Below are 54,291 nucleotides of genomic sequence, written 5' to 3'. Positions count from 1 at the left end.
GGAGATGGTGAGATCGACGCGATGACGGCCTGAGCATGATTGTGATTACTGCATTATGGGGGGCATCATGCAGCTGGTAATAAGTTGGGTTCTATCCCTTGCGGTGGCAGCACTGTTGCCACCAATCACCGCGCAACCAAAACGTGTTGGGGTCACGCCATCCGGTTCATACGTTCTTCCAGAACGTCGAACGGTACGCCTGGCTCGTCTTTTGCGCCGCGAATAACGAGCGATGTCTTGACGCTGGCCACGTTTGGCGTGGTCAGCAACTCGCCCGTCAGAAACTGCTGAAAGCTGCTCAGGTCAGGTGCGACGCATTTCAGAATGAAATCCACTTCGCCGTTCAGCATGTGGCATTCGCGGACCAATGGCCAATCGCGGCAGCGGCCTTCGAACGCGCGCAGTTCGACTTCGGCCTGGCTGTCCAGACCTACCATGGCAAATACCTGAACCTCGAACCCCAACTCGCGCGAGTTGACCTCGGCGTGGTAGCCGGTGATGAAGCCGGATTCTTCGAGTGTGCGCACCCGGCGCAGACAGGGCGGGGCCGAGATTCCGACCCGTTTTGCCAGCTCGACATTGGTCATACGACCGTCCGCCTGCAGTTCCGCCAGAATCTTGCGATCAATATCATCCAGCCGAGTCGTGACCATCAAATGCTCCTGATTTTTTCGGTTCTTATATCAGCACCCCACACGCGCGCAATAATGTTTCGCAGATGCGCAATTTTCTTTGTTTCCTTTTCGCCTTCTTCCCGAAAACCCAAGGCACCCCGGCCCGAAGGGGGCTGAACAGTAAGGGGCTTTAAGCCGGGCCAGTCGGTCGCTATATCGGGGCGACGGGCCGCGGGCCCAAATCAGGCAATTCGAGCGGGGGCACCATGGCCGACACAAGACACACCAAGGTTCTGATCATCGGGTCAGGGCCCGCAGGATACACTGCAGGCGTATATGCAAGCCGCGCCATGCTGGAACCCATTCTGGTACAGGGCATCGAACCCGGTGGTCAGCTGACAACGACGACCGAGGTCGAAAACTGGCCCGGCGACACCGAGGTGCAGGGCCCGGACCTGATGGTGCGGATGCAGGACCATGCGAAGGCCATGGGATGTGAGGTGATTGGCGATATCATTAGCGATCTGGACCTCAGCAAGCGCCCCTTCACCGCCAAGGGCGACAGCGGCACCACCTATACCGCTGATGCGGTCATTCTGGCCACAGGCGCGCGTGCAAAATGGCTGGGTCTGCCGTCGGAAGAGAAGTTCAAGGGCTTTGGCGTCTCGGCCTGCGCCACCTGTGACGGGTTCTTCTATCGCGGGCAGGAAATCGTGGTGATCGGTGGCGGTAACACAGCCGTGGAAGAAGCCCTGTTCCTGACCAATTTCGCCAGCAAGGTGACCCTGATCCACCGCCGTGATGAGTTGCGGGCGGAAAAGATCCTTCAGGATCGCCTGTTGAAGAATGAAAAGATCGAACCGCTGTGGTTCCACCAGCTGGAAGAAGTGATCGGCACCGATGCGCCTTTGGGCGTCGAAGGTGTTCGGGTCAAACATGTTAAAACCGGCGAGATCACCGAGATCCCGTGCAAAGGTGTCTTTGTCGCCATCGGCCACGCCCCTGCGAACGAGTTGGTCAAGGACACGCTGGAAACCCATATGGGTGGTTATGTCGTCACCAAACCGGGCAGCACCGAAACCTCGATCCCCGGCGTGTTCGCGGCAGGCGATCTGACCGACCATGTCTATCGTCAGGCGGTAACAAGCGCCGGGATGGGCTGTATGGCGGCACTGGATGCCGAACGGTTCCTGGCCGAACAGGACTGATGCATGCTTGAATTCTCTGGCCCAGTCTGGAGAATTCTGTTTGCGTCGCAGGCAGCGACCCCATTGCTGCCTGCCCGCGCGCCTGAGGGGCGCTTTCATCATTCCGGACAGTTCGCGCTTTATGCCTCGCTCAGCGCCGAGGGCGCTTCGGTCGCCATCCGGCGCTACGTCTCGGGCGACGATCCCGACCGCGTGATACAAAGGTTTCTGGTGGAAAACGCGCGGTTGGTGGACTACCGCGGGCAGACGGCTGTGTCGGTGATCTGGCAGGATAATCGTGCTATGGGGGTCCCTTCGCCGACATGGGCTTTTTCGGATAAAGCGCGGGCACTGGGGGCGGACGGCTTGATCTACAGCTCGCGCTCGCGCCCCGACCTCAGCCATCTGGTGCTGTTTTGTGCGGACAAGATATCAATTCACTCCCAACACCCCGCGACCCACTGGCGGGCTTAGATTTGCACCCGAAGCCTTGACCTGACCGCGAACGTCCTCGCAAAGTCCAACCAAGGCGAACAGCGATACAGGTGGTATTCTTGAAGAGCGCTTTGTGGCGTGGCGGTTGGGCAACCCGGCTTCGGATCGGCAGCGGGTTGGTTCTGTTTGCTTTCGCTTTCTTCCATTTCATCAACATCGGACTGGGCCTGTTTCACACCGATTATCTGCACGGGATGCAGGACGGTCGAACAGCGGTGACGCGGCACAGTTTTATGAGCCTGCTGCTTTATGCGGCGTTGTTCACACATGCCGGTCTGGCCCTGGCTTCGATCGCACAACGCCGGACCCTGCGCATGCCGTTCAGCACGGCGTTGCAGATTGTTCTGGGTCTGCTGATACCTTTGCAGCTGATCTCGCATGTCATTCAGACCCGGGTCGCGCACGAGATTTACGACGTCAATGACGAGATGGGGTACATCATCATCCTGATGTGGCCTAACATCGTAATTTGGATGCAAAGCGCGTTGTTGCTGATCGTCTGGGTGCATGGCTGTATCGGGCTGCATATGTGGTTACGGCTGACGAAATGGTGGTCCAGCGCCGTACCCTATCTGATCGGTGTTGCCGTCTTCATCCCCATGTTCGCCTTGGCCGGTCTGCTGACCGAGGGCCGCCGCATTTGGTTGGAATTCGCGGATGAGTTTCTGCGGGAACAATATATCGAGCATTACAACTGGCCCTCGCCCGAGGCGTTCCAGACCATGTTCACCGTCAAGGATAATGCCCTTTTGGCGTTCTGGCTCGCCTTGGCGGCCACGGGTCTTGTGTATATCGGGCGCAAGCTGTGGCGGCGCAGGCATTCGGTGCGGGTAAGTTACAGCAACGGGCCCGAGGTGGATGCCGAAAAGGGCATGACCTTGCTTGAGATTTCGCAGGCACATAGTGTGCCCCATACGGCCTTGTGCGGCGGGAAGGGACGCTGCACCACATGCCGCGTCATCATCGAGGAAGGCGCTAACGCCCTACCCCCGCCCGGCGATGTCGAGGCCCGCAGCCTCGCCGCTGTCGGCGCCTCACCGCAGACACGGCTGGCCTGCCAGATCCGCCCGACGGAACCGACCACTGTTTTCCGCGTTTTTCAACCGGATGGCGGGCGCGTTCGCGGGCATGCCAGTCAGGGGCAGGAACGGAAACTGGCCGTGCTGTTTCTGGACATGCGCGGATTTACCGCCCGCACGACGGGTCAGCTGCCCTATGATATCGTGTTCCTGCTGAACCGGTTCTTCGACGCCGTCGTACCTGCCATCACCAAGGACGGCGGTGTCGTGGACAAGTATATGGGCGACGGGTTGCTGGCGGTTTTCGAGAAACCCGATGCGGCCGCATCCGCCAGCGCGGGGTTGAAGGCTGCGATAGATATCAGCCATGCCCTTGACCGGTTCAACGAGCAGCTTGAGGCCGAAGGCAGCCCCGGCATTCGCATCGGAATGGGCTTACACCTTGGTGATCTGGTGCTGGGTGAGATTGGCGCGCAGGGACATGCCGCGAGAACGATCATCGGCGACGCCGTCAATGTGGCCAGCCGACTGGAAAGCGAAACCAAGGCCTTGGGGGTCGAGTTGCTGGTCTCGCAAGAGGTGTTGAAGGCTGCGGGTATGAACCTGCCGCCGGAGGGTATCCGGATGTTCCAGCTGCGCGGCGTTGCCGATCCGATTCCCGCCCTGCCAGTCACCCGCGCGTCCGGGCTTGCGCCGCACACGCGAAAACAGGAACAGTCATACCTTGCATGATCGGAATATATACGCCCCAAGGAACGAGATCATCATTTTGATTTCATAGTTGGAAATTCCTTCCAATCCGCGAGAAATCAGCGCATATCGTCCTTTGTTTCATTGACGCCAGTGGACTTCGCCCAACAGTCGGTGCAAATGCCCCGAAAACGCCCTTGAATCACTGGCAACACAACACTGCGATAAGAGTATTCAGATGACGATGTTAAGCAATCTGGCCCCATTCCCGAACTTTATGTGTCGTATGACTCGGCCCAGAAACTGAAGGTCGAAGCCGCCGACCTGACCAGCTGGGATCTGAGCCCGCGCCAGATCTGTGATCTGGAACTGCTGATGAATGGCGGTTTCAACCCGCTCAAAGGTTTCCTGAGCGAAGCCGATTACGACAATGTCGTCGAAAACATGCGTCTGGCTGATGGCACGCTTTGGCCGATGCCCATCACGCTGGACGTCAGCGAAGATTTTGCGGACAAGATCGAACTGGGTCAGGATATCGCGCTGCGCGATCAGGAAGGCGTGATTCTGGGCACCATGACGGTCACTGACCGCTGGACCCCGAACAAGGCCCGCGAGGCCGAGAAGGTTTTTGGTGCCGATGACGATGCCCACCCGGCTGTGAATTATCTGCACAATGTGGCGGGCAAGGTCTATCTGGGTGGCCCTGTCGTGGGCATCCAGCAGCCTGTTCACTATGACTTCCGCGGTCGCCGCGACACGCCGAACGAGCTGCGCGCCTATTTCCGCAAGCTGGGCTGGCGCCGGATCGTGGCCTTCCAGACCCGCAACCCCCTGCACCGTGCGCATCAGGAACTGACTTTCCGCGCCGCCAAGGAAGCGCAGGCCAACCTGCTGATCCACCCGGTCGTGGGCATGACCAAGCCGGGCGACGTAGACCACTTTACCCGCGTGCGCTGCTATGAGGCGGTGCTGGACAAGTATCCCGCGTCCACCACCTCGATGAGCCTGCTGAATCTGGCGATGCGCATGGCTGGCCCGCGCGAGGCGGTCTGGCACGGGCTAATCCGCGCCAACCATGGCTGCACCCATTTCATCGTGGGTCGCGATCACGCGGGTCCGGGCAAGAACTCGGCCGGGGAAGATTTCTATGGCCCCTATGACGCGCAGGATCTGTTCCGCCAGTTCCAGGACGAGATCGGCGTCGAGATGGTCGATTTCAAGCACATGGTCTATGTGCAGGAGCGCGCAATACGAGCCGAATGACGAGATTCTGGACAAGGACAATGTCACGATCCTGAACATCTCGGGCACCGAGCTGCGCCGCCGTCTGGCCGAGGGTCTGGAAATCCCCGAATGGTTCAGCTTTCCCGAAGTGGTGGCCGAGCTGCGCAAGACCAAGCCGCCACGCAGCCAGCAGGGCTTTACCGTGTTCTTCACCGGCTTCTCGGGCTCGGGCAAGTCCACCATCGCCAACGCGCTTATGGTCAAGCTGATGGAGATGGGGGGCCGTCCGGTCACGTTGCTGGATGGCGATATCGTGCGGAAGAACCTGTCATCCGAACTGGGTTTCTCGAAAGAGCATCGCGACCTGAACATCCGACGGATCGGCTATGTGGCATCCGAGATCACCAAGAACGGTGGCATCGCCATCTGCGCCCCGATCGCACCTTATGCCACCACGCGCCGCGCGGTGCGCGAAGAGATCGAGCAGTTTGGTGCCTTCTGCGAAGTGCATGTCGCGACCACCATCGAAGAGTGTGAGCGGCGCGACCGCAAGGGTCTGTACAAGCTGGCCCGCGAAGGCAAGATCAAGGAATTCACCGGTATCTCGGACCCGTATGACGTGCCTCAGAACCCTGAATTGCGTGTCGAGACCGAAAATGTCGAGGTCGACAACTGCGCTCATCAGGTGCTGCTGAAGCTGGAAAGCATGGGCCTGATCGCAGCAGGCTGAACCAGATGAATGAAACACAGCGGCCTCCGGTTTTCGGGGGCCGTTTTTGTTTTGATAGTCTGAGGTGTTCCGGGCAGTCCCTGGGGACGGGAACGGTTCGGCTACTGGGTGGCTTCTGGCAGATCAACCTGCCCGCGCATCAGGATATGCCCCTGACCGGCTACCTTGATTCCCGTCATCGCATCGGTGGGGCCAACGCGCGTGACAACGGCCTGGCCGGGGCGACCCATATCGTGCCCCTGTTCAGCAACGAAACTGTCTTTGGTCATCAGCCCGTATTTCCACAGATAAGCCGCCATGGCCCCGGTGGCAGACCCGGTAAACGGATCCTCGGGCGGGCTGGGCGGGGCCATGAGCAGGCGCGAGAACGTATCGCCCGCGTCGGTGGCCCCTTGGAGCGTCACGAGGAAAGGCTCGGCCATGTCCGAGCCGGAATACCCTGCCGTCGCAGCCACTTTGCGCAGCGCGTCCTCGGACAGGCGGGCCGCGCGCAAAGCGTCATGATCGCGCAGAACGGTAATACAGAAGGGCAAGCCGGTTGAAACCATCCGGGGTGGCGAGATGATGGCTTCTTGCGGCAGGCTGATCGCCTTTGCCACCAGATCGGCTGGCACATGCGCACCAAATTGCGGTGCGACCTGCGTCATCTCAATCTGTTCGCCCTGCAAACCGATCGAAACGATACCAGCGCCGGTTTCCAGCGTCAGGTTATCACCGGAGATCATGCCGCGCGACCGCATCGCCGCTACGGTGGCAATCGTCGGATGACCGGCAAAGGGAATTTCACGGCTGGCCAGAAAATAACGGACGCGGATGTCGGCCACGTCGGACGGGCCGGTGAATGTGCATTCGACCAGAGAGGTTTCGCGCACATAGGCCATGCAGACCTCGGCCGAGAGACCCGCGCCGCCGTGGACCACGGCACAACCGTTGCCGCCGAATGCACGATTGGTGAAGGCGTCTACCCAGTCGAATTCAAACCAGCTCATGCAGTCGGCTCCGTTACAGGTTAAAAGCGGCAGTTTCGCCGATGCGCGTGTGTTGCGGGCAACGTTTCAGCCCCACCGGACAAAGGGGCCGTTCAGTGAACGGCCACAGGTGACAGGTCGTGCTGACGGGCCAGAACGAAGGCCAGCTTGCGGTCGGCCACAAGTGCCAGTTGCTGCCCATCGGAATCGTGCACGGCATAAAGGTGATCCAGATCACCTGCCTGATCGCGCAGATCACGCGGCAGATCGGCAACGTCGACTGTTTTCACATAGACGATACGATCGCCTTCGGTGTTGATTTCAATCGGTGTATTCATTGCTCTTACCCCTTCCGTATGTTGATTGTCTGAACCACGGTTTCCGGCACGGCGCGGGTCAGATCCACATGCAGCAGACCGTTTTCCATGATCGCCTCTCCCACCTCGACCCCGTCAGCCAGCACGAACATGCGCTGAAACTGACGCGCCGCGATACCACGGTGCAGGAAGATGCGCCCCTCGCTGTCGTCGCGCTGACGGCCCCGGATCACCAGTTGGCGATCCTCGATGGTGATCGACAGATCCTCTTCGGCGAACCCGGCCACCGCAAGGGTGATGCGGTAGGAAAAGTCCGAGGTCTGTTCGATGTTATAGGGCGGGTATCCTTCATTACCGGCCTTTGCAGACCGTTCCAGAAGGCGTTCCAGCTGCTCGAACCCCAAAAGATGCGGGTATGAGCCAAGAGTAAGTTTCGACACGTATTTTCGTCCTTTATTGTCAAAGCGACGTGGTGCGCGGTCCCGTTCCGGCAACCGCTTGTTATAGAATATGGGAAGAAAACAGGATGTCCACAAGGTCTGGCGCGATAACGTCTGACACACTATCTTGTTGGGCAAGCACCACAACAAGCCCGAGTCGCCAATGAACGCGCCCACCGACCTTTCGATGAAAACCGAAGAAGTTCTGCGGGTTGAGTTGGAGGTTTTTCGCCGCCAGCACCGCGACCTTGATGAGGCGATCGAGGCGCTGCACGAAAAAGGAACGGCTGATCAGTTGACCCTTCGGCGTCTGAAAAAGGAAAAACTGCGCCTGAAAGACTTCATCCGCCTGATCGAAGACCGCCTGACCCCCGATATCATTGCCTGAACGCCCTGTACCGCATTGCCACAAAAGCGGATTTGGCTATAGTGCGCGCTCTTTCTGAGCGCGGGGACGTAAGCGGATGAGCGATGTGACAGTGGGGATCATCATGGGCAGCCAGTCGGACTGGCCCACGATGAAGGAAGCCGCGGATATTCTGGATGAACTGGGCATCGCTTATGAGGCGCGTATCGTTTCGGCCCATCGCACCCCGGACCGGTTGTGGGACTATGGCAAGACCGCCGTGTCGCGCGGGTTGCAGGTGATCATCGCGGGCGCTGGCGGAGCGGCACATCTGCCGGGCATGATGGCCTCGAAAACACGCGTACCGGTGATTGGCGTGCCTGTGCAGACGCGGGCCTTGTCGGGGGTGGATTCACTGTATTCCATTGTGCAGATGCCCAAAGGCTTTCCGGTGGCGACCATGGCAATCGGGTCGGCTGGCGGGGCCAATGCGGGCCTGATGGCCGCGGGCATTCTGGCCTTGCAGGATGAAGCCCGGCCGCGCGGCTGGATGCCTGGCGTGACGCGTTGTCCGCCTCGATCCCCGAGGAACCGCAGGGATGAGCCGGATCGGGTTTATCGGCACCGGGCATATCGCCGCGCCGATTGCGCGGCTGATGGCCGCCAAAGGGCATGAGGTCAGCGTGACAGAACGCAACGCCGAGGTCTCGACCGCCCTGAAGGCCGAACTGGGCGTGACTATCGCGCCGCCGCAAGCGGTGATTGACGCCTCGGACATCGTGTTCCTGTGCCTGCGCCCGCATATTGCGGCCGAGGTTCTGGCCCCCCTGACCTTTCGTGCCGATCAGCAGGTCGTGTCAGTTATGGCGGCCGTTTCCGCCGAGGATTTGGCCAAGCTTTGCGCCCCTGCGTCGGATTTCGTCCAAACCATCCCACTGGGGTTCTTGCAGTCCGGTGGCTGTCCGATGGCGGCGTTCGGCAATGACCGCTTGCTGGCCGAGCTGTTTGAGCCGGAAAACCCCGTGGTCAAGGTTGCGGATGAGGTGGCGCTGAACGCGCATTTTGCCATTTGTGCCATGGTTCCCGGCATTCTGGATCTGATGGCCACCGGGGCCGAATGGCTGGGTGACGTAACCGGCGATGCGGACGGGGCCGAGTTCTATACCACGCAGTTGATGGCGGGTTTTCTCGCCGCGATGGAAAAAAACACAGCCGGGCGGTTGGCACAGGAGCGCGACGCTTTGGCGACCGAAGGTACTTTGAGCCTGCAAATGACGGGCACCCTGATCGAACAGGGCGCGCATGAGGCGCTGAGAGCGGCGCTTGGCGCAATTGGAAAACGTTTGGAGAATTGACGATGGCGGAGATGCTCGCCCAAGGTGCAGTGATCGGGATTCTGGGTGGCGGCCAGCTGGGCCGGATGCTGTCGGTGGCGGCCTCTCGACTGGGGTTTGTCAGCCACATCTACGAGCCGGGCGCAAACCCGCCTGCCGGGCAGGTTGCGGATCGGGTTACGACAGCGGCCTACGACGATATCGACGCCTTGACGGCCTTCGCCGATGCGGTGGACGTCATCACCTATGAGTTCGAGAACATCCCGACCGAGGCATTGGATATTCTGGAAGCCCATCGCCCCATTCGTCCCGGGCGTGAGGCATTGAGGGTCAGTCAGGACCGCCTGACCGAGAAGACGTTCCTGCAGGGGCTTGGCCTGAAAACGGCTCCGTTTGCGGATATCACCGATCTGGACAGCCTGAATGCGGCCATCGAAGAAATCGGCGCCCCCGCCATCCTGAAGACCCGCCGCTTTGGCTATGACGGCAAAGGACAAGCCAGATTGCGCACCCCCCGGGATGCCGAGGCCGCGCTGGCCGATATGGCTGGTGCGCCTGCCCTTCTGGAGGGGTTCGTTGATTTCTCACACGAGGTTTCGATCATTGCAGCGCGGGGGCTGGATGGTCAGGTGGCCTGTTTTGATCCGGGTGAGAATGTGCACCGCGACGGCATCCTGCACACCACCACCATCCCTGCCCGACTGTCCCCCGCCCAGCGCACCGATGCCATCCTGCTGGCGGCCAATATCCTGAACGCGCTGGAATATGTCGGTGTCATGGGCGTTGAGCTGTTCGTGACACCCGGCGGGCTGATCGTGAACGAGATCGCGCCGCGCGTGCATAATTCGGGCCACTGGACGCAGAATGGCTGCGCCGTGGATCAGTTCGAACAGCACATCCGCGCGGTGGCGGGTTGGCCGTTGGGCGACGGGCAGCGCCACTCGGATGTGGTGATGGAGAACCTGATTGGCGACGATATGGACCGTGTGCCCGAGCTGGCGCGCGAACGGGACGTCGCGCTGCATCTTTACGGCAAGGCCGAGGTCAAGGCCGGTCGCAAGATGGGACATATCAACCGGATCAAGCGGTAGAATATCGCGCTGCGGCGCGATGCCTTCGGCGAGAGTATTTGGAAAAAGGTGAAGCCGGTCTGGTTTCACCCCACAAAGCGCGCCGCGATATCCCCTGACATATAGCTGACGCGCCCGCCCGCCAATGTCGCGGCGACCCGGTGAGTGGTTGCATCAAGGATAACCAGATCGGCGCGTTTGCCCGCGGCAAGCGTGCCCCGGTCCTGCAAGTCCAGCACCCGCGCGGGGCCGGATGAGATCAGCGCCCAGGCCCCTGCGAGATCCAGCAGCCCGGTTTTGATCAGCATCAGCGCCGCGCGGCGTGGACTGGGATAATGGTAATCCGAGGCCAGCGCATCACAGAGCCCCATCGCAATCAGCTCTACCGCGCTGGCATTGCCCTTATGCGAGCCGCCGCGGACCACATTGGGCGAGCCGAGAATGACGTGATCCCCGGCAGCGCGCGCGGCCTCGGCGGCTTCAAGTGTTTCGGGGAACTCGGCAATACGCACCCCTTGGCCGCGCCACCAGGTGCGCGCCTCGGCAGTTGCGTCATCGTGGCTGCCCAGACGCACGCCCATGTCCGCAAGGTCCGAACAGAGCGCTTCTAGCGCCGCCGGAACCTCAGCCTTGCGGGCGTGCATGTCGAGCAGCATCGCAAAATGCGCCTCTGGGTTGCGTCCGGCCTTCAATGCCTGCCCGGTCAGGCGCGGTGGTTTCTTGCCCTGTGCCAAACGATCATGCGGCAGGTGATCATTGAAGACCACGTATGGCACCTGCCAATCGGCGATGCGACGGGCCAGCCCGTCGTAATCCGCGAGCATATTGGTCTCGAACCGCAATTGCGGGATCAGATCGGTGACCGTGCTGCCCTTGACCGCTGCGATGGCCGCAAACACCTGCGCGGCAAAGTCCGGGCCGCGCACGCCGCCTTCCCAGCTGTAAAACTGCGCCAGAACGGCTGTGGTGATGCCGTTGGCGGCCAGTTCGGCCTCGACCGACAGAATGCCCTCATTCATCTGCTTCATCGCGCCGCGACGTGGGGCGATATGGCGTTCGAACCCATCGCCGTGCAAGTCGACAATACCTGGCAGAACAAGAAACCCGGTCAGGTCAATCCGCCGCCCGGTTGCGTCTTTCTGAATGACCCCACCTGCAACGGAAAGCTCCGCGCGTGACAGCCCTTCATCCGGTAGCAGAACCTCGGCACCGGTCAATGTCAGTTCCAATGTGGTCATTCTGATGGCTCCGCCCCCGGTTCCGAGCAATTCTGCCCGATGCAGATCTCGTCTATTACGTCCATCACACCGTCCAGCCAAGTGATCTGGGGATCGAACCGACCAAATTCGATAAAGTGCAGAGCCTGTGCCATGACCTGCGGGTTGTTCATCATGAAAGTGTGGGTCACCGGCAAGACGAGATGATCGGCCATGCCTTCGACTTTGGTGGATTCGACCGACACCTTGCCATCGTCCGGGCCGTCGATCAGAGATGAAAACACGAGGTTCAGGGACTGATCACCTGCGATGACCCCCAGTTCGAAATCCACGGGCGGCAGGCGGCTGGGAATACTATCCGGGCCCGTACCCAGTTGCAGTCCGGCCGGGCCGTTCAGGTATCCGAACACCTCCCACGCGCTGAGTTCATCGACCAGCTGGCTACCCTGATTGGGCGGCCCCAGCATGACGACACGGCCCATGTTTTCAGGGCTGTGGTCCTGTAACCAGTATCGCAACAGGATGCCACCCATGGAATGCGCAACGACATTGACGGTGTCACTGCCGCAGGCTGCAAATGCTTGCGGGATGGTTTGTTCGGCCAGTTCGGGGATACCGATTTCGGTCGATGGGTAACCGGGGCGCACGACGGAATAGCCATTCGCTTTGAACAGTTGCTCCATCACGCTGAATGACGCCTCGGTCCGGGCCAGACCGTGCAGCAGGACAACGCATTTCGCGCTGGCCACGGCGGGAAAAAGGCAACAAAGCAGGGCGATCAGAATTCTCATACCCGCCAGATAAAGCCTGTGCGCCTGCGTTAAAAGCCCTTCCCACGTTGACGTCGCAGGACAGCCAGCGCGATACCGCCCAAAACCAGTGCCGCACCAACAAGCAGCCGCACACCCGCGCTTTCCCCCAACAGTACCACGCCGCCCACAATCGCGATCACCGGCACGCTGAGCTGGACGACCGCCGCCGTTGAAGGTGCCAGCCGGGGCAGAACGCGATACCACAAGGCGTATCCCAGACCCGAGGTCACGCCACCTGACAAGGCCGCAAGGAGATAGCCCAATCCGGTCATGTGCCACTCTGCCCCTGTGGCCATCAGGGCCAGCGCGGTTACCGGCAGCGCGACGATGAAATTTGCGGCCGTGCCCTGCAACGCATCAGGCTCGGACCGCCCGACCAGTGAATAGGCTGCCCAGCCGATCCCGGCTGCAATCATCAAAACGGTTCCGGTTGGATCGACCTGCACTGTTCCTGTGGGCCACAGGACACAGGCCAGACCACCCAGTGCAATCGCTGCCCCGGCCAGCTGTCGTCGGGTGGGTTTGACCCCGGCAAGGGCGGTGGCGGCGAACATAGTGATCTGCACAACGGCAAACAGGATAAGTGCGCCCAGCCCCGCATCCAACGTCAGATAGGCAATGGAAAACCCGATCATATACAGGGAAAGCGACCCGGCCCCGATGACGCGCCTGCGGTTGCGAAGGGGCAAATGTCCTCTACGCAGCAGGATCAGTGCGGCCAGAACCAACGCCCCCGCCAGAACCCGGATAATGGCAAACCCCGCAGGATCACTGGACCCGCTGTCGATAGCCAGCCGGTTCAGAATGGAGTTCGCCGCAAAGGCGCACATGGTCAGGGCGGTCAGAAGGAACAGTCGCATTTCAACCACATACCGACTTGGCGGCGCGTTGGACACTCACAATTCGGGCACACGCGGCCCAGCCTTCATCTTTTACAAAATACTCCCGCCGGAGGCATGGCCGCATTGCGGCCATCGGAAATGAAACGGGGCCGCCAAAAGGCGACCCCGTCCGTTAGCACTTTGCTTCCCCTCTCGACAGCTTGACCTTGCAGCCAAACGCCTGTCAGGGGTCGTCGGAATTCGCTTAGGCGAATTCGACGTGCTTACATCATGCCGCCCATGCCGCCCATGTCGGGCATGCCGCCAGCAGGTGCATCTTTTTGCGGTTTGTCTGCAACCATCGCTTCGGTGGTGACCAGCAGGCCGGCAACCGATGCCGCATCTTCCAGAGCGGTACGGACAACTTTGGCCGGGTCGATCACGCCGAACGAGAACATGTCGCCATATTCTTCGGTCTGAGCGTTGAAGCCAAAGGCCGGATCCGAAGATTCGCGCACTTTGCCTGCAACAACCGCACCGTCAACGCCTGCGTTTTCGGCGATCTGGCGCAGCGGCGCTTCGATGGCCTTGCGCACGATGTTGATGCCTGCGTCCTGATCAGCGTTTGCGCCTTTCAGCGATTCCAGTGCTTTACCGGACTGAACCAGAGCAACACCACCGCCTACAACGACGCCTTCCTGAACGGCTGCGCGTGTTGCGTTCAGAGCATCGTCCACACGGTCCTTACGCTCTTTCACTTCAACTTCGGTCATGCCGCCGACGCGGATAACGGCAACACCGCCTGCCAGTTTGGCAACGCGTTCCTGCAGCTTCTCACGGTCGTAATCCGACGAGGTTTCTTCGATCTGGGTGCGGATCTGAGCAACACGTGCTTCGATCTCGGCTTTCTCGCCAGCACCGTCGACGATGGTGGTTTCGTCTTTGCTGATCTCGATCTTCTTGGCGGTGCCCAGCATGTCCATGGTGACATTCTCAAGCTTCATGCCCAGATCTTCGCTGATCACCTGACCGCCGGTCAGGATTGCGATGTCCTGCAGCATGGCCTTACGGCGATCGCCGAAGCCCGGTGCCTTGACAGCAGCAATTTTCAGGCCGCCGCGCAGTTTGTTGACAACCAGAGTTGCCAGCGCTTCGCCTTCAACGTCTTCTGCAATGATCAGCAGCGGCTTTTGCGACTGGATCACCTGCTCGAGCAGCGGAACCATCGGCTGCAGCGAAGACAGTTTCTTTTCGTGCAGCAGGATCATGCAGTCGTCGAGTTCTGCGATCATCTTGTCTGCGTTGGTGACGAAGTAAGGCGACAGGTAGCCGCGGTCGAACTGCATACCTTCGACAACATCGGTCTCGGTTTCCAGACCTTTGTTTTCTTCGACGGTGATGACGCCTTCGTTGCCAACCTTCTGCATCGCGTCCGCGATCTGCTGGCCAATTTCAGCTTCGCCATTGGCCGAGATGGTGCCAACCTGAGCAACTTCTGCCGAGTCTTTGACTTCGCGCGAAGCAGCACGGATGCCTTCGACAACTTTGGCGGTTGCCAGGTCGATGCCGCGCTTCAGGTCCATCGGGTTCAGGCCCGCTGCAACCTGCTTCAGGCCTTCTTTTACGATGGCCTGCGCCAGAACGGTCGCGGTGGTGGTGCCGTCACCGGCTTCGTCATTGGTGCGGCTGGCGACTTCTTTCACCATCTGCGCGCCCATGTTTTCGAACTTGTCTTCCAGTTCGATTTCCTTGGCAACCGAAACACCGTCTTTGGTGATGCGCGGTGCGCCGAAGGATTTGTCCAGAACCACGTTGCGGCCTTTGGGGCCCAGGGTCACTTTGACAGCATCCGCCAGAATGTTGACGCCTTTCAGCATCTTGTTGCGGGCATCGGTGTCGAACTTGACGTCCTTTGCAGCCATGTCGTTTCTCCTTGAGAAAATGTGTTTAGTGGAAGATCAGAGAAAGCGCGGGCTTACTCGATGATCCCCATGATGTCGCTTTCTTTCATCATCAGCAGCTCTTCGCCGTCGACCTGGACCTCGGTGCCCGACCATTTGCCGAACAGGATCTTGTCGCCAGCCTTGACCGCCATTGCGATCAGCTCGCCGCTGTCCTTGCGCGCGCCTTCGCCGGTTGCGACGACTTCGCCTTCGCTGGGCTTTTCTTTTGCGCTGTCAGGAATGATCAGTCCGCCTGCGGTTTTTTCATCGCTTTCGGTACGGCGAACCAGCACACGGTCATGAAGCGGTTTCAATGCCATCTTTGCAGCTCCTTGGGCTCAAAGTTTTGTTTATCCTCCCCTCGCCATTCGACGAGGCGTTAGCACTCGGTGTGTGTGAGTGATAACGACGCATAGCTAGGGAGTCTAAAACGCCGAGTCAACAAGGTGTTTGGGATTTTTTTGAGAACGGCCTAGTCGGACTGTTCCCAGCTGTAGGCCCAGTGTTTCAAGCCATCTGTTCCGTCAGACGTAAGAGCGTAGACGCCTTTTTCAACCTTCTCGAACCAGCCATAGTGATTTTCCCGCATCAACCGGGTGGCAACCGGGACACCCACCGATCTGGCAACTTCGGCCCCTTTGGCCGGGCCGTGTTCGGCCAGAAAGGCGGCGCATTTCAACGCATCCTGACGGTAGGCCGTCACGATCCCATGGCGTGTCGCGCCCCCGGAATTGGGGTCGCCCTCCAGCCGATCGAATTCGCGCAGCAGCCGCGCTGCCCTGGCCTTGTCCTTGCGCGGCGCATAGGGGCCCGGATCGCATTGCACCTCGACCGTGCCATCGGTACGTACGGTGATCAGACCCAGACCAAGCCTGCGGCACAGCGCCAGATTGTCCCTGAGCGCCCGCCGGGCCGTGCGCCCGGTGGGTTTGCTGACCCCGATATAGACCTGATCCGTGAGTTTCAGGCGGGCAATTGCCTGATGGAACAGGGACAGCGTGAACCTGAGCTTGAGCTCGACAATCACAGGCGGCTCGTCTTCGCGCATCGCGACGATATCGGCAGCGCCCACTTCTCCTTTGACGGTGTATCCCTGACGCTCCAAAAGCGCCTTGATCGGGGGATAGAGGTCCTGCTCGCGGTTCATGGGGCCTATGCTACGCAGATTGTTGAGGAATACCAGACGGGTTGCTTGAACATGGGTCGCAGGCATGGCTATGTCTGGAACACCTTGATGACACAACACCGGATGGGTTCATGCGCCTGCTGACATTTCTTGCTTTTCTACTGGCCCCGATCACGGCTAAGGCTGCGTGCGATGGGCAGGACCTGCGCCCACTGCTGTCAGATGACGCGCGGGCCGAGTTGCAACGCGCCGTGGCGGACATCCCCTTTCCGGAAGGCAACCACTGGATTGCGCGCAAGGATGACACGGTTCTGCACATCATTGGCACCCTGCACACGTATGACGAACGTATGGAAAAGGTGGTTGAACGCCTGTCTCCGGACCTGAGCCAGGCTGACGCGTTCTATTTCGAAGTCACCCAGACTGACATGGATGCATTCGAAAAAAACCTGGCCAATAATCTCAGCGCTGTAATGATCACATCCGGGCCGACCCTGATCGACCTGATGGGAGATGAAGACTGGGCCGCATTCTCGACCGCGTTGAACCAGCGCGGCATTCCCGGCTGGATGGCGGCCAAAATGCGACCGTGGTTCTTGAGCATGATGCTGAGCATCCCGCCCTGCATGATGGAAGATCCGAACGGGACCTACGGCATGGACGCCCGCCTGAACGATCTGGCCGCAGAAAACGGCATTCCGCAACACTCGCTGGAACGTATCGACGACCTGATCGCCATGTTCGACAGTCACCCGCTGGAACAGCAGGTCGAGTCACTGGTGCGCCTGTCCGGGGCGATGATGGGAAGCAACGATCAACTGGCCACCATGGCCAATGGATATCTGGAAGAAAAGCACGCCGAGATCATACAATTTGCCCGCCTGCAGGGGTTCGAAGAATCCGGGCTGAGCCGGGACGTCTTCGATGAGGAATGGAACGGGTTCGAGCAGCAGATGCTGGTCCAGCGGAATGCCCTGTGGATGGAGCATATTCTGGCCATCACGGATCAGACAGCGGTGATCGCGGTCGGCGCAGGTCATCTGAGTGACGACCACGGTTTGCTGAACCAGCTGGAGCAGGCCGGATACACGCTGACACGCGCCTCTTTCTAAGCCGGTTCAGCGGTTTTCAGACCAAGCGTCGCAGACGGGCTGCTGTGGCGTGACAAGGACGTTTGTCCGCCCTATAAGGCGCGCAAATTTCCATTCCGCAGGACGCTGACATGACAACGCTCGTATTTGGTCACAAATCCCCCGACACCGATTCCACAGGCTCGCCGATCCTGTGGTCGTGGTACCTTAACGAAATCAAAGGTGTGCAGGCCGAGCCCGTGCTGTTGGGCGAACCCAACACCGAAGCGGCATTCATGCTGGACAACTGGGATCTGCCGAAGCCACGTATCCTGAACGATCTGGCCGCGGACACTCCGGTGGTCATCGTCGACACCAACAACCCCGCCGAACTGCCCGCCAACGTCAATGACGCAGACATCCGCGCCATTATCGACCACCACAAGCTGGTCGGTGGTCTGGAAACCAAAGGCCCGATCGACATCACCGTGCGCCCGCTGGCCTGCACGGCCACCATCATGGTCGACCTGATGGGCGACGATGCGGCCAAGATGCCTGACGCCATCAAGGGCGCGGCACTGACCTGCATCCTGTCGGACACGCTGGAATTCCGCTCGCCCACCACCACGCCCCATGACCGCGAGGTTGCTGAGCGGCTGGCAGCCGAGCTGGAGCTGGATATCTCGGCTTACGCGGCAGACATGTTTGCGGCGAAATCGGATGTCTCGTCCTTCTCGGATGCCGAACTGATCCGCATGGACAGCAAGGAATACGAGGTCGATGGCACCAATTTCCGTGTCTCGGTTCTGGAAACCACTGCGCCGGGCGTCATTCTGGACCGCAAGGCAAGCCTGGCGGGTTCGATGGTGGATGTCGCCAAGGAAGACGGTGTCGATCAGGTGTTGCTGTTCGTCGTGGATATCCTGAACGAGGAAGCCACTCTGCTGGTGCCCAACGATCTGGTCAAAACCGTTGCCGAGAAAAGCTTTGGTGCATCCGTCGATGGCGACGCCGTGGTTCTGCCGGGCATCATGAGCCGTAAAAAGCAGATCATTCCGAACCTGAAGGTCTGAAGAAACACGCGGGGTCTGTCGTTCTGAGTAAAACGGACCCCGCATTATTGGTCTTCGGCCTGCGCATCCGGCATTGCGCTTGGGCAGACCTGTACCCGACAGATGAAATACAGGGTGGCCACCTATCGATTGGTGGCCAATCCCTTGCCAATCGGTCATAAGGCTCGTGCAGTTTCAGCTTGAGGCCACATATGACCCAGATCGTTCACGCGCTTTCCGAAATCTCTGCCCGCTACAAAGCGTTGTTTGTCGATCTGTGGGGGTGCGTTCACAACGGGATCACGGCCTATCCCGAAGCTGTTGCAGCCCTTCAAGCCTATCGCGCGGACGGGGGGCTTGTCGTGCTGGTCACGAACTCGCCCAAACCCCGCGCGGGTGTGGCCGAGCAACTGGTGCAGTTCAATGTTCCCGCAGACGCCTATGACACCATTGCCACCAGCGGCGATTCCGCGCGGTCGGCGATGTTCCGTGGCGCTGTCGGGCACAAGGTTTACTTCATGGGGGAATGGCAGCGCGATGCGGGCTTTTTCGAGCCACTGAAACTGCTGCACCACCCGATCCATATCGAACGTGTCCCGCTAAGAGAGGCCGAAGGGATCGTCTGCTGTGGTCCCTTTGATCCGATGGCTGACCCGGACGTGAACCGCCCCGATTTCCTCTATGCCAAACAGATGGGCATGAAGCTGCTATGCGCAAACCCCGATATTGTTGTCGATCGCGGCGAGGTGCGCGAATGGTGTGCCGGCGCTTTGGCAAAGCTCTATACCGAGATGGGCGGCGAGAGCCTGTATTTCGGCAAACCGCACCCGCCGATCTACGATCTGGCGCGCCGCAGGTTGCAGGAACTGGGCCATGATATCCCGGACAGCGACATTCTGGTGATCGGCGACGGCCCCCATACGGACATTCTGGGGGGCATGGGTGAAGGCATTGATTCCCTGTTCATTTCGGGCGGGCTGGCGGCGGCCGAGACAAAAACGTCGCACCATCCGGATCACGAATCCCTAACAGCTTATATCGAAAGGGAAAAGATCAACCCGACCTACACAATCGGTCGATTGAGATAGCAAGAAAAGACTTGATTTTCTGCAACTGCGAAGTAATAAAGTTGCCAACCTAGGCCGGATAGTGGTTTTTTCTTTCTCGGTCGATTTCGAGTGAGGGCAACATGTTGGACAATCTTCCACGCGGAACGATCTGTATCGAAGACATCGAAATGGGCATGTCCCGCCACCTGCGCAAAGTGGTGACGGACGAAGATATCGAGATGTTTGCGCAGATCTCGACAGACCGGAATCCGGTGCATCTGGATGATGATTATGCCCGCGATACAATCTTCGAAGGGCGCATCGCGCACGGGATGCTGACAGCTGGGCTGATTTCGGCCGTGATTGGCGAACAACTGCCGGGCCATGGCACGGTCTATATGGGGCAGTCACTGAAGTTCCTGGCCCCCGTGCGCCCCGGTGACATGGTTTACGCCGAGGTCAAAGTTATCGACATCGACTTTTCCAAGCGTCGCGTCAAACTGGATTGCCATTGCTCGGTCGAGGGCAAGAAGGTTCTGATCGGTGAAGCCATGGTACTGGCCCCGTCGCGCAAGTTCGACTGATCGGCGAACACTTCCATGCAAAAGGCGCCCGACCGGCGCCTTTTTTGTTTGGACGCTGTTTTTTGCCTGTGCCTTTCAGGACGGTCGGGCGTGTTTTCGCCCTTTCAACGCACCGGATTCCAGAATGATCTCTGACACCACGTGTTCGCGCCTGTAGGCCATCACATGAACGCCGGACACCCCCGCGATATCGCGGATCTGCTGGATCAGTTCGATACAGATCTTCTTGCCCTCGTCAGCTGGCTTTTCGGCTTTCTCCATCCGCTCGATGACCTGATCGGGGATGTGAATGCCGGGAACATTGCTGCGCATCCAGCGTGCCGCACGCGCTGACGCGATGGGGCCGACGCCCGCGATGATGAACACTTTCTTGTCCAGCCCCGCATCCCTCACCCGCGCCATGAATTTCTCGAACAGCGGAATGTCGTAGATGTAATTGGTCTGAATATACTCGGCCCCGGCCTCAACCTTCTTTGCCAGACGGTCAGGTCGCCAGTCATAAGGCGGGATACAGGGGTTTTCGGCAGCACCAAGGAACAGTTGCGGCGGGCGCGTGATCTTACGACCAGAAAGGAACATTCCCTGATCGCGCATCGTGCGGATCGTCCGCAACAGGGTCAGGGAATCGAAATCGAAAACCGGTTTTGCCCCCGGCTGATCCCCGACGCCGACGCCGTCGCCGGTCAGGCACAGCACGTTACTGACGCCCAACGCCGCAGCCCCCAGAACATCTCCCTGAATGGCAATCCGGTTCCGGTCGCGGCAGGAAATCTGATAGACCGGAGAATAACCCGCGCGCGTCAGCAAGGCACAAATCCCAATCGAGGACATGTGACAGTTCGCGCCCGAAGCATCGGTTGCATTGATCGCGTCAGCCACTTCACCAAGCGGTTGGGCCGCCTGAAAAACATCCTCGGGGTCGGCACTGTCGGGTGGGTTCAATTCGGCTGTGACTGCGAAACGGCCTGAACGGAGTACCTTTTCCAACCGGCTGTGCGACACATATCCTTGGGGAACCGGAACATAGCCAATCGGCTCCACCTCGTTGCGATGGGTATCACTCATTTCTTCAGTTCCCGGTTTATCGCGTTGGGTGGTTCGGCGGCCAGTGGTGCCGCAGAAGGTTCATTCTCGCGCGCTTCGGGGAATGCCTCGGCCAGCGCCAATCGGGCAGCATCCCGGGTCTCGCGCTCGTGCGCTGCAATCTCGCGGCTGACCCGCAACCAGGATGACGAGCCTTTCAACGTGTGCTCCACCGGTGGCAGAACTTCTTTTATCTTGTCGGCTCCGTGCCGCATGCGGCTGGCTCCGTTCCAGGCCAGGGCCCAGACGCATTTCATATCCGGCTTCACCTCGCAGAACTCGCCGGGACGTACGCCGCCACATGGGCCATTGCGCAATTGCTTTGGGCAGTTCATCGGGCAGGACATGCCGGTGGATGACAACACGCATTGCCCGCACATCTTGCAATCGAACAACAGGGTTTTGACGCCCTTCTCGACCAGTGCGATGGGGCGTTCGACGCGGTTATATCCGATCTTTGCAAATAGCGGGTCCATCGCGACCATGCCGCGTTCGACACATTTATAGATCCACTCGAAAGTGCGGGCATGACGAATCGCGAACAGTCGCATTCGGTACATGGGTCTGCCTCCTGTGCTGGGTTCGTTCGAACCTGGCCGGGCTTTGATCCGGTGCGCCTTAATCCAGGGGACCGGATTTTCAGTCTAAACCCAGAGTTTTTTTTGAATCAAGCGGTTGGAGGCGCCTGGCCTGAAATACTTGGATTGGCCATGTGCATTTTCCCGGCCAAGCGAAATGTTCAAGGCTCATTCGCAGGATCGCATTCTTGGAATTCAAACTGCCGCTTGAACAAATTGACTCGCGCCGCTACGCAATCGTCTATGCACATCATCCGGGATATCCAGTTCGTCCAGCCAGAAGATCGCGGCGCCAGCGTGGCAATCGGGAATTTCGACGGCGTTCATTTGGGGCACCAGTCGGTCATCGAACTGGCCCGTAAAGCTGCGCCAGACGCGCCGCTGGGTGTGTTGACCTTCGAGCCGCATCCGCGGGAGTATTTTGCGCCGGACACGCCTCCGTTCCGCCTGATGCGGGGCAATGCGCGGGCGCACCGGCTGGAAAAGCTGGGCGTAGAGAAGCTGTATGAACTGCCGTTCAACGCCGCGCTGGCAGGGCTATCGCCGGAAGAGTTTGCACGCAACGTGATCTGCGACGGGCTGGGCCTGTCGCATGTCGTGGTGGGGGCCGATTTCTGCTTTGGCAAGGGCCGCAGCGGCACGGCGCAGGATCTGGTGCGGTTCGGGCGGGACATGGGGTTCGGCGTGACGATTGCGCCTTTGATGGAACGGTCGGAAAACGTTGTGTCCTCAACCGCCATTCGCACCGCGCTGAGCGACGGCCGACCACGGGACGCAGCCGCGATGCTGGGACACTGGCACCGGATCGAAGGCGAAGTGATCGGGGGCGAACAGCGCGGGCGCGAGTTGGGCTTTCCCACCGCGAATATGTCCATCGAAGGGCTGCACCCGCCAAAGTTCGGTGTCTACGCCGTATTGGTGGACGTGTTGGATGGGCCGCATAAAGGCAGCTATCACGGCGCAGCCTCGATCGGGGTACGTCCGATGTTTAACGGCCAGGTGCCCAATATCGAAACCTTCCTGTTCGACTTTTCGGGCGATCTGTACGGGGCGACGCTGTCGGTGGGTCTGATCGACTTTCTGCGCCCCGAGATGACATTTGACGGGCTGGAGAGTCTGATCACGCAGATGGATGCCGACTGCAAACAGGCCCGCGGTATATTGACCACCCTATGAGTGTTGATCCGATTGAACGCACGGGCCTGCCTGCCCGGTTTTGGGAGCGCAAACCCCTGCGCCAAATGAACCAGCGCGAGTGGGAGGCGTTATGTGATGGCTGCGGCAAATGCTGCCTGAACAAGCTGGAAGATGAAGACACGGGCGAGGTTGCCCTGACCTGCGTCGCGTGCCGCCTGTTGGATGACGAAAGCTGCCGCTGCGTACAATACGACATCCGGCATCAATTCGTGCCCGAATGCATCGTCATGACCCCCGACAATATCGACGAACATGCCTATTGGTTGCCACAAACCTGCGCGTATCGGTTGCTGTGGGAAGGCAAACCGCTTTACGACTGGCACCCGTTGATATCTGGTACAGCGGACAGTGTGCATGCCGCCGGGGTCTCGGTTCAGGGGCGCACAGTGTCCGAGTTTGAGACACCCATGGAAGAGTGGGAAGATTACATAATCGAGGAGCCAAGCTGATGCATTTCGCGTCTGACAATTCCGGGCCGGTTCATCCGCAGGTCATGGCCAGGCTGGCCGAGGTCAATCAGGGCTATCAGATGGCCTATGGTGCGGATACGCTGATGAACGAGGTGCGCGACCGTATCCGCAGCATCTTCGAGGCTCCGGGTGCTGCGGTCTATCTGGTGGCGACGGGGACAGCCGCGAATTCTCTGGCCCTTGCAACATTGTCAAAGCCTTGGGAAACGGTTTTCTGTTCCCCAGTCGCGCATATCCACGAGGACGAATGCAACGCACCGGAGTTTTACAGCGGCGCCAAGCTGACCCTGGTTCCGGGCGGAGACAAGATGACCCCTGAGGCGCTGCGCGGGTCAATTCTGGGTGAAGAAACACGCGGCGTACATGGGCCGCAGCGCGGACCCGTGTCGATCACACAAGTGACCGAGCGCGGATCGGTTTATTCGCTGGCAGAGTTGCAGGCCCTGTGCGGGGTCGCCAAGACGTACGGCCTGCCTGTACATCTGGACGGCGCGCGCTTTACCAACGCGTTGGTTGCGCTGAACTGTTCCCCGGCGGATATGACGTGGAAAGCAGGTGTGGATGCTGTCAGTTTTGGTGGCACCAAGAACGGTCTGATGGGTGTCGAGGCGGTGGTGTTCTTTGATGAAAGCAAAGCCTGGGAGTTTGAGCTGCGGCGCAAGCGCGGGGCGCATCTGTTTTCCAAGCACCGCTATCTGTCCGCTCAGATGGCGGCCTATCTGGAAGACGACCTGTGGCTGAAGATGGCACGTCAGGCCAATGACAACTGCGCCCGCTTGGCCGAGGGTTTGCGCGCCAAGGGGGCCGCGTTTCTGCACGAACCGCAGGCCAATATGATCTTTGCCTCATTCCCACGCGCGAAGCACAAGCAGCTGCATGAGGCCGGCGCGGTTTATCACCTTTGGGGGGCAGAGCTGGACGGCGAGGATGAAAACGAAAACCTCGCGTGCAGGCTGGTTTGCGACTGGTCCATCGGAGCGGCGGAGATCGATCAGTTTCTCAATCTGCTTTAACGCCTAACGGGGCGTTGGCCTGCCAGAACGCCCGCAGCAAAGCGCCGGTTTCATCAGGGTGTGAAATCGGCAGCATGTGCCCTGCGCCGTTGATGCGTTCATGGCGTGCATCAGGCAGGCGCCGTTTCAGCCCTGCGCAAATCGCGTGGATCACCGGCGGCGTCTCTGACCCGCTCAGCAGCAGGGTCGGCATCGATGCACGCCGAAGCTGATCGGCGTTAAGCAACCCTGCCTGATCATCGTAGAGCACAGGCTGCGAAGCCGGAACCGCATCGATTCCACGCACCATATTTGCCCGCGTGCGTTCGGGCAAATCAGGCCATTTGGGGCTGATCTTCGTGCTCCACGCCCTGTTGAACAGGCGCGCCGCCAAAACCTTGTCACCAGATGCGAAGGCCGCATTGACCGGCTCGGAGTCCCGTTCGTGCTGTTCGAACAACAGCGGCGCATCCTGTTTTGCAACTGCAAAGAACACGGGTTCGATCAGGATCAGGCTGCGCACGCGGTCGGGATGTTCGATCGCCAGCCTGAGCGCGATCATCGCCCCAAAGGAATGCCCGATTACATCCATGGGTTCGGTCAATTCAGCCAGGGCGGGTTTGGTCACTGCGTCAAAGAAATCACCCTGCCCGTCCCAATCCGGGCTGCGCCCATGCGACAACATATCCGGGGCAATAAATGACGCGCAGCCATCCAGCGCACTGGCCAAACCGGACCAGGCACCGGAATGTGCAATCGTGCAATGGAGGGCGAGCAGTTTCCGCTCCCCCTCACCCAAGTGCCTGACGAAAACCGATTGCATCGCGGCCCTGACCGTCACCCGTTCATCTCGGCCAGATGCCGGTCCAGATCATCCAGCCTGTCCTGACCCCAGAACCGCTGGTCGTCGGGCGTGATATAGAACGGTGCGCCGAAGACACCTCGGTCCACGGCTTCCTCGAGGTTGGCGGCATAGGTTTCTGCCCCAACCAGCAAGCCGCTGTCTGCCAGACCGGGTTCAAACCCGGCTTGCGTCAGACATTCGCGGATGACATCGTCCTGTGCGATATCCTTTTCCTCGGCCCAGCAGGCGCGAAGGAAGGAATGACACAGCTTACCCACATCGCCCGAACCGTCCTTGATCGCGGCAATAACCGCATAAGATGACGGGGCCATGTTGGTCGGCCAGTGCGCCGGTTTCAGATTGAACTCCATCCCCAGATTCTTCGATTGGCGCAGCAACTCCTGTGCGCGGTATTCGATACGAGAGATATGCCGGTCTTTCGGAGGGGTTCCCCCGGTGCGCGCGAACAGGGCGATAATGTCCAGCGGTTTATAGTTGATCGTCGCGCCGTGTTTCGCCGCAATTTCTTCCAGCCGCATCCCCGCCAGATAGGAATAGGGTGAGAGTGTCGCAAAAAAGTAGTCAATCTGGGTCATGTGCACTTTCTCCGCTGCGTTACCTTTGCGGGACGGTAAGGCCATGCTAAGCGGTGTCAACATCACGATTCTGTCACATTGCCATTGCTGCCCGGGGACCTCAGCCGATGCCGACACTTCACGAACCCAAGCTTATCGCTGGGAACGCCAACCTTCCGCTTGCCCAAGCCATCGCACGCCGCATGAGCCTGTACCGAGGCGTTGATCAGGGTCTGGTCGATGCGCGTGTCGAACGGTTCAACGACGGTGAGATTTTCGTCGAAGTATTCGAGAATGTGCGCGGCGAGGATATGTTCATTATCCAGCCGACCTCGAACCCGGCCAATGACAACCTGATGGAACTGCTGATCATCGCAGATGCCCTGCGCCGGTCGTCCGCGCAGCGGATCACTGCCGTGATCCCGTATTTCGGGTACGCTCGTCAGGACCGTCGCACCAAGGCCCGCACGCCCATCAGCGCCAAGCTGGTGGCCAACATGCTGACCGGGGCCGGGATCGAACGGATCCTGACAATGGACCTGCACGCGGCCCAGATTCAGGGCTTTTTCGATATGCCCGTGGACAACCTTTATGCCTCGCCCATCTTTGCGCTGGATGTGAAGCATCAGTTCAAGGGAAATCTGGATGAAATCATGGTGGTTTCACCCGACGTGGGCGGCGTTGCCCGCGCGCGTGAACTGGCCAAGCGGATCAACGCCCCTCTGTCGATCGTGGACAAGCGCCGCGAGAAAGCGGGCGAAGTCGCCGAGATGACCGTGATCGGGGATGTGAAGGACAAGATCTGTCTGATCGTCGACGACATGTGCGACACCGCCGGAACGCTGTGCAAGGCGGCGCAGGTGCTTCTGGATAACGGTGCGAAAGAAGTTCATTCCTACATCACGCATGGCGTCATGAGCGGCCCTGCGGTGGAACGGGTGACAAATTCGGTGATGAAGTCGCTGGTGCTGACCGACACGATCCAACCGACCAAAGAGATTTTGGGCGCCAAGAACATCCGCATTGTTCCGACCGCGCCTATCTTTACGCAGGCGATCCTGAACATCTGGAACGGAACCAGCGTGTCATCCCTGTTCGAAGACAAGACACTGACGCCGATCTACGAATCCATGTACCAGATGGATTGAGTTTGGACGGGGCGACGGGATGTGTCGTCCCTTTCTTTTTGAACCATCGATTGCGCACAAGCCTGACCCATGTGCGCGATCAACGACACAAGTGGACCGATCTCCATGACTGGCAACAAACGCATTGTTCTTTCCAGCGACCACGCGGCAATCGAGCTGCGTCAGGCCGTGGCCAACCACATCGCGCAGCAAGGCTGGGACGTGGTCGATATCGGCCCGACGACCTCTGAAAGCACCCATTATCCCAAACACGGCAAGGCCGCGGCACTGACTGTTGCATCGGGTGATTGCGAATTGGGTATTATCCTCTGCGGCACGGGTCAGGGCATCATGATGGCTGCAAACAAGGTACCCGGCATTCGCTGCGGCGTCTGTTCAGATGCGTTTTCTGCGCGGATGATCCGCCAGCACAACAATGCCAACATGCTGTCAATTGGTGCGCGTGTCGTCGGCGAAGGTCAGGCGCTGGATATTGTGGATGCGTTTCTGGGGGCCGAATTCGAAGGTGGCCGCCACGCCACACGGGTCGACATGATCGAAGCGCAGGACGACTGAGCCCCGCGCCTGTCCTGCAAGCCCCGGATCAGGAAATGTTCCAGTCGTCGGGGTGTGCTACCTCTCCAAACGCGGTCCAACTGATCCGGATCCGGGCAATCCGCGTGTCGGACCATGTCCGAAACACCGCTTCGAACCCTTCCGAGGTGATATTTTCTGCCTGAACCTCGGCGCGCAGGGCTGATGATGTGTCGACATCCCAAAGGGAAATCCCGATCTGAACCATGGGCGGGCTAAGAAACGTGCCCTTGAATTGGATGGGTTTCCGGCGTTCGCGGGGGCCTTCGCCAGTCCACATGTCCCCGCCTTCGGCAAATTCCGAAAACAGAACACTTTCACCCTGATCGATGCCAATGGGATGGGTCAGAAATTTTTTCATGTTTTCATCATTATACTTGAATTTCCGCAACTTACCCCGGCTTTCTGGCAAAAGCACGACAAAAAAAACGGCCCCGCAATCGCGAGGCCGTTCCAATTTTCCACTGTTAAGCCAATTACAGGCTCATATGTGTCCCAAGAGCTTCCATATCGGCCAGCAGCTTGGCGGCTTCGTCGACGATCGACATGTCGTCGCCGCCCTTTGCCGCTTCGTGCGAGGCGCGTGCCTCGGCAATCAGCTCGTCCATATGCGAACGGGTGATTTCCGAAACCGGAACCGCCTTTTCGGCCAGAACCGACAGGCTGTCGCCGTTGATCTGGGCAAACCCGCCGGTGACCAGGTATTCGCTGGACCCTTCGGGTGCCTCAACCTTCAGCAGACCGGGGCGCAGCGTTGTGATGGTGGGGGCGTGATCGGGCATCGCCGTCATGTCCCCGTCCGCGCCGGGAATCTGGACCGCGGTGACCTCGAGCGAAGCAAGGCTCCGCTCGGGGCTGACGAGGTCGAAATGCATCGTGTTTGCCATCAGGGATACTCCTTAGGCGGCTGCTGCTGCCATTTTTTCGGCTTTGGCGATCACTTCGTCGATGCCGCCAACCATCAGGAAGGCTGCCTCGGGCAGGTGATCGTATTCGCCAGCCACAACCGCCTTGAACGACGAGATTGTGACATCCAGAGGAACCTGAACCCCCGGCGAGCCGGTGAAGACCTCGGCCACGTCGAACGGCTGCGACAGGAAGCGTTCGATCTTACGGGCACGGGCCACGGTCAGCTTGTCCTCTTCCGACAGTTCGTCCATGCCGAGGATGGCGATGATGTCCTGCAGCGACTTGTAGCGCTGGAGGATCTGCTGAACGTCGGTCGCAACCTTGTAGTGCTCTTCCCCGACGATGGCCGGGTCGAGCAGGCGCGAGGTCGAGTCGAGCGGGTCAACCGCTGGGTAGATACCCTTTTCCGAGATCGCACGGTTGAGAACGGTGGTCGCGTCGAGGTGCGCAAACGAGGTTGCCGGCGCGGGGTCGGTCAAGTCGTCCGCAGGCACGTAGATCGCCTGCACCGAAGTGATCGATCCGGCCTTTGTCGAGGTGATGCGTTCCTGCAGGGCGCCCATGTCGGTGGCCAGTGTCGGCTGGTAGCCCACAGCGGACGGGATACGACCCAGCAGAGCCGAAACCTCGGAACCCGCCTGCGTGAAGCGGAAGATGTTGTCGACGAAGAAAAGAACGTCGGTACCGGACTGGTCGCGGAACTGCTCGGCCAGGGTCAGACCGGTCAGAGCAACACGCGCACGCGCACCCGGAGGTTCGTTCATCTGACCGTAAACCAGGGCCACCTGGCTTTCCGACAGGTTGTCCGGCTTGATCACGTTCGATTCGATCATCTCGTGATACAGGTCGTTGCCTTCACGGGTCCGTTCACCAACACCCGCAAACACCGAGAAGCCCGAGTGCACTTTTGCGATGTTGTTGATCAGTTCCATGATCAGAACGGTTTTGCCAACGCCAGCGCCGCCGAACAGGCCGATCTTACCGCCTTTTGCGTAAGGGGCCAGCAGATCAACCACCTTGATGCCGGTGACCAGAACTTCGGACTCGGTCGACTGTTCGGCAAAGGTCGGTGCGGGCTGGTGGATCGCGCGCGCTTCGGTTGCCTCCACCGGACCTTTTTCGTCGATCGGCTCGCCGACCACGTTCAGGATGCGGCCCAGGGTGGCGTTGCCAACCGGAACCGAGATCGGTGCACCGGTGTCGGTGACCACTTCACCACGGACCAGACCTTCGGTCGCGTCCATCGCGATGGTGCGGACAGTGTTTTCACCCAGGTGCTGAGCAACTTCCAACACCAGGCGCTTGCCGTTGTTGGTGGTTTCCAGCGCGTTCAGAATTTCAGGCAGCTGATCTTCGAAGTGCACGTCGACGACGGCCCCGATGATCTGTGTGACTTTGCCTTTTGCATTCGCCATGTTTCGTCTCCGGTTTGTCTCTACAGCGCCTCGGCGCCGGAAATAATTTCAATCAGCTCGTTGGTGATCACGGCCTGACGCGAGCGGTTGAACTGGATCGTCAGCTTGTCGATCATCTCACCCGCGTTGCGTGTCGCGTTGTCCATTGCGGACATCCGCGCGCCCTGTTCAGACGCTCCGTTTTCGAGCAGAGCCGAGAAGATCGCGGTCGCAACCCCCTTGGGCAGCAGGTCGGCCAGAATGGCCTCTTCGCTGGGCTCGTAGTCGAAAATGGCACCGCTGTCGTCACCTTCCGATTCCTCGAACGAGGCGGGGATGACTTGCTGTGCCGTCGGGATCTGGGTCACAACGTTGACGAACTTCGAGTAGAAGATCGTGGCAACGTCGAACTCGCCCCCGTCGAAGCGGGACAGGATGTCCTTTGCGATGTCCTGCGCGTTGGAATAACCCAGACGCTTGACCTCGCTCAGGTCCACATGCCCAACGAACAGATCGCCAAAATCACGCTTGAGCGCGTCGCGGCCTTTCTTGCCGACGGTCAGAATCTTGACCGTCTTGCCCTTGCCGCGCAGCTCTTCCGCCTTCTGGCGGGCCAGCTTGGCGATGTTCGAGTTGAAGCCGCCACACAGGCCGCGTTCAGCTGTCAACACAACCAGCAGATGGACATCATCACTGCCCGTACCACGGAGCAGCTTGGGGGCGCTGTCGCTGCCCCCGACCGACGCCGCCAGCCCGGCCATCACGGCATTGAACCGCTCGGCATAAGGGCGCGAGGCTTCGGCAGATTCCTGGGCGCGGCGTAGTTTTGCGGCCGCGACCATCTGCATGGCCTTGGTGATCTTGCGGGTCGATTTGACCGACTCGATCCTGTTTTTAAGGTCCTTCAGACTAGGCATCGGAACCTCCTATCAAGCGAAGGTCGCGGCGTATTCGTCGATCGCTGCTTTGAGTTTGTCGGACGCGTCGCCTTTGATCTTCGGATCTTCGTCGGTGATCCACTTCAGCAGGTCAGCGTGCTTGCCGCGCAGATGCGCCAGCAGGCCAGCCTCGTAGCGGCCAACATCCGACACGTCGATCTTATCGAGGTAACCGTTGGTGCCCGCGAAGATGACGCAGACGATTTCCGCGTTGGTCAGCGGCGAGTACTGCGGCTGCTTCATCAGCTCGGTCAGGCGCGCACCGCGGTTCAGCAGCTGCTGGGTTGCGGCGTCGAGGTCGGAACCAAACTGTGCAAAGGCCGCCATTTCGCGATACTGAGCCAGTTCCAGCTTGACCGGACCGGCAACCGATTTCATCGCGTCGGTCTGAGCCGACGAGCCCACACGCGAAACCGACAGACCGGTGTTCACAGCAGGACGGATGCCCTGATAGAACAGTTCGGTTTCCAGGAAGATCTGACCGTCGGTGATCGAGATCACGTTGGTCGGAATAAAGGCCGAAACGTCACCACCCTGGGTTTCGATAACCGGCAGAGCGGTCAGCGAACCTGCGCCGAAGTCTTCGTTCAGCTTCGCCGAACGTTCCAGCAGGCGGGAGTGGAGGTAGAAAACGTCACCCGGATAGGCTTCGCGGCCCGGCGGGCGGCGCAGCAGCAGCGACATCTGACGGTAGGACACGGCCTGTTTCGACAGGTCATCATAGATGATCAGCGCGTGGCGGCCATTGTCACGGAAGTATTCCGCCATCGCGGTTGCGGCATAGGGTGCCAGGAACTGCATCGGTGCCGGGTCGGACGCGGTTGCGGCGACAACGATCGAATACTCAATCGCACCGGATTCTTCCAGTTTCTTCACCAGCTGGGCAACGGTCGAACGTTTCTGACCGATCGCAACGTAAACGCAGTACAGTTTCTTCGACTCGTCGTCGCCTGCTGCTTCGTTATAGACCTTCTGGTTCAGGATGGTGTCCAGAGCCACAGCGGTTTTACCGGTCTGGCGGTCACCAATGATCAGCTCGCGCTGGCCACGGCCAATCGGGATCATCGCGTCAACCGATTTCAGGCCGGTTGCCATCGGTTCGTGCACCGATTTACGCGGGATGATGCCAGGTGCCTTGACGTCTGCAACGCCACGCTTGGTGGCATTGATCGGACCTTTGCCATCCAGCGGGTTGCCCAGACCGTCAACAACACGGCCCAGCAGCTCGTCACCGATCGGAACGTCCACGATCGAGTTGGTGCGCTTGACAGTGTCACCTTCTTTGATGTCACGGTCAGAACCGAAAATAACGACACCGACGTTGTCGCTTTCCAGGTTCAGCGCCATACCCATGATGCCGCCGGGGAATTCGACCATCTCACCGGCTTGAACGTTGTCCAGGCCATATACACGGGCAATCCCGTCACCGACGCTCAGCACGCGACCGATCTCGGCCACTTCGGCTTCCTGACCAAAATTCTTGATCTGGTCCTTCAGGATTGCAGAAATCTCTGCAGCTTGGATTCCCATTTATCCGACCTCTTTCATTGCATTCTGTAGGGAGTTCAGCTTCGAACGGATCGAACTGTCGATCATTTTCGAGCCCACTTTGACGACAAGACCGCCGATGAGGCTTTCATCCACGGTCGCATTGATAGTTACGGTCTTGCCCACACGCTCGGACAGCGTCTTGGACAGTTTTTCCAGTTGTGTCTTGGTCAGCGCCTTGGCCGAGGCGACATCAGCGGTCACTTCGCCACGCTCATCTGCCAGCATGTCACGCAGCACCTGCACCAGTTGCGGCACAACAAACAGGCGGCGTTTCTGCGCCATCAGAGCCAGCGTGTTGCGCAGGATGGCGTTCAGCCCCATCTTGTCAGCAACAGCGGCAATTGCTCCTTCTTGCTCGGCCCGCGAAATCAAAGGCGATGCGATCAGGTCACGCAGGTCGGCACTGTCGCCCAGTGCTGCTGCCAGATCATTGATGCCGGATTCCAGACCCGCAAGGTCATTATTCTCTTTTGCGATCTCGAAGATCGCGGTGGCATAGCGCTCGGCGATGCCTGTGGAAATCGAAGCTGGTTCGGACACGTCCACCCTTCCGATATTTGAGGCCCCGATTTTGGGTAGCGGCCGCTACCTTGGGGCGTGAGGAAACCCCGGCCAGACGGTCGGGGATCAAAATCACCGGGGATGTAGCAGAGGTGAACCAACCAAGCAATACGCTATAGCGGTAACAGATTTATCCACAAAATGTTAATTTTCATGCACTTACACCAAGTGCGACCGTTTGGACCCGTCAACCCGGTTGAAAAATGTTACGAATATGCAGGTTTTTGCGATTCCTGTGACTTTTTTCTCGCGAATTTGTCACTTTGGGATGCACGCAGTTGTCATGCAGGCTTTAGCAAACCGTCAAGCGCCTTGATCGGCTTCCTTATGGCATCTTTGGTGACATTGCCCCGAGGCGGATGAATGTTCTTTGTGACCTCAACCATCAACACCCCGCCCGCCATGACAGTTGGAATGCGCTGTCCGGTTTTTTCGATCAGACTGCCCGATTTCAACCAGAACCGCCGGAAGGACGGCGGCATGTAAAGAGCCGAGCAATGCGCCTCGGGCAGGAAGTAATGCGACCTGAGCTGATTTTCCAGCTGAGTGGCGGAATAGGGACGACCAAAGCCAAATGGCGTTTTGTCCGTACGTGACCACAGACCCGCCCGGTTCGGAACAATGAACACGGCCCTGCCACCAGGGCCCAGAACACGCCAGCATTCCTCCAGCAGCTGGTTTGGCCGCTCGGACGTTTCCAGCCCGTGCATCACCACCAGCTTGTCCACGTGACCGGTTTCAATGGGCCACCGGGTTTCTTCTGTCAGCACCGAGACATTGGGCATCCCCGCAGGCCAGGGCATCACGCCCTGCGGGCCGGGCATCAGCCCGATGACCCGGCGCGCACCGGCCAGATAAGGGCGCAATAGCGGCACGGCAAAGCCAAAACCGGCAACGGTCTGACCTTTGGCTTCGGGCCAGAGCTCGGTCAGCCGCCCGCGAATAGCTGCCTGTGCCGCGCGCCCAAGGGTGCTGCGGTAGTAGAAGTTCCTCAGATCCTGCACATCAAGATGCATTGCGGACATCCGGTCAATCGGCTTAGCTGGGCGCAGTCTAGCAATGAAAGGGCAAAAGGCCATGCCTCTTGAAATCGTTACAATCCCGTGCCTCAGCGACAATTACGCCTTTCTGGCCCATGACAGCGGCAATGGCCAGACTGCGCTGATCGATGCGCCCGAAGCCGCGCCGATTCTTGCAGCACTGGAAGATCGGGGATGGAGCTTGTCACATGTGCTGCTGACCCATCATCACTGGGATCACGTTGAAGGGCTGCCCGAAATTCTGACCCATCACCCCGCAAAGGTCATCGGTGCGGCCGCCGACGCGCACCGCCTGCCCCCACTGGACCAGCAGGTTGCCGAAGGCGACAGCTTTGAGGTGGGTGGCGAACTGGTCGAGGTGCTGGACGTTTCGGGGCACACGGTTGGTCATGTCGCGTTTTATCTTCCGCAAAGCGCGGTCGTCTTTACCGCTGACAGCCTGATGGCCCTCGGGTGTGGGCGTCTGTTCGAAGGCAGCCCGGCGCAGATGTGGGCGTCGCTGAGCAAGCTGGCCGCTTTGCCGGACGACACCCTTGTCTGTTCGGGGCATGAATATACACAATCCAACGCGAAATTCGCCATTACCGTCGATCCCGAGAACGCTGCGCTGAAACAGCGAATTGCCGATATCGACCGCGCCCGCGCCGCTGGCGAAGCCACTGTTCCGTCGGTTTTGGCGCTTGAAAAAGCCACCAACCCGTTCCTGAGGGCCACGGATCCGGCGATTCAGGCCCATCTTGGTATGGTAAACGCCGATCCTGCGGCGGTTTTCGCCGAAATCCGGGGTAGAAAAGACAGGTTCTGATGCTTATTTGCCCCTCTTCACGGCCACGGTCACAACAAATGTGACTGTCAAGTGAAAGAAAACCCTTGAAGCCGGGCCACGATCAACCAAACTCTAATAGTATGAGGACATGGTTGGGATGGGGTTCCGGCCGAAAGCCCGCCCCCTTCTGACCCAAGACAGAGGAGCACCCGCGTGCCTTCATTCTCGAGCACACTGGAACAAGCCATCCACGCGGCCCTTGCGGCTGCGAATGAACGGCGACACGAATTTGCAACGCTGGAGCATTTGCTGCTGGCGCTTCTGGAAGAACCCGATGCGGTACGCGTCATGAAAGCGTGCAGCGTTGATCTGGACGAGTTGCGCAGCACTCTGGTTGAGTTCATCGACGAGGACCTATCGAATCTGGTCACGGATATTGACGGGTCCGAAGCCGTACCAACGGCAGCGTTCCAGCGCGTCATTCAACGCGCCGCGATTCATGTGCAAAGCTCGGGCCGGACCGAAGTGACCGGTGCCAATGTGCTGGTCGCGATATTCGCTGAACGCGAAAGCAATGCCGCCTATTTCCTGCAGGAACAGGACATGACCCGGTATGACGCGGTCAATTTCATCGCCCATGGCGTGGCCAAAGACCCCGCGTATGGCGAAAGCCGGTCGGTATCCGGTGCGGATCAGGTGGAAGAAGAAGCTCAGACAGGTTCCGGCGACACGGAACAAAAGGAAAGTGCGCTTGGGAAATATTGCATTGACCTGAACGCGAAATCGCGTGCGGGTGATGTCGATCCTCTGATCGGGCGCGCGGATGAGGTGGAACGCTGTATCCAGGTGCTGTGCCGCCGCCGCAAGAACAACCCGCTGCTGGTGGGCGATCCGGGCGTGGGCAAAACCGCCATCGCCGAAGGTCTGGCGCACAAGATCGTCGCCGGAGAGGCGCCGGATGTCTTGGCAAACACCACCATCTACTCGCTGGACATGGGTGCGCTGCTGGCCGGGACCCGTTATCGCGGCGATTTCGAGGAACGCCTGAAAGCGGTTGTAACCGAGCTGGAAGAGCACCCCGACGCGGTGCTGTTCATCGACGAAATTCACACCGTGATCGGTGCTGGTGCAACCTCGGGCGGGGCAATGGATGCGTCGAACCTGCTGAAACCTGCGTTGCAGGGCGGCAAGCTGCGCACCATGGGCTCGACCACCTACAAAGAGTTTCGCCAGCATTTTGAAAAGGACCGCGCCCTGTCGCGCCGGTTCCAGAAGATCGATGTGAACGAGCCTTCGGTTGAAGACAGCGTCAAGATCCTGCGCGGTCTGAAGCCTTATTTCGAAAAACATCACGACATCAAGTATACCGCTGATGCGATCAAAACGGCGGTCGAGCTGTCGGCACGTTACATCAACGACCGCAAGCTGCCCGACAAGGCCATCGACGTGATTGACGAGGCTGGCGCGGCGCAGCATCTGGTGGCGGAAAGCAAACGGCGCAAAACCATTGGTGTCAAAGAGATTGAGGCCGTGGTTGCCAAGATCGCCCGCATCCCGCCCAAGAACGTCACCAAGGACGATGCCGAGGTGCTGAAAGACCTCGAAGCCTCGCTGAAACGGGTGGTGTTTGGTCAGAATCTGGCGATCGAGGCGCTGGCCAGCGCAATCAAACTGGCCCGCGCCGGCCTGCGGGAACCCGAAAAGCCCATCGGCAACTATCTGTTTGCCGGCCCGACCGGCGTGGGCAAGACCGAGGTGGCGAAACAGCTGGCGGACACGCTGGGCGTTGAACTGCTGCGTTTCGACATGTCGGAATACATGGAGAAACACGCGGTCAGCCGTCTGATCGGCGCGCCTCCGGGCTATGTCGGGTTCGATCAGGGCGGCCTGCTGACCGACGGTGTCGACCAGCATCCACATTGTGTGTTGCTGCTGGACGAGATTGAAAAGGCGCACCCGGACGTGTTCAACATCCTGTTGCAGGTGATGGACCATGGGGAACTGACCGACCATAACGGCCGTACAGTGAACTTCCGCAACGTGGTGCTGATCATGACCTCGAACGCGGGGGCGCAAGAGCAGGCCAAGGCCGCGATCGGGTTCGGTCGTGACCGTCGCGAGGGCGAAGACACCGCCGCGATTGAACGCATGTTCACGCCGGAATTCCGCAACCGTCTGGATGCCGTGATCTCGTTCGCGCCGCTGCCGAAAGAGGTCATTTTGCAGGTGGTCGAGAAATTCGTCCTGCAACTGGAAGCGCAGTTGCTGGATCGTGGTGTGACCATTGATCTGACACCCAAAGCCGCCGAATGGCTGGCGGATAAAGGGTATGACGACAAGATGGGTGCGCGCCCGCTGGGTCGCGTCATTCAGGAATACATCAAGAAACCGCTGGCCGAAGAATTGTTGTTTGGCAAGCTGGCAAAAGGCGGTGTGGTCCGTGTCTCGGTCAAGAAAGGTGATCTGGATCTTGAGATCCTTGGCCCGGATCAACCGCGCATTTCGGGTGACAAGCCTCCGCTTCTGACGGCGGACTGATCGCCCGCCGCATTTAACAGAAAACCCGCCTACCAAGGCGGGTTTTTTTGGTTTCGCCCAGCGCTGGCAAGGCCCACCCGCCTACCCGGCGTCGCGTTGGCATCTCGGTTAGGCCGCGTGTGAAACGTCTGGCGGACATGCACCGCCTTGATTTTCCAACGGTTCGGGTCACTGTGGCCGGGATCGCCACTAACCGGTTGCGGATCGGCTGTTTGTTTTCGTGACTGCTAAGGGCCAGTGGCCTTACCTTTCGGTCAGCTTCAACTCGATCCGGCGGTTTTGCGCGCGTGCCTCGGGCGTGTCAGCCGGATTGACGGGCTGGAATTCACCAAACCCGTTGGCTGCAAGGCGGTTGGGCGGAATGCCCAGCGCGTCAACCATATAGCGCACAACCGACAGCGCGCGACCCTGGCTGAGCTCCCAGTTGTCGCGATACCTGCCCGACCCGGCCAGAGGAACGTTGTCGGTGTGGCCGTCGACCCGGATCACCCAGTTCAGACCGGGCGGGATTTCAGCAGCGACACTGCGCAGGATGCTGGCCACCTTGGCGACTTCCTGCTGCCCTTCTGCGGACAGCACGGCGGACCCGGTCGGAAACAGAACCTCGGACGAGAACACGAACCGGTCGCCTTCGATGCGCACCCCTTCCTGACCGCCAAGGACGTCCCGCAAACGACCAAAGAATTCCGAGCGATAGCGTTGCAGGTCCTCGGCCTGTGCCGCCAGTTCCTGGTTCTGCCCGGCCAGAGCCTTGGCCTCGGCCTCAAGACGCAGGCGCTCCGCTTCTTCCAGCAGACGGCGCCTGCGTTCTTCGGATGCGGCACGGGCCAGTGCGGCGTTCAGGTCCTGCCCTAAGGTCTGAATCTGCACCTCGGCGGCGGCGTTGCGTTCTTCGAAATCATCAAGCAAAGCCTGCAAAGAGCCCAATTGCCCGCGCAGGGCGGCGATCTGCTGGTTCAGCAGGGCGGCCTCTCTCTGCGCCTCGGCAGAGATTTCTTTTTCATCCGAAAGCGTCGCATTGGCGAGGTCCAACAAGGCCTGCCGCTGCTCGGCCAGAGAGCGTTGCGCATCAGCATCCGCCTGCGCTTGCGTCTGCGCCTGCAAAGCGGCTTCAAGCTGGGCCCGCAGTTCATCCGGGTTCACGTCGCCAAACTGACGCTCCAACGCGGCACGCGCCGCCTGTGCTGCGGCCAGCAGGGTGAGTGTGTCTTCGGCCTCTTTGCGTTGCGCTTCCAGAGCAAGTGTCATGGCCGTCAGCTCGGCATCGGCATCCAGAAGGCGGTTACGCAACGCCTCGGCGGCAGCGGCTTCGGCCAGACGGGCGGCTTCTTCATCGCTGAGCTGCTGTTCAAGGGTGGTGATCTGGGCGTCCCGGTCGGCGCTGCCTTGCTCCAGGTCCGCCACCAGCGCTTCCAGTGCTTCACGACGGGCAGCGGCCAAACGGGCGGCTTCGGTCTGTGCGTCGATTTCCTCGCGGCTTTGGGCAAGGGCCAGGTTCAACGCCTCTTGCTCGGTCAGCAGTTTCGCGCGCTGCGATTCAAGCACTGCAATATCACCCAGTGCCCGTTCCTGTTCGGCCAGCAGGGCTGCTACCTGCGCTTCAAAATTGGTGATCCGGGTCTGCGCCTGATCCAGAGCGGCAGCCTGGCGGTCGCGCTCGGTGGTCAGTGACGCGATCAGTGACTGGGCTTGCGCCAGATCGTCTTCAGCCTGAGACAGGGTGGTATTCAACGCCCCAAGTCGCGCCTGCAACCGGCTGTTTTCGCGTTCTTCCAGCCCCAGCGCACCCGCCAGCGCCGCGATTTCGTCAGCCAATGTGGTCAGTTCGTCTTCCTGACCCGAGATGGTTTCGCGCAGCACAAACTGGATCACCATGAAGATGGTCAGCACAAAGGTCAGCACCATCAACAGCCCCGTCATCGCGTCGACGAAACCGGGCCAGACCGAGCCCTGGAACCGTTGACCGGTGCGGCGGGACAGCGCCATGGACTATTCTCCTTCCGGCGTGGTGCGTACCGCACCGCGCGGCAGGGTCAGCGCCTTGACCAGCAGTTCAATATCCTTGCGGAACTCATTCATGCTTTCCTGCCGGCCCGCCGAAATCTCTTCGAGGATACGCAGCAGTTGCACATCCATCGAGCGCAGGCGCATCCGGCTTTCGGCGTCGATACCTTCACCCGCACCGTGATCGCGCATGTGATCCAGCAGGGCTTCCTGACCCAGCGCCACGCGTTCCAGCGCCGCCGTAACACTTTCGGTATTGGCCTGACGGTTGTTCATCTCACCGATCACATCGACCAGCAAACCCAGCTTGGCGGAAACCTCGGCCCGGTCGCTTTCCTGCGCAGAGAACAGATCCTGCAAGGCATCCATCTGTTCGGACATGGCGTCCAGCACCGGCGTGAGCACGGCAATTTCGGCACCGCCTTCTTCTCCACCTGCGAAACCTAAGCGGGTGATCGAAGACAGCCATTCTTCAAGCTCGCGATAGAAGCGGTTCTGCCCGTGCCCTGCAAAAACTTCGAGCAAGCCGACGATCAGCGACCCGGCCAGACCCAACAGAGACGATCCGAACGCAACACCCATCCCCTGCAATTGCGCCTCGAGCCCGGTCATCAGGCGGTTGAAAACGGCCAGCCCTTCCTCGCCCTCCTGCGGGTTTAGGCTGCGGATGGTATCGACAATGGCCGGTACGGTTGTCGCCAGTCCAAAGAACGTACCCAAAAGACCCAGATAGATCAGCACGTTGGTGATATAGCGGGTGATTTCACGCTCTTCCTCGACCCGTTCGGCCACGGAATCCAGAATGGAGCGGGTCGAGGTCGAACTGATCTGCGACCGCGCACCCCGTTCGCGCAGCAATGAGGCCAGAGGTGCCAACAATTGCGGTGTGCGGGCGTCTTCACGAACAACACCGCCGACGAATGCCTCGATCCAGCGCACGGACCCGATCAGTTGTGTCACCTGATAGAAACAGGCAAACACGCCGATCAGGAACACCATCAGGATGAAGCCGTTCAGGTACGGGTTGGCGAAGAACACCGGCAACACATAGGGCAGCGCCAGAAACACACCCAGCCCGGACAGGCCGATCGCCATCAACATCAACAGAATCTGTCGCGTTGGATGCGAGAAATGGGGTCTCGCGCCCTGATGTGCCTGCGCCATGCGCGTGGTTCCCGGTATTTGCCTGCTCTGCGTCGAAACTAGCGAAATTCCACTGGTGACGCCAAGAGTTTATGCGGTAATACTGCGCACCCGTTGCGCCAACCACTCAAGATCGGGGTCGCGCAGGCCGATCTCGGCCAGATGTTCGGCAGTGTTGTAGAGGTATTCATCATTCGGGCCGCGTCCGCCAACCGCGTGGGCGATGATCCGGGCCTGATCCTCCAAAGGCATGCCGCCGCAGTATTGCACATGGTCGGCATCGATCACATAGGTCACGGCGTTGACGATGTCGCCATTTTCCAGATGCACATCCAGCATACGTTCGACATAGGCCGACGAGATCAGCTCGCGCTCGCGCAGTTCGTGCAGGGTGCGGTCTTCGTGACCGGTTTCAACCGCAAGGGCCAGACCGGTGCAGGTCGCGTTTGCCTGTTCGTCCAGCGCCAGCACCAGCCCCGGTTCTTCCTCGGTTCCCCGGTGGTGGATCGAGCTCATGCAGAAGGACCGGGCATAGCCATGCAGTGTCGCGCGTTCGCTGCGCGCGACCGGAAAGCCCGGATTCCACAGCAGCGATCCATAACCGAAAACCCACATCGTCATTGCACTGGTCCTTGCCCGTTTGGGCCTATAAACATCAATTCCGAGGCAGGAAAAAGGGCCAAAGCTCATGCGCCGTGTCATACGAGTGATCATTTTTATCGGCATCCTTTGGAGCGCCTATTGGTTTGTCGCCGGATATGGTCTGCGCGCGGCAATCACTGGCTGGTTTGATCAACAACAGGCGCGCGGCTGGCTGGCTGATTTCTCGGACGTGGCAACGGCAGGGTATCCGACCCATCACGTGACCCGACTGAACAACCCTGTCCTTGCAGATCCGGTGAATGGCACAGCCTGGCGTGCGGACTGGATCGAATTCGAAAGCCCCGCGATCTGGCCCGGCCGGCAGGTGCTGCGGTTTGCCGAGACGCCGCAACGACTGTCTTACTACGATCAAACCTCAACGATTGTCGCCGATGAATTGATTGCAGAACTACAGTTGCAGCCCGGCGTTTCGCTTGTGCTTGAGAAACTGGCGCTGACGGCAGGGGCATGGTCGGTGACCGAAAACTCCACAGCGCTGGCCGCCGGGGACACCCTGAGCCTGATCATGGCGCAAACATCCCAGCCCGAAGCCTATGCCATTACCGCCCGCGCGGATGGGTTCACACCCGGTAACCGGTTGCGGGCCCTTATGAACTCGGCCGCGTCGCTGCCGCAGTCCTTCGAAACGCTGGAACTGGACATGATCACCACGTTCAGCAAAGTCTGGGACAGGTCAGCGCTGGAACACAGCAGACCACAGCCCGTGGCCATCGACCTGCGACTGGCCGAGATCAAATGGGGTGGGTTGCGTCTGTTTGCTGCCGGTAAACTGGATGTAGACGCGCAGGGTGTTCCCAGTGGCGAGATCGCCGTCAAGGCCGAGAACTGGCGCGATATGGTCGACATGGCAAACGCGGCAGGTGCCCTGCCTGATCAGGCGGTTGATCCTGTCACCCGCGCACTGAATTTTCTGGCAGGGCTGGGCGGCAACCCCAACGCGCTGGACCTTCAGCTGAACTTCCGGGATGGTTTTGTCGCCCTGGGGCCGGTGCCGCTGGGCCCTGCCCCGCGGCTGATCCTTCGTTAACGGCAATACGCTCCGCTGCGGTAGCGTGCCGTATCCAGATGGAAATGATCGCGATGGTAGCTATCCGAGTTCGGCCCCAAAACGGTGCCGAACGGGCCACACGCGCCGCGCCAGATTTTCTGCAGCTGCTTCTGTGACGGGTTCTTGCGCCATCCTTCCAAGACGGTCACCACCTCACCATCGGCCATTTTGAAGGCCGAAATATCGATCGCGCGCCCTTTGCCGTGCTCGGAAATCCGCGCGCCTTTGCGGTTGTTACGGGTTCGGCAGGCATAATGAGCCGCCACTTGCAATTCGACCACCGGGCCGCGACGTTTGAAGGTGGGTTTGACTGTCTTATCGACCCATTTGTTCAGCGCAACGGCGGTGCCGCAATCCATTGTCGACGGGCGGCTGAGTGCCACACCGGAAACAGAGGTGATCTGCACTGCATCTTTTACGCCACAGGCTGAATTCTCGCTGCCGACCCTGCCGACGGGCTTGCCCTGAATTGCGATATCTCCGCAAACGGACCCTTTGCGCAGCTTGCGTTTTTTGAAAAGCACCTGCTGTTCAAGCGATTCAGGTCTCATGTTAGGCATCAGCGAGGTGTCGGGCCCCAGCAGTGGCAAATCCGAAGGTCGCGCCAGGGCGGCAGTGACCTGCGGTGAAACCGGACGTGAGATGGGGCGCAGATCGGTTATGGCCGCGACGGACACCGGGGCAACGGCGGACACAACCTGTACGTTGTGCTGGTCCAGAATCGGACGTGCAGGAGGAACCAGAGATCGTTCCAGAGGTGCTGCCTGTGTGGCCATGGCGCACAACGCCATGATCCCGATCAGAAATTGCCCCCGGTATGACCTCATGAACCTGCCTTTCCCCGCCCGAAATCCGGTGCGTCGGTGTCCTGCCCTGCATCGATGATGCCGCGACGAATAGCACGGGTATGGGTGAAGTAGTCAAACAAATGTTCCCCGTCCCCGGTGCGGATGGCACGTTGCAGCGCAAACAGCTCCTCCGTGAACCGGCCCAGGATTTCCAGTGTCGCATCTTTGTTGGACAGGAACACATCACGCCACATGGTCGGGTCCGATGCCGCGATGCGGGTGAAATCCCGAAAACCCGCGGCCGAGTATTTGATCACTTCACTATCGGTCACCCGGCGCAGATCGTCGGCCACACCAACCATCGTGTAGGCGATCAGGTGCGGCGCATGGGACGTGACGGCCAGAACCAGATCGTGATGATCGGCGTCCATCTCATCCACATGGGACCCCATACCTTCCCACAACGCCCGAAGGCGGGCGATTGCATCCGGGTCGGTCCCTTCGACAGGCACCAGCAGGCACCAGCGATTGTCGAACAATTTTGCGAAACCCGATTCCGGACCGGAATGCTCTGTCCCAGCCAAAGGATGCGCGGGAATGAAATGCACACCTTCGGGGATATGCGGCTGAACCGCCTGAATGACATGCCGCTTGACCGACCCCACGTCCGACAGGGTCGCGCCGGGCTTGAGCACGGGCGCGATGTCTTCTGCGACGGCCCCCATTGCCCCCACGGGCACGCAAAGAACGACAAGATCCGCACCTTCGACCGCTTCGCGCGCCGTGTCACAGACGCGGTCGCACAGCCCGATTCTGCGCGCCGTGTCACGTGTCGCCTCGGACCGGGCATAGCCGGTCACTTCCCCGGCCAGGCCTCCACGCTTGATCGCCCAGAACATGGAGGACGCAATCAGGCCCAGCCCGATCAGCGCAACCCGGTCGTAAATCTGGCTCATGCTGCACCCTCTTTGAATGCTGTAATCGCCGCAACGACGCGGCGGCAGGCTTCCTCATCGCCCACGGTGATCCGCAGGGCATTCGGCAGGTTGTAGCCTGCAACCCGGCGGACAATCAAACCCTGCGTCTTCAGATAGTCGTCACAAGCCTCGGCCTCGGTCCTGTCGGCAAAACGCGCGAGGATGAAGTTGGTGCAGGACGGGTCCGAGGGTACGCCGATCTTGTCCAGCTCCTCGGCCAGCCACACCCGAAGGCGCGCATTTTCGGATTGGCAGAACGTCAGGAATTCGACGTCGCTGATCGCTGCTTCGGCTGCGGCCAGTGCTGTCAAAGACAGGTTGAAGGGCTGACGCACCCGGTTCAGTACATCGATAATCGATTGGTGCGCATACCCCCAGCCGACCCGCATCCCGCCCAGCCCGTACACTTTCGAGAATGTACGGGTCATGATCACGTTCTCATACGCATCCACCAAAGACGCGCCGCCATCGAAACCGTCGACGAATTCGGCATAGGCGCCGTCCAAGACCATCAGGCAGGTATCGGGCAGACCCTGCGCCAGACGGTCCAGTTCGTCGTTCGAGATCATGGTCGAGGTCGGGTTACCGGGGTTGGTGACAAACACGATCCGCGTTTGGCTGGTTGCGGCGGCCAGAATGGCATCCACATCGACTTTGCGGTCGCGCTCGGCCACCATGACCGGTGCGGCACCTGCCATGCGGGCGATGATCGGGTACATGGAGAACCCGTGCTCGGTATAGATCACCTCATCCCCCGGCCCCGCATAGGCCTGAGCGATGAATTGCAGCACCTCGTCGCTGCCGACACCGCAGATGATCTGCGCAGGGTCCAGCCCGTGACGTGCGCCGATAGCCGCGCGCAAACTGGCGTGGTCAGTGTTTGGGTACCGATGCAAATTTGCCGCGCTGTCGCGCACCGCCTCAATCGCCTTGGGGCTGGGGCCGAACGGATTCTCGTTCGAGCTCAGCTTGATCACATGCTCAACACCCGCCACATGCGACTGGCCGCCCTGATAAAGCGCGATGTCCATAATGCCGGGTTGCGGGGTGATCTTGGTCATGAGAGGCTCCGTTGATTGGGCCCCTCATACCTGTCTCAACGGATTGAGAAAAGCGGCAATTCCATCATGCGGCCTTGAAGCGCGCAGTCGCCGGGTCGGCGTTGTAATACGGCACGAATTCCTCGGTACGGCGGGACAGATCATTGACACTGTCGATGATGAATTGAACCGTTTCCTCGCTCATCAGGTACGAGAAATTCAGGCGTACCCAGCCGGGTTTCTTCATCTCTTCACCCGCAGACAAGGCCGCGTGCAGCGCCTCGGACGCGGCGCGGTCAATCCCCAGAAGGCGGTGGGCATAAGGCCCTGCGCAGGCACAGCCGCCGCGCGCCTGAATGCCGTAGACGTCGCTGAGCATCCGGGTAAACAGCTGCTGATGCACAGGCTGTCCCGCGTTGTCGCGCACAAGGAAGGAGAAGATCGGCAGGCGATGCGGATTATTGACCCCAAGCAATGTCAGGTGCGGGTTATCCTTCCACCCGTCCAGCGCCATCTGGTTGTACTGCGCCTCGCGTCTTGCGATTTCTTCCGTGCCGACGACATCCTTGACGATAAAGGCAAGCGCCGCGCGGATATCACCGATCACGTTGGGCGTTCCCGCCTCTTCCCGCGCAGACAGGTCCGCGCTGTAGTCATGCCGCCACGGTGACACGAATCTAACGGTGCCACCACCCGGCCAGCTGGGGCAGTTCCGTTTGGCTGCAGCCCGGTTTACGATCAGAACACCCGAGGCCCCCGGACCGCCCGGAAACTTGTGCGGGGAAACGACGATCGCATCCTTGCGCGCGTCCGCCGGCCCCATATCCATCGGCAGGTAAGGCCCGCCCCCGGCGTAATCCCAAATCGCCACGGCACCATGCGCCTTGAGCAACCGCGTCACCGGATCAGGGTCAGTGACAATTCCGGTTACATTGGACGCCGCCGAAAAGGAACCGATCAGAAGATCTGCGCCTGCATGGGTCAACAGCGCGGTTTCCAGCGCCCCCAGGTCAACACCGCCACCTTCGGCTTCGGGGATTTCAACCACAAGTGCCTTGCTTTCCCGCCACGGCAGGATGTTCGAGTGATGCTCGTAAGGACCAATCAAGACAACCGGTTGGTCGGCCTCTGCCACCCCGAGCAGGCTGACCAACCGGTTGAGCCCCGCAGTGGCACCAGACCCGGTGAAGATCACCGCGTCCTCTTCCTGGGCACCTACAATGCGGGCTATTTCCGCCCGCGCCTCGCGGCGCAGATGTGTCATGTAAGATCCGCAGTAAGAGGCCTCGGTGTGGCTGTTCGCGTAAAACGGCAACACATGTTGCGCCACAAAGTCTTCGACCTGCCGCAAGGCGCGACCCGAAGCGACGTAATCCGCATAGACAAGCGGCACGTCCCCATGCAGACCCGGGATCAGAACATTCTCTCCGATCAGCCCATCGCGCAGGTTTGAATTGTGAGCGGTGGAACAGAGTTCCGCACGAAACTTGGACAGGGACATTGCATTGGCTCCTAACTGCCCGAGTAATGTGATTTATTATTTGCGCGAAAACTTCACCTATAATTGCGTAGATTTTAAATACTTTGTGTCATATGATTAGTTATGTCATCTAAAATAGATCAAATTGACACACGCGTTCTGAAAGAGCTGCAAAAGGACGCCACCCTGTCGCAACGGGAATTGGCGGATCGTGTAGGGCTTTCCCAGAACGCCTGCTGGCGACGTCTGAAGGCTTTGAACGAAGATGGTGTCCTGATCGGTTCAACCGCCCGCATCGCACGCGAGAAATTGGGACTGAGCCTTGTGGTCTTTGTCATGCTGCGCACGCGGCATCATTCGACCGAGTGGCTACAGGCCTTTCGCAGCCACGTTCTGACGATCCCCGAGGTCGTGGATTTTCATCGTATCGGCGGTGATTATGATTATCAGCTGAAAGTCGTTACACAGGATATGGCGTCTTACGACAAGGTGTATCAACGGCTGATCGAAAAGGTCGAGCTGGACAGTGTCACGTCGTATTTCGCGATGGAAGCAATCGCCGAGGGACGACCATTGCCGATATGATCACGCCGTAAACAGCGGGCGTTTTTGTTTGAAAAAGGGTACCGCGATGTCGCGGAACGCGACCAGTTTTGCCGAAGGCCAAACATCCGGGTGCGCCACGATCCAGATATCTGCGTAGGGTTGCGGTGAAAGGATCGGAACCTGCACCAAGCCCCGAAGTGAGCGGCCCAGAAACACCGGCATACGCACAACGCCCAACCCTGATTGTGCGGCACCCGCCATCGCGACCATGTCATCAAAGCGCATATGTATCCGCGAGTTCGGATAGATTTTGTCGACGCCGTCCGGCAGGTTCGGCTGCTTTTCATAAAGCAACCAATCCACGGGCGCGTTCGGATCTTGCTGCATTCGCGCGGCCCATTCCGACGTGGCAAAACAAGCGCTGTGCTGTTGCGTCAGGCGCAGACCTTTCAACGTATCGCCGGGGTTGCGGCTGATCCGGATCGCAATGTCGGCTTCGCGCCGATTAAGGTCCAGAATCTCGTTTGCCGCGCGCACCTGCAAAGACACAGCAGGGTGCCTTTGAGCAAACTCGCCCAGCGCCGGGGCCAGCACATGGGCAATTAACAGTTGCGGCGCGGTTAAGGTCAGTTGCCCTTCCAGCCGGGCATCCCGCCCTGACAAACCTCGCAGCATTGCGTGTTCTGCGCTTTCCATCCGGGCAGCATACGCAGCGACTAGGTGCGCTGCTTCTGTCGGTCGATACCCGTCGGTCAGCCTTTCGAACAGCACTTCGCCTGTCGCCGCTTCGGCGCGGGCTATACGGCGCGCGACAGTTGTGTAGTTGACGCCAAGCTCTTGTGCCGCGGCGGACAGGGTGCGCCTGCGGACCACGGCGAGTACGGCCCGGTAATCATCCCAATGAATATCCATACATGCAAATTCGCACATCACTGATGCAAATACACGCGTTTTCGCAAAGCAGGTCACACCCTAGCTTTTGCCCACACATCAAGGAGCAAAGCCATGATCTATGCCTACGCAAAACTTACCGTAAAGAATCCCGACGCGCTGGCCGCTTATCGCGAACAGGCCGGGCCTGCACTGGCCCGCCATGGCGGAAAAGTCGAACACGCCACCAAAGAAACAACCGCGCTGGACGGCACGCCGGACTTGCCTGACGTTGCAGCCCTGCTTTCCTTTCCCAACCGGGACGCGGCGCTGGGATGGATCAACGACCCGGAACTAAAAGACATTCACGAGCTGCGTCGCAGCGCAGGCGCGTCAGATATCGTTCTGCTGGGCTGAAAATGAAAAGAGCCGCACCCAAAGGTGCGGCTCTGAATTCCAGGTCGGAATGCGAAGATCAGTTCTTCGCGTAGAATTCGACGACCAGGTTCGGTTCCATCATGACCGGGTACGGCACATCGCTCAGGCCTGGTGCGCGAACGAACGTTGCGGTCATTTTCGAGTGGTCAGCATCGATGTAGTCAGGAACATCACGCTCGGCCAGGGCAACAGCTTCCAGAACAACAGCCAGTTGCTTGGACTTGTCACGCACTTCGATGACGTCGCCTTCTTTGACGCGGTAGCTGGGGATGTTCACCCGCTTGCCGTTCACTTTGACGTGGCCGTGGTTCACGAACTGACGCGCAGCGAAGACGGTCGGTACGAACTTGGCGCGATAGACGACGGCGTCCAGACGGCGCTCCAGCAGGCCGATCAGGTTTTCACCGGTGTCGCCTTTTACACGCTCGGCTTCGGCATAGATGCGGCGGAACTGCTTTTCGGTCAGGTCGCCGTAGTAGCCTTTCAGCTTCTGCTTGGCACGCAGCTGCAGACCGAAGTCCGACAGTTTGCCCTTGCGGCGCTGACCGTGCTGGCCGGGGCCGTATTCACGACGGTTGACCGGGGATTTCGGACGACCCCAGATGTTTTCGCCCATCCGGCGGTCGATTTTGTACTTGGCAGACGTGCGTTTGGTCACGGCTGATCTCCTTCTTTAGGTCGATGCCCAAACGGGCAACTATGAAGGGCGTTGTCCTCTTGAGATTTCCCTCATGACAGGCTTCCCCTTGCGGGGGCCACCAACACCAATGAAGCCGCGCTTATATCCGCAAAGCCGGCAGAGTCAACACGGCATTCAACGCAGTTTCGAATATCTGCAAAGATATGTTCACCGCTGGCAGCACAGGCCCCTGCGCGCATAGCGACGGTTGCTGTCACACTGCTTTCATCAAAAAAAAATACAGGTCGCGTTCAGGCCGGAAATGCAACGACATTCCCGCCGCCTTCAACACCCGCCTTGTGCACCATCACAACCTCGGTCACGTCGACGATCCAGAATTCTTCATCCCGTGGCGGGCATGCGCCATCGAAAACGATGGTTGGTGCTGCATCATTGGTGTCGGCAACAAGGTTGGCTGAAAACCGCTGCGACCCATTGGTAAGTGTCAAAGCACCGGTCACGTGGCCGGAAACTTCCCGGACAATCGGGAAGCGGTTTTGTATGCGGGTTGCAGCGCCCCGCGCATATCCAATCTGTTCGACGCTGCTCTCGGCTTCTGCGCTCAGCACTATCGCCTGTCCGCGCCATGACCAAGCCGCGCCGACGGCCAGACACGCCAGAGGCGCGTCCTCGAGTCCGTCGATTTCAGTTTGATCCCATGAAATGGCTACCTGACCGTTAACTCCGGCTCTCATCTGCCCACTCGCACTATTTAACATCCCGATATTCAATCATTGCTTATCAGCACCAAATCCGGCGGAAAAGAGACGGGAATGAAGCATTCACAAGAATGTTGCAGAAGTGAATCAAAAATATGTGTTTGCCTTGATCCAAGCTGATTATCTGAGCATCAGCTTGCTGCGGCGACCCAGGGAATGGTTTCTGATCAGAGATCAAGATGGAAAAACCCACTCGTGAGAGTGGTGGTCACACTTCCTTAGTCAGACATGCGATCCGACGGAGCGTTTTGGTGATGGGCGCTAAGCTGCTGCCGGACCGTCCATGGACCTTGACGCCGAGTGTAACGGCATTGGCGGCAACAAGCGTTCTTTTGACCTTGTGCACTGGTGTGGCCCTGCCGATCTATTTCAAACTGGTGCACACGCTAGGGTCCATGGACGTCGCAAGCCAGGCGTATCTGCGCGCCGGTGTCGGTGTGATGCCGGGTCTGGCCATCCTGGGTGAGACATTTACTTGCCCTGTGGCGATAGGGCTTTTCTCGGTCATTGGTGCACCTGCAGTATTTCACCAGCCGCCATGGACCGCCCTGTTGAATCGGCTCATAGCTGCCTTACGTCAGCGACCGTCGATGCCGTGGCGCGGCCTGTTCGTTTTCGTAAGGTCACGTGACGAGACCGCATTCGATAAAACACCCCGCTTGCGAACTGCAGACGGGGCGCTTTGCCAAAACGACTAGGTCGTTGGGGGTTCAATAGCCTACGGTAAAGGCGGCGCGTGGATATTTGGGCGATTGAGCCTCATCTACAATTGCCACTGCAAAATCTTCCATGGAGATTTCTGAGTTGCCGGCGTCATCAACAATCAGGTTATCTGTGTCGGTTCTGAAGACGCCCAGGCGTTCACCGGGCTGCAATAAGGCGGACGGGCTGGCATAGGTCCAGTTTGCTGAGGCATCCGATGAACAGAGTTCCCACTGCGCCATGGATGCACGTGCGGTTGGGACTATGCTTTCAGGCAGAAAGTCTGGATCTGATAAGACAGTGTGCGGGCTGCCATCGGGCATATGCAGACGAGCGGCACCCCCAATAATAATTACGCGAAGACGGACAAGAGATGCGACATGCAGGATGGATCGGGTCAAAGCAACAATTTCACCTTCACGCCCGGCCGGTGTACGCACAGCGCTTATGGCCAAATCCTGGCCAGCCATCGCAGCGGCCAATGCCGCAGGGTCTGCGACATCTGCAACAACCGGCTTGGCACCCTTGGGTAGTTTTTTGAGCCCCGCCTCGTTTCGAACTGCCGCAGTAACCTCATGGCCACGCGAAATGGCCTCAGTCACGACACGAGAACCGACGTCGCCAGTGGCACCAAATACAACAAGTTTCATGAGCATTCTCCTTTTGAGACGAGGTGTGAATTGGAAGTTCTTGAAAGTACGGAATTGCCCATCTGCCCAGCACGCTGTCCAAGCCAGATTGCCGTGAGCACAACCCCGGCTCCGGCGATCTGGGTGGGTGTCAAAGCCTGACCAAGAAGCATCCATCCAATAATGACTGCGGAAAGCGGGCTGAGAAAACCAAGGGCTGAAACGGCGCCGGGTTCGATCCGGGAAACGCCCCGGAACCATAAGATGTATGTCAGCGCAGCCCCGATCAGAGTGAGATAGACGATGCCGGTGATGTTTTGCGTATTCAATGGTGGAAACGCAGGCTCAAACAAAAGCGCCAAGGGTACCAGCAACAGCCCCCCTGCCGTGAGTTGCCAGGCCGCCAAAGTCAAAAGGGGCACAGGGGCTTGCCACTTCCGGGTCAGAACTGTGCCCGCCCCCATGGAGGCTGCGCCCCCGATGCCCGCAATCACTCCAATCGGATCAAGTGAAATCCCCGAACCAAGAACAAGAAGTCCGACCCCAAAGATACCGATCAGTGCCGCGACCACCGCAGACACCTTGACCGTCGTACCAATCAGCACCCCGGCCAAGAATACGACAATCAAAGGCTGAACCGCCCCAACAGTTGCGGCTACACCGCCAGGCAGCCGGTATGCCGCCACAAATAGCAATGTCCAGAACGCGGTGAAGTTGAGCGCACCGAGAACGAAGGCGCGTATCCACCAGATACCCTGCGGCAATTGCCGGGCAAGAACAAGCAATAGCAGGCCAGCGGGCAAAGCCCGCAGGGCAGCCATAGTGACTGGGTACCCGGCCGGAAGGAATTCAGTCGTAACGTAGTACGTGCTGCCCCAGACCAGCGGCGCGATTGCAGTGAGCGCGATGTCGACACGATGTTTCATGAGGAATCTCCATTTATCTTGACGTCAAGATATTACTCATTCTCTTGACGTCAAGATAAATCTTCGCAATATGCTTCCATGGACCACATTGATCGTATCATTTCGCAATGGAACAAAGCCCGACCCGACCTTGATGTCGGACCGATGGAAACGATTGGGCGTCTCTCCCGCCTGGTGGCTCAACTCAGAAAAGAGATGGACAAAACCTGGAAGGTTTACGGGCTAAACCTCGCCAGCTTTGATGTACTGGCGACTCTGCGCAGATCCGGAAAGCCTGAAGGCTTGTCGCCCGGGGAATTGCTTGACCTGACCATGGTGACGTCCGGGACAATGACCAACCGGATTGACCAGCTCGTCAAGGCAGGTCTGGTAGAGCGCGTACCAAATCCTGAAGATAAACGGGGTTTTTTGATACGTTTGACCAAGGCCGGGTTCTCAAAAATCGAAAATGTCGTTTCAGATCACGTTGAAACACAACATCGGCTCTTGAGAGGGTTATCACCCACGCAGCGCGAAAACCTGAATGAATTGCTTAAAACACTGGGCGAGGCGATTGACGTAGACGCGAAATAAATACCGGAAAATTGGCGCGTCCCAAGAAACCAACACACTCTCAGAATACGACTTTGCATTGGAACTAACTACCAATGCTCTAACAGGATTCTCATTGCTACAATTTTATGAAACACAGGCGAACATTGCTCGGTTCTGTTTCGCAGTTCTTGATTACCTGATGATCGGGAATGTACAGCAGTTTGGTATTCTTGGCCGAGTTCGCCCTCGGTTCTGCCACAGAATAGTTGCCACCCGTGTCTGAGGTCGTCACGACCTACTCCTGTCAGTCCCAGCACGCGCTACCAGAACTGCGTTCGACCTGCCAGGTTGGGACGAAATTTGCGACAGAACCCTTTCACCCGCTTCAACTCTAGCGACTGGTTATGTTTACGACTTTCGGGCGCGGCTTTTTCGCCGTCCATGATACCTGTAGGGCGGTCAGCTGCCGCGATAGGTTGCGTAGCTGAATGGCGAGAGCAGGAGCGGTACATGGTAGTGGATCGCTTCCGACATGATGAACCGAAGCGGGATGACGTCCAGGAAGCGAGGCGTTTCGGGAGCAACACCAGCCAGGTCCAGATAGTCTCCGGCATGGAAGACTAGTTCATAGACGCCTTTTGCAAACCGTTCTGTCGGCATCACCTGTTCATCGGTGCGGCCGTCGCCGTTTGTCGTGAGCGTCTTGAGATACGTGCGCCGGTCGCCCTCGATCTGGAACAGTTCGATCTTCATTCCCTCTGCCGGGCGGCCGCGCGCGGTGTCGAGAACATGGGTCGTGAGATAGCCAGACATTGATTTTCCTCAAAGTTCTGAAGCGTTAAAGCACTTTGATGTTCACTTTGCATAGTCCACTGAACTTGTCAGACGGGGCAACTAAGGGAGTTGATGCCGGGCCAAAGTCTTAGATGAGTCTCATCGGCTTGCGCGGCATAAACCGCAGGAGACTGGTCGCCATACAAGATGAGCATGGCGACCAAACCAAAGCAGTCTACTCCTTGATTCCGGCCGATTCGATCAGGGGCGCCCAGACCTCGATCGAGTTCGCAACGAAGGCTGTGTAGTCCTCGGTCGACATCGCCGCATGCGTAATCCCGAGTTCCTTTAGCCGTTCCTGGACATCGGGACTGGCAAAAACAGCAAGGACGGTGTCGTGAATTGTCTCGGCTGTTGCCGGGTCGATGCCCGCCGGTCCGGACAGGCCGACCCAGTTCTCAATCACGATGTCGTAGCCCTGCTCCTTAAAGGTCGGGACGTCAGGAATTTCCTTGTTCCGCTCAAGTGAAGCGATCGCAATCGCGACGGCTTCGTTGTCTTCGATCATCTCGCTGTTCTGAACGACCATGTCATAGAAACTGTCCAGCACGCCGGCGCGAAAATCTTGGATCGCCGGAGAGCTGCCCTGGTAAGGCACGTGGATCGACTCCACCCCGAGCGCCTGATCGACGGCAACTCCCAGAATGTGGGAGATCGAGCCCACGCCGCTCGAACCAAAAGTCATCGGGGTCTCTTTGACAAACGCAACATACTCGTTGAGCGAGGTGATCCCGGAGGAGGGCTGAACAAAGAGGCCGGGCGCCGACGCGCCTATATAGGCGACATGCGTGAATCCATCGAGCGGTTCATAGGGAATCGATTGGAACCGCGTCGGTGCGATCGTGAAGGGCGCATTGTTCGACAGAATCAGCGTCGTGCCATCAGGAGCCTGTTGCGCGACGTAGTCGGCCGCAACCGTTCCTGCCGCCCCCGGACGGTTGTCGACCACAGCCTTCTGCCCGAAATCGGTATCGAGGTGCTGGGCGAGCAGTCTTGCGACAAGGTC

Annotated in this window: 58 protein-coding genes and 2 pseudogenes (2 of these 60 only partly in view); 25 read left to right on the top strand and 35 right to left on the bottom strand. The window is 59.3% G+C overall.

Annotated features, from left to right (window positions below; genetic code table 11):
- Window positions 1-33, top strand: the end of a protein-coding gene (locus ACR3E2_RS16990; RefSeq protein ID WP_480492803.1) for a hypothetical protein. The gene continues 93 nt to the left of window position 1, outside the view; only the last 33 of its 126 coding nucleotides appear in the window; its start codon lies beyond the left edge, outside the window; it ends in the stop codon at window positions 31-33.
- A gap of 119 nt (window positions 34-152) precedes the next feature.
- Here the strand turns inward: ACR3E2_RS16990 and ACR3E2_RS16985 are convergent, their stop codons facing one another.
- Entirely contained in the window at window positions 153-653 is a 501-nt protein-coding gene (locus ACR3E2_RS16985) for an Lrp/AsnC family transcriptional regulator (RefSeq protein ID WP_480475487.1), read from the bottom strand.
- A gap of 227 nt (window positions 654-880) precedes the next feature.
- Between ACR3E2_RS16985 and trxB the strand changes: the two genes are divergently transcribed.
- From trxB to ACR3E2_RS16965, 4 genes and pseudogenes are all read left to right on the top strand, one after another.
- Entirely contained in the window at window positions 881-1,822 is a 942-nt protein-coding gene (gene trxB, locus ACR3E2_RS16980) for a thioredoxin-disulfide reductase (protein ID WP_267362965.1), read from the top strand.
- A 3-nt stretch (window positions 1,823-1,825) separates the two neighbouring features.
- Window positions 1,826-2,275, top strand: a complete 450-nt coding sequence (locus tag ACR3E2_RS16975; RefSeq protein WP_480475485.1) for an RES family NAD+ phosphorylase — start codon at window positions 1,826-1,828, stop codon at window positions 2,273-2,275.
- Window positions 2,276-2,355: 80 nt separating this feature from the next.
- On the top strand, window positions 2,356-4,047 hold the full coding sequence (locus ACR3E2_RS16970) for an adenylate/guanylate cyclase domain-containing protein (protein ID WP_480482242.1): 1,692 nt from the start codon (window positions 2,356-2,358) through the stop codon (window positions 4,045-4,047).
- A gap of 196 nt (window positions 4,048-4,243) precedes the next feature.
- Window positions 4,244-5,959 (top strand): annotated as a pseudogene (locus ACR3E2_RS16965) (bifunctional sulfate adenylyltransferase/adenylylsulfate kinase).
- A gap of 101 nt (window positions 5,960-6,060) precedes the next feature.
- On the opposite strand, the gene ACR3E2_RS16960 reads toward ACR3E2_RS16965, so the two are convergent.
- The 3 genes from ACR3E2_RS16960 to ACR3E2_RS16950 form a co-directional block, all read right to left on the bottom strand.
- On the bottom strand, window positions 6,061-6,948 hold the full coding sequence (locus ACR3E2_RS16960; RefSeq protein WP_480482244.1) for a PhzF family phenazine biosynthesis protein: 888 nt from the start codon (window positions 6,946-6,948) through the stop codon (window positions 6,061-6,063).
- A 92-nt stretch (window positions 6,949-7,040) separates the two neighbouring features.
- A complete protein-coding gene (locus tag ACR3E2_RS16955; protein WP_209504776.1) occupies window positions 7,041-7,265 on the bottom strand; it encodes a DUF1150 family protein in 225 nt (74 codons plus the stop codon).
- A 5-nt stretch (window positions 7,266-7,270) separates the two neighbouring features.
- A complete protein-coding gene (locus tag ACR3E2_RS16950) occupies window positions 7,271-7,684 on the bottom strand; it encodes an Hsp20 family protein (protein ID WP_058275530.1) in 414 nt (137 codons plus the stop codon).
- A gap of 163 nt (window positions 7,685-7,847) precedes the next feature.
- On the opposite strand from ACR3E2_RS16950, the gene ACR3E2_RS16945 reads away from it, so the two are divergent.
- The 4 genes and pseudogenes from ACR3E2_RS16945 to ACR3E2_RS16930 all read left to right on the top strand — a co-directional run bounded on the left by ACR3E2_RS16945 (window position 7,848) and on the right by ACR3E2_RS16930 (window position 10,455).
- The gene (locus ACR3E2_RS16945) at window positions 7,848-8,072 is read left to right on the top strand and encodes a YdcH family protein (RefSeq protein WP_267362973.1); all 225 of its coding nucleotides are present in this window, start codon (window positions 7,848-7,850) and stop codon (window positions 8,070-8,072) included.
- Window positions 8,073-8,148: 76 nt separating this feature from the next.
- Window positions 8,149-8,633: pseudogene (gene purE, locus ACR3E2_RS16940) on the top strand (5-(carboxyamino)imidazole ribonucleotide mutase).
- Complete coding sequence (locus ACR3E2_RS16935; protein WP_480482247.1) at window positions 8,630-9,385, top strand: NAD(P)-binding domain-containing protein; 756 nt, start codon at window positions 8,630-8,632, stop codon at window positions 9,383-9,385. Before purE ends, ACR3E2_RS16935 begins: the two are co-directional and overlap by 4 nt.
- A 2-nt stretch (window positions 9,386-9,387) precedes the next feature.
- Window positions 9,388-10,455 (top strand): 5-(carboxyamino)imidazole ribonucleotide synthase, encoded by a 1,068-nt coding sequence (locus ACR3E2_RS16930; RefSeq protein ID WP_480482249.1) that lies wholly within the window; start codon window positions 9,388-9,390, stop codon window positions 10,453-10,455.
- Between the two features lie 65 nt (window positions 10,456-10,520).
- Here the strand turns inward: ACR3E2_RS16930 and ACR3E2_RS16925 are convergent, their stop codons facing one another.
- From ACR3E2_RS16925 to ACR3E2_RS16900, 6 genes are all read right to left on the bottom strand, one after another.
- Window positions 10,521-11,672, bottom strand: coding sequence for an alpha-D-ribose 1-methylphosphonate 5-triphosphate diphosphatase (locus ACR3E2_RS16925; protein WP_480482251.1), 1,152 nt, complete (start codon window positions 11,670-11,672; stop codon window positions 10,521-10,523).
- Complete coding sequence (locus ACR3E2_RS16920; RefSeq protein ID WP_480482253.1) at window positions 11,669-12,442, bottom strand: alpha/beta fold hydrolase; 774 nt, start codon at window positions 12,440-12,442, stop codon at window positions 11,669-11,671. Before ACR3E2_RS16920 ends, ACR3E2_RS16925 begins: the two co-directional genes overlap by 4 nt.
- Before the next feature lie 29 nt (window positions 12,443-12,471).
- Window positions 12,472-13,323, bottom strand: coding sequence for a DMT family transporter (locus ACR3E2_RS16915; RefSeq protein ID WP_480482255.1), 852 nt, complete (start codon window positions 13,321-13,323; stop codon window positions 12,472-12,474).
- 245 nt (window positions 13,324-13,568) lie between these two features.
- The gene (groL, locus tag ACR3E2_RS16910; protein WP_480482257.1) at window positions 13,569-15,206 is read right to left on the bottom strand and encodes a chaperonin GroEL; all 1,638 of its coding nucleotides are present in this window, start codon (window positions 15,204-15,206) and stop codon (window positions 13,569-13,571) included.
- Between the two features lie 53 nt (window positions 15,207-15,259).
- Complete coding sequence (gene groES / locus ACR3E2_RS16905) at window positions 15,260-15,547, bottom strand: co-chaperone GroES (RefSeq protein WP_170536247.1); 288 nt, start codon at window positions 15,545-15,547, stop codon at window positions 15,260-15,262.
- 152 nt (window positions 15,548-15,699) lie between these two features.
- Entirely contained in the window at window positions 15,700-16,374 is a 675-nt protein-coding gene (locus tag ACR3E2_RS16900; protein ID WP_480482260.1) for a DUF2161 domain-containing phosphodiesterase, read from the bottom strand.
- 110 nt (window positions 16,375-16,484) lie between these two features.
- On the opposite strand from ACR3E2_RS16900, the gene ACR3E2_RS16895 reads away from it, so the two are divergent.
- From ACR3E2_RS16895 to ACR3E2_RS16880, 4 genes are all read left to right on the top strand, one after another.
- Window positions 16,485-17,465 carry a TraB/GumN family protein gene (locus ACR3E2_RS16895; protein ID WP_480482262.1) on the top strand — a complete coding sequence of 327 codons (981 nt, stop codon included), beginning with the start codon at window positions 16,485-16,487 and terminating at the stop codon, window positions 17,463-17,465.
- 110 nt (window positions 17,466-17,575) lie between these two features.
- Complete coding sequence (locus tag ACR3E2_RS16890; RefSeq protein ID WP_480482264.1) at window positions 17,576-18,496, top strand: manganese-dependent inorganic pyrophosphatase; 921 nt, start codon at window positions 17,576-17,578, stop codon at window positions 18,494-18,496.
- Between the two features lie 191 nt (window positions 18,497-18,687).
- Window positions 18,688-19,563, top strand: a complete 876-nt coding sequence (locus ACR3E2_RS16885) for a TIGR01459 family HAD-type hydrolase (protein ID WP_267362988.1) — start codon at window positions 18,688-18,690, stop codon at window positions 19,561-19,563.
- A gap of 101 nt (window positions 19,564-19,664) precedes the next feature.
- Window positions 19,665-20,108, top strand: coding sequence for a MaoC family dehydratase (locus ACR3E2_RS16880; protein ID WP_267362989.1), 444 nt, complete (start codon window positions 19,665-19,667; stop codon window positions 20,106-20,108).
- A gap of 75 nt (window positions 20,109-20,183) precedes the next feature.
- Here the strand turns inward: ACR3E2_RS16880 and ACR3E2_RS16875 are convergent, their stop codons facing one another.
- Both ACR3E2_RS16875 and ACR3E2_RS16870 read right to left on the bottom strand, forming a co-directional pair.
- On the bottom strand, window positions 20,184-21,173 hold the full coding sequence (locus ACR3E2_RS16875) for a methylenetetrahydrofolate reductase (RefSeq protein ID WP_480482266.1): 990 nt from the start codon (window positions 21,171-21,173) through the stop codon (window positions 20,184-20,186).
- Window positions 21,170-21,751: a methylenetetrahydrofolate reductase C-terminal domain-containing protein gene (locus ACR3E2_RS16870; RefSeq protein WP_480482268.1), complete on the bottom strand. Its 582-nt coding sequence runs from the start codon at window positions 21,749-21,751 to the stop codon at window positions 21,170-21,172. The genes ACR3E2_RS16875 and ACR3E2_RS16870 overlap by 4 nt, the downstream gene beginning before the upstream one ends.
- A gap of 261 nt (window positions 21,752-22,012) precedes the next feature.
- Between ACR3E2_RS16870 and ACR3E2_RS16865 the strand changes: the two genes are divergently transcribed.
- From ACR3E2_RS16865 to ACR3E2_RS16855, 3 genes are read left to right on the top strand one after another with little or no spacing between them, the layout of a single operon-like run.
- Complete coding sequence (locus ACR3E2_RS16865) at window positions 22,013-22,945, top strand: bifunctional riboflavin kinase/FAD synthetase (protein WP_480482270.1); 933 nt, start codon at window positions 22,013-22,015, stop codon at window positions 22,943-22,945.
- A complete protein-coding gene (locus ACR3E2_RS16860; protein ID WP_209504795.1) occupies window positions 22,942-23,415 on the top strand; it encodes a YcgN family cysteine cluster protein in 474 nt (157 codons plus the stop codon). The genes ACR3E2_RS16865 and ACR3E2_RS16860 overlap by 4 nt, the downstream gene beginning before the upstream one ends.
- Window positions 23,415-24,449 carry a threonine aldolase family protein gene (locus tag ACR3E2_RS16855; RefSeq protein ID WP_480482272.1) on the top strand — a complete coding sequence of 345 codons (1,035 nt, stop codon included), beginning with the start codon at window positions 23,415-23,417 and terminating at the stop codon, window positions 24,447-24,449. Before ACR3E2_RS16860 ends, ACR3E2_RS16855 begins: the two co-directional genes overlap by 1 nt.
- On the opposite strand, the gene ACR3E2_RS16850 is transcribed toward ACR3E2_RS16855, so the two are convergent.
- Together ACR3E2_RS16850 and ACR3E2_RS16845 are read right to left on the bottom strand one after the other, a co-directional pair.
- Window positions 24,436-25,251 carry an alpha/beta fold hydrolase gene (locus ACR3E2_RS16850; protein ID WP_480492802.1) on the bottom strand — a complete coding sequence of 272 codons (816 nt, stop codon included), beginning with the start codon at window positions 25,249-25,251 and terminating at the stop codon, window positions 24,436-24,438. The genes ACR3E2_RS16855 and ACR3E2_RS16850 overlap by 14 nt on opposite strands.
- 14 nt (window positions 25,252-25,265) lie before the next feature.
- Window positions 25,266-25,868, bottom strand: a complete 603-nt coding sequence (locus ACR3E2_RS16845) for a DsbA family protein (RefSeq protein WP_480482276.1) — start codon at window positions 25,866-25,868, stop codon at window positions 25,266-25,268.
- A 107-nt stretch (window positions 25,869-25,975) separates the two neighbouring features.
- Between ACR3E2_RS16845 and ACR3E2_RS16840 the strand changes: the two genes are divergently transcribed.
- Together ACR3E2_RS16840 and rpiB are read left to right on the top strand one after the other, a co-directional pair.
- Window positions 25,976-26,995: a ribose-phosphate pyrophosphokinase gene (locus ACR3E2_RS16840; protein ID WP_209504798.1), complete on the top strand. Its 1,020-nt coding sequence runs from the start codon at window positions 25,976-25,978 to the stop codon at window positions 26,993-26,995.
- 105 nt (window positions 26,996-27,100) lie between these two features.
- Window positions 27,101-27,550: a ribose 5-phosphate isomerase B gene (rpiB, locus tag ACR3E2_RS16835; protein WP_480482278.1), complete on the top strand. Its 450-nt coding sequence runs from the start codon at window positions 27,101-27,103 to the stop codon at window positions 27,548-27,550.
- A 28-nt stretch (window positions 27,551-27,578) separates the two neighbouring features.
- Here rpiB and ACR3E2_RS16830 read toward each other — a convergent pair whose 3' ends face one another.
- From ACR3E2_RS16830 to ACR3E2_RS16800, 7 genes are all read right to left on the bottom strand, one after another.
- Window positions 27,579-27,929 carry an H-type lectin domain-containing protein gene (locus ACR3E2_RS16830; RefSeq protein WP_480482280.1) on the bottom strand — a complete coding sequence of 117 codons (351 nt, stop codon included), beginning with the start codon at window positions 27,927-27,929 and terminating at the stop codon, window positions 27,579-27,581.
- Between the two features lie 115 nt (window positions 27,930-28,044).
- Window positions 28,045-28,455 (bottom strand): F0F1 ATP synthase subunit epsilon, encoded by a 411-nt coding sequence (locus tag ACR3E2_RS16825; protein WP_209504801.1) that lies wholly within the window; start codon window positions 28,453-28,455, stop codon window positions 28,045-28,047.
- A gap of 12 nt (window positions 28,456-28,467) precedes the next feature.
- The gene (gene atpD / locus ACR3E2_RS16820; protein WP_209504802.1) at window positions 28,468-29,892 is read right to left on the bottom strand and encodes a F0F1 ATP synthase subunit beta; all 1,425 of its coding nucleotides are present in this window, start codon (window positions 29,890-29,892) and stop codon (window positions 28,468-28,470) included.
- A 20-nt stretch (window positions 29,893-29,912) separates the two neighbouring features.
- The gene (locus tag ACR3E2_RS16815) at window positions 29,913-30,788 is read right to left on the bottom strand and encodes a F0F1 ATP synthase subunit gamma (RefSeq protein ID WP_480482282.1); all 876 of its coding nucleotides are present in this window, start codon (window positions 30,786-30,788) and stop codon (window positions 29,913-29,915) included.
- 12 nt (window positions 30,789-30,800) lie between these two features.
- Entirely contained in the window at window positions 30,801-32,339 is a 1,539-nt protein-coding gene (gene atpA, locus ACR3E2_RS16810) for a F0F1 ATP synthase subunit alpha (protein WP_209504804.1), read from the bottom strand.
- A complete protein-coding gene (locus ACR3E2_RS16805; RefSeq protein WP_209598051.1) occupies window positions 32,340-32,900 on the bottom strand; it encodes a F0F1 ATP synthase subunit delta in 561 nt (186 codons plus the stop codon).
- 302 nt (window positions 32,901-33,202) lie between these two features.
- Complete coding sequence (locus tag ACR3E2_RS16800; RefSeq protein ID WP_480482285.1) at window positions 33,203-33,937, bottom strand: class I SAM-dependent methyltransferase; 735 nt, start codon at window positions 33,935-33,937, stop codon at window positions 33,203-33,205.
- Between the two features lie 61 nt (window positions 33,938-33,998).
- Between ACR3E2_RS16800 and gloB the strand changes: the two genes are divergently transcribed.
- On the top strand, window positions 33,999-34,766 hold the full coding sequence (gloB, locus tag ACR3E2_RS16795) for a hydroxyacylglutathione hydrolase (protein ID WP_480482287.1): 768 nt from the start codon (window positions 33,999-34,001) through the stop codon (window positions 34,764-34,766).
- A gap of 174 nt (window positions 34,767-34,940) precedes the next feature.
- Entirely contained in the window at window positions 34,941-37,265 is a 2,325-nt protein-coding gene (gene clpA, locus ACR3E2_RS16790) for an ATP-dependent Clp protease ATP-binding subunit ClpA (RefSeq protein ID WP_480482288.1), read from the top strand.
- 243 nt (window positions 37,266-37,508) lie between these two features.
- Here clpA and ACR3E2_RS16785 read toward each other — a convergent pair whose 3' ends face one another.
- The 3 genes from ACR3E2_RS16785 to ACR3E2_RS16775 all read right to left on the bottom strand — a co-directional run bounded on the left by ACR3E2_RS16785 (window position 37,509) and on the right by ACR3E2_RS16775 (window position 41,033).
- Window positions 37,509-39,251, bottom strand: a complete 1,743-nt coding sequence (locus ACR3E2_RS16785; protein WP_480482290.1) for a peptidoglycan -binding protein — start codon at window positions 39,249-39,251, stop codon at window positions 37,509-37,511.
- Window positions 39,252-39,254: 3 nt separating this feature from the next.
- Window positions 39,255-40,433, bottom strand: a complete 1,179-nt coding sequence (locus ACR3E2_RS16780) for a biopolymer transporter ExbB (protein ID WP_480482292.1) — start codon at window positions 40,431-40,433, stop codon at window positions 39,255-39,257.
- A gap of 69 nt (window positions 40,434-40,502) precedes the next feature.
- A complete protein-coding gene (locus tag ACR3E2_RS16775) occupies window positions 40,503-41,033 on the bottom strand; it encodes a gamma-glutamylcyclotransferase (protein WP_480482294.1) in 531 nt (176 codons plus the stop codon).
- A 67-nt stretch (window positions 41,034-41,100) separates the two neighbouring features.
- On the opposite strand from ACR3E2_RS16775, the gene ACR3E2_RS16770 reads away from it, so the two are divergent.
- Entirely contained in the window at window positions 41,101-42,102 is a 1,002-nt protein-coding gene (locus ACR3E2_RS16770) for a DUF2125 domain-containing protein (RefSeq protein WP_480482296.1), read from the top strand.
- On the opposite strand, the gene ACR3E2_RS16765 is transcribed toward ACR3E2_RS16770, so the two are convergent.
- The 4 genes from ACR3E2_RS16765 to ACR3E2_RS16750 all read right to left on the bottom strand — a co-directional run bounded on the left by ACR3E2_RS16765 (window position 42,099) and on the right by ACR3E2_RS16750 (window position 46,429).
- Window positions 42,099-42,950: an extensin-like domain-containing protein gene (locus ACR3E2_RS16765; RefSeq protein WP_480482298.1), complete on the bottom strand. Its 852-nt coding sequence runs from the start codon at window positions 42,948-42,950 to the stop codon at window positions 42,099-42,101. The two genes, ACR3E2_RS16770 and ACR3E2_RS16765, sit on opposite strands and share 4 nt — an antisense overlap.
- Window positions 42,947-43,867, bottom strand: a complete 921-nt coding sequence (locus tag ACR3E2_RS16760; protein ID WP_267365625.1) for a prephenate/arogenate dehydrogenase family protein — start codon at window positions 43,865-43,867, stop codon at window positions 42,947-42,949. The genes ACR3E2_RS16765 and ACR3E2_RS16760 overlap by 4 nt, the downstream gene beginning before the upstream one ends.
- Window positions 43,864-44,949: a histidinol-phosphate transaminase gene (gene hisC, locus ACR3E2_RS16755; protein ID WP_480482300.1), complete on the bottom strand. Its 1,086-nt coding sequence runs from the start codon at window positions 44,947-44,949 to the stop codon at window positions 43,864-43,866. The genes ACR3E2_RS16760 and hisC overlap by 4 nt, the downstream gene beginning before the upstream one ends.
- A 64-nt stretch (window positions 44,950-45,013) precedes the next feature.
- Complete coding sequence (locus ACR3E2_RS16750) at window positions 45,014-46,429, bottom strand: aminotransferase class V-fold PLP-dependent enzyme (protein ID WP_480482302.1); 1,416 nt, start codon at window positions 46,427-46,429, stop codon at window positions 45,014-45,016.
- A gap of 102 nt (window positions 46,430-46,531) precedes the next feature.
- On the opposite strand from ACR3E2_RS16750, the gene ACR3E2_RS16745 reads away from it, so the two are divergent.
- Window positions 46,532-46,993, top strand: a complete 462-nt coding sequence (locus ACR3E2_RS16745) for an Lrp/AsnC family transcriptional regulator (RefSeq protein WP_480482304.1) — start codon at window positions 46,532-46,534, stop codon at window positions 46,991-46,993.
- Here ACR3E2_RS16745 and ACR3E2_RS16740 read toward each other — a convergent pair whose 3' ends face one another.
- Window positions 46,994-47,866 (bottom strand): LysR family transcriptional regulator, encoded by an 873-nt coding sequence (locus ACR3E2_RS16740; protein ID WP_480482306.1) that lies wholly within the window; start codon window positions 47,864-47,866, stop codon window positions 46,994-46,996.
- A 93-nt stretch (window positions 47,867-47,959) separates the two neighbouring features.
- Here ACR3E2_RS16740 and ACR3E2_RS16735 point away from each other — a divergent pair, with 93 nt between their 5' ends.
- On the top strand, window positions 47,960-48,241 hold the full coding sequence (locus tag ACR3E2_RS16735) for a DUF1330 domain-containing protein (RefSeq protein WP_480482308.1): 282 nt from the start codon (window positions 47,960-47,962) through the stop codon (window positions 48,239-48,241).
- 58 nt (window positions 48,242-48,299) lie between these two features.
- Here the strand turns inward: ACR3E2_RS16735 and rpsD are convergent, their stop codons facing one another.
- Both rpsD and ACR3E2_RS16725 read right to left on the bottom strand, forming a co-directional pair.
- The gene (gene rpsD, locus ACR3E2_RS16730) at window positions 48,300-48,920 is read right to left on the bottom strand and encodes a 30S ribosomal protein S4 (RefSeq protein ID WP_170374584.1); all 621 of its coding nucleotides are present in this window, start codon (window positions 48,918-48,920) and stop codon (window positions 48,300-48,302) included.
- Between the two features lie 272 nt (window positions 48,921-49,192).
- Window positions 49,193-49,636, bottom strand: a complete 444-nt coding sequence (locus ACR3E2_RS16725) for a hypothetical protein (RefSeq protein WP_480482310.1) — start codon at window positions 49,634-49,636, stop codon at window positions 49,193-49,195.
- A 278-nt stretch (window positions 49,637-49,914) separates the two neighbouring features.
- Between ACR3E2_RS16725 and ACR3E2_RS16720 the strand changes: the two genes are divergently transcribed.
- Window positions 49,915-50,358, top strand: a complete 444-nt coding sequence (locus ACR3E2_RS16720; RefSeq protein WP_480482312.1) for a hypothetical protein — start codon at window positions 49,915-49,917, stop codon at window positions 50,356-50,358.
- Between the two features lie 12 nt (window positions 50,359-50,370).
- Here ACR3E2_RS16720 and ACR3E2_RS16715 read toward each other — a convergent pair whose 3' ends face one another.
- Window positions 50,371-51,012: an NAD(P)-dependent oxidoreductase gene (locus tag ACR3E2_RS16715; protein WP_480482314.1), complete on the bottom strand. Its 642-nt coding sequence runs from the start codon at window positions 51,010-51,012 to the stop codon at window positions 50,371-50,373.
- Entirely contained in the window at window positions 51,009-51,917 is a 909-nt protein-coding gene (locus tag ACR3E2_RS16710; RefSeq protein ID WP_480482316.1) for an EamA family transporter, read from the bottom strand. The genes ACR3E2_RS16715 and ACR3E2_RS16710 overlap by 4 nt, the downstream gene beginning before the upstream one ends.
- 78 nt (window positions 51,918-51,995) lie before the next feature.
- Here ACR3E2_RS16710 and ACR3E2_RS16705 point away from each other — a divergent pair, with 78 nt between their 5' ends.
- The gene (locus ACR3E2_RS16705) at window positions 51,996-52,490 is read left to right on the top strand and encodes a MarR family winged helix-turn-helix transcriptional regulator (protein WP_480482318.1); all 495 of its coding nucleotides are present in this window, start codon (window positions 51,996-51,998) and stop codon (window positions 52,488-52,490) included.
- A gap of 420 nt (window positions 52,491-52,910) precedes the next feature.
- On the opposite strand, the gene uraH is transcribed toward ACR3E2_RS16705, so the two are convergent.
- Together uraH and ACR3E2_RS16695 are read right to left on the bottom strand one after the other, a co-directional pair.
- The gene (gene uraH / locus ACR3E2_RS16700) at window positions 52,911-53,264 is read right to left on the bottom strand and encodes a hydroxyisourate hydrolase (RefSeq protein WP_480482320.1); all 354 of its coding nucleotides are present in this window, start codon (window positions 53,262-53,264) and stop codon (window positions 52,911-52,913) included.
- 196 nt (window positions 53,265-53,460) lie between these two features.
- Window positions 53,461-54,291, bottom strand: partial view of a Bug family tripartite tricarboxylate transporter substrate binding protein gene (locus ACR3E2_RS16695; protein WP_480482322.1) — the 3' portion only. 120 nt of this gene lie beyond the right edge of the window; the window shows 831 of its 951 coding nt (coding positions 121-951); the start codon falls outside the window, past its right edge — the gene reads right to left on this strand; its stop codon occupies window positions 53,461-53,463.

The sequence above is a fragment of the Ruegeria sp. AL7 genome, from assembly GCF_056536105.1.
Note: the sequence above shows the minus strand (reverse complement) of the source record. Positions and strands in the feature narration are given on the sequence as shown.

Excerpts from the sequence above, each read along its gene's own strand:
- ACR3E2_RS16985 (WP_480475487.1), bottom strand. The coding sequence starts at position 653 with ATGGTCACGACTCGGCTGGATGATATTGATCGCAAGATTCTGGCGGAA.
- trxB (WP_267362965.1), top strand. The coding sequence starts at position 881 with ATGGCCGACACAAGACACACCAAGGTTCTGATCATCGGGTCAGGGCCC.
- ACR3E2_RS16975 (WP_480475485.1), top strand. The coding sequence starts at position 1,826 with ATGCTTGAATTCTCTGGCCCAGTCTGGAGAATTCTGTTTGCGTCGCAG.
- ACR3E2_RS16960 (WP_480482244.1), bottom strand. The coding sequence starts at position 6,948 with ATGAGCTGGTTTGAATTCGACTGGGTAGACGCCTTCACCAATCGTGCA.
- ACR3E2_RS16955 (WP_209504776.1), bottom strand. The coding sequence starts at position 7,265 with ATGAATACACCGATTGAAATCAACACCGAAGGCGATCGTATCGTCTAT.
- ACR3E2_RS16945 (WP_267362973.1), top strand. The coding sequence starts at position 7,848 with ATGAACGCGCCCACCGACCTTTCGATGAAAACCGAAGAAGTTCTGCGG.
- ACR3E2_RS16935 (WP_480482247.1), top strand. The coding sequence starts at position 8,630 with ATGAGCCGGATCGGGTTTATCGGCACCGGGCATATCGCCGCGCCGATT.
- ACR3E2_RS16930 (WP_480482249.1), top strand. The coding sequence starts at position 9,388 with ATGGCGGAGATGCTCGCCCAAGGTGCAGTGATCGGGATTCTGGGTGGC.
- ACR3E2_RS16925 (WP_480482251.1), bottom strand. The coding sequence starts at position 11,672 with ATGACCACATTGGAACTGACATTGACCGGTGCCGAGGTTCTGCTACCG.
- ACR3E2_RS16920 (WP_480482253.1), bottom strand. The coding sequence starts at position 12,442 with ATGAGAATTCTGATCGCCCTGCTTTGTTGCCTTTTTCCCGCCGTGGCC.
- ACR3E2_RS16915 (WP_480482255.1), bottom strand. The coding sequence starts at position 13,323 with ATGCGACTGTTCCTTCTGACCGCCCTGACCATGTGCGCCTTTGCGGCG.
- groL (WP_480482257.1), bottom strand. The coding sequence starts at position 15,206 with ATGGCTGCAAAGGACGTCAAGTTCGACACCGATGCCCGCAACAAGATG.
- groES (WP_170536247.1), bottom strand. The coding sequence starts at position 15,547 with ATGGCATTGAAACCGCTTCATGACCGTGTGCTGGTTCGCCGTACCGAA.
- ACR3E2_RS16900 (WP_480482260.1), bottom strand. The coding sequence starts at position 16,374 with ATGAACCGCGAGCAGGACCTCTATCCCCCGATCAAGGCGCTTTTGGAG.
- ACR3E2_RS16895 (WP_480482262.1), top strand. The coding sequence starts at position 16,485 with ATGCGCCTGCTGACATTTCTTGCTTTTCTACTGGCCCCGATCACGGCT.
- ACR3E2_RS16890 (WP_480482264.1), top strand. The coding sequence starts at position 17,576 with ATGACAACGCTCGTATTTGGTCACAAATCCCCCGACACCGATTCCACA.
- ACR3E2_RS16885 (WP_267362988.1), top strand. The coding sequence starts at position 18,688 with ATGACCCAGATCGTTCACGCGCTTTCCGAAATCTCTGCCCGCTACAAA.
- ACR3E2_RS16880 (WP_267362989.1), top strand. The coding sequence starts at position 19,665 with ATGTTGGACAATCTTCCACGCGGAACGATCTGTATCGAAGACATCGAA.
- ACR3E2_RS16875 (WP_480482266.1), bottom strand. The coding sequence starts at position 21,173 with ATGAGTGATACCCATCGCAACGAGGTGGAGCCGATTGGCTATGTTCCG.
- ACR3E2_RS16870 (WP_480482268.1), bottom strand. The coding sequence starts at position 21,751 with ATGTACCGAATGCGACTGTTCGCGATTCGTCATGCCCGCACTTTCGAG.
- ACR3E2_RS16865 (WP_480482270.1), top strand. The coding sequence starts at position 22,013 with ATGCACATCATCCGGGATATCCAGTTCGTCCAGCCAGAAGATCGCGGC.
- ACR3E2_RS16860 (WP_209504795.1), top strand. The coding sequence starts at position 22,942 with ATGAGTGTTGATCCGATTGAACGCACGGGCCTGCCTGCCCGGTTTTGG.
- ACR3E2_RS16855 (WP_480482272.1), top strand. The coding sequence starts at position 23,415 with ATGCATTTCGCGTCTGACAATTCCGGGCCGGTTCATCCGCAGGTCATG.
- ACR3E2_RS16850 (WP_480492802.1), bottom strand. The coding sequence starts at position 25,251 with ATGCAATCGGTTTTCGTCAGGCACTTGGGTGAGGGGGAGCGGAAACTG.
- ACR3E2_RS16845 (WP_480482276.1), bottom strand. The coding sequence starts at position 25,868 with ATGACCCAGATTGACTACTTTTTTGCGACACTCTCACCCTATTCCTAT.
- ACR3E2_RS16840 (WP_209504798.1), top strand. The coding sequence starts at position 25,976 with ATGCCGACACTTCACGAACCCAAGCTTATCGCTGGGAACGCCAACCTT.
- rpiB (WP_480482278.1), top strand. The coding sequence starts at position 27,101 with ATGACTGGCAACAAACGCATTGTTCTTTCCAGCGACCACGCGGCAATC.
- ACR3E2_RS16830 (WP_480482280.1), bottom strand. The coding sequence starts at position 27,929 with ATGAAAAAATTTCTGACCCATCCCATTGGCATCGATCAGGGTGAAAGT.
- ACR3E2_RS16825 (WP_209504801.1), bottom strand. The coding sequence starts at position 28,455 with ATGGCAAACACGATGCATTTCGACCTCGTCAGCCCCGAGCGGAGCCTT.
- atpD (WP_209504802.1), bottom strand. The coding sequence starts at position 29,892 with ATGGCGAATGCAAAAGGCAAAGTCACACAGATCATCGGGGCCGTCGTC.
- ACR3E2_RS16815 (WP_480482282.1), bottom strand. The coding sequence starts at position 30,788 with ATGCCTAGTCTGAAGGACCTTAAAAACAGGATCGAGTCGGTCAAATCG.
- atpA (WP_209504804.1), bottom strand. The coding sequence starts at position 32,339 with ATGGGAATCCAAGCTGCAGAGATTTCTGCAATCCTGAAGGACCAGATC.
- ACR3E2_RS16800 (WP_480482285.1), bottom strand. The coding sequence starts at position 33,937 with ATGCATCTTGATGTGCAGGATCTGAGGAACTTCTACTACCGCAGCACC.
- gloB (WP_480482287.1), top strand. The coding sequence starts at position 33,999 with ATGCCTCTTGAAATCGTTACAATCCCGTGCCTCAGCGACAATTACGCC.
- ACR3E2_RS16785 (WP_480482290.1), bottom strand. The coding sequence starts at position 39,251 with ATGGCGCTGTCCCGCCGCACCGGTCAACGGTTCCAGGGCTCGGTCTGG.
- ACR3E2_RS16780 (WP_480482292.1), bottom strand. The coding sequence starts at position 40,433 with ATGGCGCAGGCACATCAGGGCGCGAGACCCCATTTCTCGCATCCAACG.
- ACR3E2_RS16775 (WP_480482294.1), bottom strand. The coding sequence starts at position 41,033 with ATGACGATGTGGGTTTTCGGTTATGGATCGCTGCTGTGGAATCCGGGC.
- ACR3E2_RS16770 (WP_480482296.1), top strand. The coding sequence starts at position 41,101 with ATGCGCCGTGTCATACGAGTGATCATTTTTATCGGCATCCTTTGGAGC.
- ACR3E2_RS16765 (WP_480482298.1), bottom strand. The coding sequence starts at position 42,950 with ATGAGGTCATACCGGGGGCAATTTCTGATCGGGATCATGGCGTTGTGC.
- ACR3E2_RS16760 (WP_267365625.1), bottom strand. The coding sequence starts at position 43,867 with ATGAGCCAGATTTACGACCGGGTTGCGCTGATCGGGCTGGGCCTGATT.
- hisC (WP_480482300.1), bottom strand. The coding sequence starts at position 44,949 with ATGACCAAGATCACCCCGCAACCCGGCATTATGGACATCGCGCTTTAT.
- ACR3E2_RS16750 (WP_480482302.1), bottom strand. The coding sequence starts at position 46,429 with ATGTCCCTGTCCAAGTTTCGTGCGGAACTCTGTTCCACCGCTCACAAT.
- ACR3E2_RS16745 (WP_480482304.1), top strand. The coding sequence starts at position 46,532 with ATGTCATCTAAAATAGATCAAATTGACACACGCGTTCTGAAAGAGCTG.
- ACR3E2_RS16740 (WP_480482306.1), bottom strand. The coding sequence starts at position 47,866 with ATGGATATTCATTGGGATGATTACCGGGCCGTACTCGCCGTGGTCCGC.
- ACR3E2_RS16735 (WP_480482308.1), top strand. The coding sequence starts at position 47,960 with ATGATCTATGCCTACGCAAAACTTACCGTAAAGAATCCCGACGCGCTG.
- ACR3E2_RS16725 (WP_480482310.1), bottom strand. The coding sequence starts at position 49,636 with ATGAGAGCCGGAGTTAACGGTCAGGTAGCCATTTCATGGGATCAAACT.
- ACR3E2_RS16720 (WP_480482312.1), top strand. The coding sequence starts at position 49,915 with ATGGGCGCTAAGCTGCTGCCGGACCGTCCATGGACCTTGACGCCGAGT.
- ACR3E2_RS16715 (WP_480482314.1), bottom strand. The coding sequence starts at position 51,012 with ATGAAACTTGTTGTATTTGGTGCCACTGGCGACGTCGGTTCTCGTGTC.
- ACR3E2_RS16710 (WP_480482316.1), bottom strand. The coding sequence starts at position 51,917 with ATGAAACATCGTGTCGACATCGCGCTCACTGCAATCGCGCCGCTGGTC.
- ACR3E2_RS16705 (WP_480482318.1), top strand. The coding sequence starts at position 51,996 with ATGGACCACATTGATCGTATCATTTCGCAATGGAACAAAGCCCGACCC.
- uraH (WP_480482320.1), bottom strand. The coding sequence starts at position 53,264 with ATGTCTGGCTATCTCACGACCCATGTTCTCGACACCGCGCGCGGCCGC.